The 57,671-nt window shown below is 40.0% G+C and carries 49 protein-coding genes, 5 tRNA genes and 3 rRNA genes (2 of these 57 running past the window's edge); 39 read left to right on the forward strand and 18 right to left on the reverse strand.

All coding sequences use genetic code 11. The annotated features are described in order from the left end of the window. The 3 genes from AC3KZC_RS03835 to rrf (AC3KZC_RS03845) all read left to right on the forward strand — a co-directional run. A 23S ribosomal RNA gene (locus AC3KZC_RS03835) occupies positions 1-1,133 on the forward strand; it begins 1,754 nt to the left of the window's first position. Between the two features lie 129 nt (positions 1,134-1,262). Beyond that, a 5S ribosomal RNA gene (gene rrf, locus AC3KZC_RS03840) occupies positions 1,263-1,377 on the forward strand. Positions 1,378-1,429: 52 nt separating this feature from the next. Further along, positions 1,430-1,544 (forward strand): 5S ribosomal RNA (gene rrf, locus AC3KZC_RS03845). 389 nt (positions 1,545-1,933) lie between these two features. Here rrf (AC3KZC_RS03845) and AC3KZC_RS03850 read toward each other — a convergent pair. Further along, positions 1,934-3,199 (reverse strand): FAD-dependent oxidoreductase, encoded by a 1,266-nt coding sequence (locus tag AC3KZC_RS03850; protein WP_518525908.1) that lies wholly within the window; start codon positions 3,197-3,199, stop codon positions 1,934-1,936. 87 nt (positions 3,200-3,286) lie between these two features. On the opposite strand from AC3KZC_RS03850, the gene AC3KZC_RS03855 reads away from it, so the two are divergent. The 4 genes from AC3KZC_RS03855 to AC3KZC_RS03870 all read left to right on the forward strand — a co-directional run bounded on the left by AC3KZC_RS03855 (position 3,287) and on the right by AC3KZC_RS03870 (position 7,561). Next, positions 3,287-4,195 carry a dihydrodipicolinate synthase family protein gene (locus tag AC3KZC_RS03855; protein ID WP_490579605.1) on the forward strand — a complete coding sequence of 303 codons (909 nt, stop codon included), beginning with the start codon at positions 3,287-3,289 and terminating at the stop codon, positions 4,193-4,195. Between the two features lie 81 nt (positions 4,196-4,276). Continuing rightward, a complete protein-coding gene (locus tag AC3KZC_RS03860) occupies positions 4,277-5,278 on the forward strand; it encodes a 4-hydroxyproline epimerase (RefSeq protein WP_490579606.1) in 1,002 nt (333 codons plus the stop codon). Positions 5,279-5,288: 10 nt separating this feature from the next. Further along, on the forward strand, positions 5,289-6,767 hold the full coding sequence (locus AC3KZC_RS03865; RefSeq protein ID WP_490579607.1) for an aldehyde dehydrogenase (NADP(+)): 1,479 nt from the start codon (positions 5,289-5,291) through the stop codon (positions 6,765-6,767). Positions 6,768-6,904: 137 nt separating this feature from the next. Beyond that, the gene (locus tag AC3KZC_RS03870; protein ID WP_490579608.1) at positions 6,905-7,561 is read left to right on the forward strand and encodes a GntR family transcriptional regulator; all 657 of its coding nucleotides are present in this window, start codon (positions 6,905-6,907) and stop codon (positions 7,559-7,561) included. A gap of 32 nt (positions 7,562-7,593) precedes the next feature. On the opposite strand, the gene AC3KZC_RS03875 is transcribed toward AC3KZC_RS03870, so the two are convergent. The 3 genes from AC3KZC_RS03875 to AC3KZC_RS03885 form a co-directional block, all read right to left on the reverse strand. Beyond that, positions 7,594-7,992 (reverse strand): hypothetical protein, encoded by a 399-nt coding sequence (locus tag AC3KZC_RS03875; RefSeq protein WP_490579609.1) that lies wholly within the window; start codon positions 7,990-7,992, stop codon positions 7,594-7,596. A gap of 170 nt (positions 7,993-8,162) precedes the next feature. Beyond that, positions 8,163-8,561, reverse strand: coding sequence for a rhodanese-like domain-containing protein (locus AC3KZC_RS03880; protein ID WP_490579610.1), 399 nt, complete (start codon positions 8,559-8,561; stop codon positions 8,163-8,165). A gap of 64 nt (positions 8,562-8,625) precedes the next feature. Further along, positions 8,626-9,732, reverse strand: coding sequence for an energy transducer TonB (locus AC3KZC_RS03885; RefSeq protein WP_490579611.1), 1,107 nt, complete (start codon positions 9,730-9,732; stop codon positions 8,626-8,628). Positions 9,733-10,146: 414 nt separating this feature from the next. Between AC3KZC_RS03885 and AC3KZC_RS03890 the strand changes: the two genes are divergently transcribed. From AC3KZC_RS03890 to csrA, 6 genes are all read left to right on the forward strand, one after another. Further along, positions 10,147-10,758: a GTP cyclohydrolase II gene (locus tag AC3KZC_RS03890; RefSeq protein WP_490579612.1), complete on the forward strand. Its 612-nt coding sequence runs from the start codon at positions 10,147-10,149 to the stop codon at positions 10,756-10,758. 108 nt (positions 10,759-10,866) lie between these two features. Further along, positions 10,867-11,646 carry a BPSS1780 family membrane protein gene (locus tag AC3KZC_RS03895; protein WP_490579613.1) on the forward strand — a complete coding sequence of 260 codons (780 nt, stop codon included), beginning with the start codon at positions 10,867-10,869 and terminating at the stop codon, positions 11,644-11,646. Further along, positions 11,646-12,110 carry a regulatory protein RecX gene (locus AC3KZC_RS03900; RefSeq protein ID WP_490579614.1) on the forward strand — a complete coding sequence of 155 codons (465 nt, stop codon included), beginning with the start codon at positions 11,646-11,648 and terminating at the stop codon, positions 12,108-12,110. The genes AC3KZC_RS03895 and AC3KZC_RS03900 overlap by 1 nt, the downstream gene beginning before the upstream one ends. Positions 12,111-12,120: 10 nt before the next feature. Continuing rightward, positions 12,121-14,721 carry an alanine--tRNA ligase gene (alaS, locus tag AC3KZC_RS03905; RefSeq protein WP_490579615.1) on the forward strand — a complete coding sequence of 867 codons (2,601 nt, stop codon included), beginning with the start codon at positions 12,121-12,123 and terminating at the stop codon, positions 14,719-14,721. A 6-nt stretch (positions 14,722-14,727) separates the two neighbouring features. Beyond that, positions 14,728-15,942: an aspartate kinase gene (locus AC3KZC_RS03910; protein ID WP_490579616.1), complete on the forward strand. Its 1,215-nt coding sequence runs from the start codon at positions 14,728-14,730 to the stop codon at positions 15,940-15,942. A 94-nt stretch (positions 15,943-16,036) separates the two neighbouring features. Continuing rightward, a complete protein-coding gene (gene csrA / locus AC3KZC_RS03915; RefSeq protein ID WP_009838515.1) occupies positions 16,037-16,225 on the forward strand; it encodes a carbon storage regulator CsrA in 189 nt (62 codons plus the stop codon). Between the two features lie 82 nt (positions 16,226-16,307). Here the strand turns inward: csrA and AC3KZC_RS03920 are convergent, their stop codons facing one another. Continuing rightward, positions 16,308-17,132, reverse strand: coding sequence for a mechanosensitive ion channel family protein (locus tag AC3KZC_RS03920; protein ID WP_490579617.1), 825 nt, complete (start codon positions 17,130-17,132; stop codon positions 16,308-16,310). Positions 17,133-17,288: 156 nt separating this feature from the next. On the opposite strand from AC3KZC_RS03920, the gene AC3KZC_RS03925 reads away from it, so the two are divergent. Next, on the forward strand, positions 17,289-19,094 hold the full coding sequence (locus AC3KZC_RS03925) for a DUF885 domain-containing protein (RefSeq protein ID WP_490579618.1): 1,806 nt from the start codon (positions 17,289-17,291) through the stop codon (positions 19,092-19,094). Between the two features lie 89 nt (positions 19,095-19,183). Here the strand turns inward: AC3KZC_RS03925 and AC3KZC_RS03930 are convergent, their stop codons facing one another. Beyond that, on the reverse strand, positions 19,184-19,810 hold the full coding sequence (locus AC3KZC_RS03930) for a LysE family translocator (protein WP_490579619.1): 627 nt from the start codon (positions 19,808-19,810) through the stop codon (positions 19,184-19,186). 147 nt (positions 19,811-19,957) lie between these two features. Between AC3KZC_RS03930 and AC3KZC_RS03935 the strand changes: the two genes are divergently transcribed. Continuing rightward, positions 19,958-20,830 (forward strand): mechanosensitive ion channel family protein, encoded by an 873-nt coding sequence (locus tag AC3KZC_RS03935; RefSeq protein ID WP_490579620.1) that lies wholly within the window; start codon positions 19,958-19,960, stop codon positions 20,828-20,830. 53 nt (positions 20,831-20,883) lie between these two features. After that, a complete protein-coding gene (locus AC3KZC_RS03940; protein WP_490579621.1) occupies positions 20,884-21,687 on the forward strand; it encodes a transporter substrate-binding domain-containing protein in 804 nt (267 codons plus the stop codon). A gap of 75 nt (positions 21,688-21,762) precedes the next feature. On the opposite strand, the gene AC3KZC_RS03945 is transcribed toward AC3KZC_RS03940, so the two are convergent. From AC3KZC_RS03945 to AC3KZC_RS03955, 3 genes are all read right to left on the reverse strand, one after another. Then, positions 21,763-22,242, reverse strand: a complete 480-nt coding sequence (locus AC3KZC_RS03945; RefSeq protein ID WP_490579622.1) for a hypothetical protein — start codon at positions 22,240-22,242, stop codon at positions 21,763-21,765. A gap of 11 nt (positions 22,243-22,253) precedes the next feature. Then, positions 22,254-23,042, reverse strand: a complete 789-nt coding sequence (locus AC3KZC_RS03950) for a DUF481 domain-containing protein (protein ID WP_490579623.1) — start codon at positions 23,040-23,042, stop codon at positions 22,254-22,256. An 83-nt stretch (positions 23,043-23,125) separates the two neighbouring features. After that, on the reverse strand, positions 23,126-23,443 hold the full coding sequence (locus AC3KZC_RS03955; RefSeq protein ID WP_490579624.1) for an HI1450 family dsDNA-mimic protein: 318 nt from the start codon (positions 23,441-23,443) through the stop codon (positions 23,126-23,128). A gap of 281 nt (positions 23,444-23,724) precedes the next feature. Between AC3KZC_RS03955 and AC3KZC_RS03960 the strand changes: the two genes are divergently transcribed. From AC3KZC_RS03960 to AC3KZC_RS03975, 4 genes are all read left to right on the forward strand, one after another. Further along, positions 23,725-24,516 carry a crotonase/enoyl-CoA hydratase family protein gene (locus AC3KZC_RS03960; protein WP_490579660.1) on the forward strand — a complete coding sequence of 264 codons (792 nt, stop codon included), beginning with the start codon at positions 23,725-23,727 and terminating at the stop codon, positions 24,514-24,516. 163 nt (positions 24,517-24,679) lie between these two features. Then, positions 24,680-25,024, forward strand: a complete 345-nt coding sequence (locus tag AC3KZC_RS03965; RefSeq protein WP_490579625.1) for a CidA/LrgA family protein — start codon at positions 24,680-24,682, stop codon at positions 25,022-25,024. Next, positions 25,021-25,725 (forward strand): LrgB family protein, encoded by a 705-nt coding sequence (locus AC3KZC_RS03970; protein ID WP_490579626.1) that lies wholly within the window; start codon positions 25,021-25,023, stop codon positions 25,723-25,725. The genes AC3KZC_RS03965 and AC3KZC_RS03970 overlap by 4 nt, the downstream gene beginning before the upstream one ends. A gap of 230 nt (positions 25,726-25,955) precedes the next feature. After that, a complete protein-coding gene (locus AC3KZC_RS03975) occupies positions 25,956-27,848 on the forward strand; it encodes a DUF885 domain-containing protein (protein WP_490579627.1) in 1,893 nt (630 codons plus the stop codon). A gap of 87 nt (positions 27,849-27,935) precedes the next feature. On the opposite strand, the gene srmB is transcribed toward AC3KZC_RS03975, so the two are convergent. Beyond that, positions 27,936-29,162, reverse strand: a complete 1,227-nt coding sequence (gene srmB, locus AC3KZC_RS03980) for an ATP-dependent RNA helicase SrmB (protein WP_490579628.1) — start codon at positions 29,160-29,162, stop codon at positions 27,936-27,938. Positions 29,163-29,252: 90 nt separating this feature from the next. On the opposite strand from srmB, the gene AC3KZC_RS03985 reads away from it, so the two are divergent. Together AC3KZC_RS03985 and AC3KZC_RS03990 are read left to right on the forward strand one after the other, a co-directional pair. Further along, the gene (locus AC3KZC_RS03985; protein ID WP_490579629.1) at positions 29,253-29,948 is read left to right on the forward strand and encodes a tRNA1(Val) (adenine(37)-N6)-methyltransferase; all 696 of its coding nucleotides are present in this window, start codon (positions 29,253-29,255) and stop codon (positions 29,946-29,948) included. An 87-nt stretch (positions 29,949-30,035) separates the two neighbouring features. Then, complete coding sequence (locus AC3KZC_RS03990; RefSeq protein ID WP_518525909.1) at positions 30,036-35,726, forward strand: hypothetical protein; 5,691 nt, start codon at positions 30,036-30,038, stop codon at positions 35,724-35,726. Between the two features lie 197 nt (positions 35,727-35,923). Here AC3KZC_RS03990 and fldB read toward each other — a convergent pair whose 3' ends face one another. Continuing rightward, the gene (fldB, locus tag AC3KZC_RS03995) at positions 35,924-36,445 is read right to left on the reverse strand and encodes a flavodoxin FldB (RefSeq protein ID WP_490579631.1); all 522 of its coding nucleotides are present in this window, start codon (positions 36,443-36,445) and stop codon (positions 35,924-35,926) included. Between the two features lie 99 nt (positions 36,446-36,544). On the opposite strand from fldB, the gene xerD reads away from it, so the two are divergent. The 13 genes from xerD (at position 36,545) to AC3KZC_RS04060 (ending at position 46,042) form a co-directional block, all read left to right on the forward strand. Continuing rightward, positions 36,545-37,450 (forward strand): site-specific tyrosine recombinase XerD, encoded by a 906-nt coding sequence (xerD, locus tag AC3KZC_RS04000; protein WP_490579632.1) that lies wholly within the window; start codon positions 36,545-36,547, stop codon positions 37,448-37,450. A gap of 60 nt (positions 37,451-37,510) precedes the next feature. Then, on the forward strand, positions 37,511-38,236 hold the full coding sequence (gene dsbC / locus AC3KZC_RS04005) for a bifunctional protein-disulfide isomerase/oxidoreductase DsbC (protein WP_490579633.1): 726 nt from the start codon (positions 37,511-37,513) through the stop codon (positions 38,234-38,236). 80 nt (positions 38,237-38,316) lie between these two features. After that, the gene (recJ, locus tag AC3KZC_RS04010) at positions 38,317-40,044 is read left to right on the forward strand and encodes a single-stranded-DNA-specific exonuclease RecJ (protein WP_490579634.1); all 1,728 of its coding nucleotides are present in this window, start codon (positions 38,317-38,319) and stop codon (positions 40,042-40,044) included. 191 nt (positions 40,045-40,235) lie between these two features. Next, positions 40,236-41,334 (forward strand): peptide chain release factor 2 gene (gene prfB / locus AC3KZC_RS04015; RefSeq protein WP_490579635.1). Its coding sequence is split into 2 segments (ribosomal slippage): positions 40,236-40,310 and positions 40,312-41,334, totalling 1,098 coding nucleotides; the frame shifts between segments, so codons are not numbered across the junction. A gap of 27 nt (positions 41,335-41,361) precedes the next feature. Beyond that, positions 41,362-42,897, forward strand: a complete 1,536-nt coding sequence (gene lysS, locus AC3KZC_RS04020) for a lysine--tRNA ligase (protein WP_490579636.1) — start codon at positions 41,362-41,364, stop codon at positions 42,895-42,897. 518 nt (positions 42,898-43,415) lie between these two features. Then, a complete protein-coding gene (locus AC3KZC_RS04025) occupies positions 43,416-43,700 on the forward strand; it encodes a superinfection immunity protein (RefSeq protein WP_490579637.1) in 285 nt (94 codons plus the stop codon). Positions 43,701-43,880: 180 nt separating this feature from the next. Beyond that, positions 43,881-43,973 (forward strand) — tRNA-Ser (locus tag AC3KZC_RS04030). A 29-nt stretch (positions 43,974-44,002) separates the two neighbouring features. After that, positions 44,003-44,079, forward strand: a tRNA-Arg gene (locus AC3KZC_RS04035). A gap of 58 nt (positions 44,080-44,137) precedes the next feature. Continuing rightward, positions 44,138-44,214: transfer RNA gene (locus AC3KZC_RS04040), tRNA-Arg, on the forward strand. A 58-nt stretch (positions 44,215-44,272) separates the two neighbouring features. Further along, a tRNA-Arg gene (locus tag AC3KZC_RS04045) sits at positions 44,273-44,349 on the forward strand. A 58-nt stretch (positions 44,350-44,407) separates the two neighbouring features. Next, positions 44,408-44,484: transfer RNA gene (locus AC3KZC_RS04050), tRNA-Arg, on the forward strand. A gap of 155 nt (positions 44,485-44,639) precedes the next feature. Next, entirely contained in the window at positions 44,640-45,491 is an 852-nt protein-coding gene (locus AC3KZC_RS04055) for a DUF6279 family lipoprotein (RefSeq protein ID WP_490579638.1), read from the forward strand. Positions 45,492-45,565: 74 nt separating this feature from the next. Next, entirely contained in the window at positions 45,566-46,042 is a 477-nt protein-coding gene (locus tag AC3KZC_RS04060; protein WP_490579639.1) for a YcxB family protein, read from the forward strand. 126 nt (positions 46,043-46,168) lie between these two features. On the opposite strand, the gene AC3KZC_RS04065 is transcribed toward AC3KZC_RS04060, so the two are convergent. Further along, on the reverse strand, positions 46,169-47,371 hold the full coding sequence (locus AC3KZC_RS04065; RefSeq protein ID WP_490579640.1) for a M23 family metallopeptidase: 1,203 nt from the start codon (positions 47,369-47,371) through the stop codon (positions 46,169-46,171). Positions 47,372-48,002: 631 nt separating this feature from the next. Between AC3KZC_RS04065 and AC3KZC_RS04070 the strand changes: the two genes are divergently transcribed. The 4 genes from AC3KZC_RS04070 (at position 48,003) to AC3KZC_RS04085 (ending at position 51,451) form a co-directional block, all read left to right on the forward strand. Beyond that, a complete protein-coding gene (locus tag AC3KZC_RS04070) occupies positions 48,003-48,245 on the forward strand; it encodes an OadG family transporter subunit (RefSeq protein ID WP_490579641.1) in 243 nt (80 codons plus the stop codon). A gap of 9 nt (positions 48,246-48,254) precedes the next feature. Further along, the gene (oadA, locus tag AC3KZC_RS04075) at positions 48,255-50,033 is read left to right on the forward strand and encodes a sodium-extruding oxaloacetate decarboxylase subunit alpha (RefSeq protein WP_490579642.1); all 1,779 of its coding nucleotides are present in this window, start codon (positions 48,255-48,257) and stop codon (positions 50,031-50,033) included. 8 nt (positions 50,034-50,041) lie between these two features. Then, positions 50,042-51,172 carry a sodium ion-translocating decarboxylase subunit beta gene (locus tag AC3KZC_RS04080; protein ID WP_490579643.1) on the forward strand — a complete coding sequence of 377 codons (1,131 nt, stop codon included), beginning with the start codon at positions 50,042-50,044 and terminating at the stop codon, positions 51,170-51,172. Between the two features lie 102 nt (positions 51,173-51,274). Then, positions 51,275-51,451 carry a hypothetical protein gene (locus AC3KZC_RS04085; RefSeq protein WP_490579644.1) on the forward strand — a complete coding sequence of 59 codons (177 nt, stop codon included), beginning with the start codon at positions 51,275-51,277 and terminating at the stop codon, positions 51,449-51,451. Here AC3KZC_RS04085 and AC3KZC_RS04090 read toward each other — a convergent pair. The 6 genes from AC3KZC_RS04090 to folE2 all read right to left on the reverse strand — a co-directional run. Beyond that, entirely contained in the window at positions 51,424-53,583 is a 2,160-nt protein-coding gene (locus AC3KZC_RS04090) for a DUF6351 family protein (RefSeq protein ID WP_490579645.1), read from the reverse strand. The genes AC3KZC_RS04085 and AC3KZC_RS04090 overlap by 28 nt on opposite strands. Positions 53,584-53,650: 67 nt before the next feature. Next, the gene (locus AC3KZC_RS04095; RefSeq protein WP_490579646.1) at positions 53,651-54,478 is read right to left on the reverse strand and encodes a cobalamin-binding protein; all 828 of its coding nucleotides are present in this window, start codon (positions 54,476-54,478) and stop codon (positions 53,651-53,653) included. Continuing rightward, on the reverse strand, positions 54,462-55,412 hold the full coding sequence (locus AC3KZC_RS04100; RefSeq protein ID WP_490579647.1) for a cobalamin biosynthesis protein CobD/CbiB: 951 nt from the start codon (positions 55,410-55,412) through the stop codon (positions 54,462-54,464). Before AC3KZC_RS04100 ends, AC3KZC_RS04095 begins: the two co-directional genes overlap by 17 nt. After that, positions 55,413-56,120, reverse strand: coding sequence for a 5'-methylthioadenosine/S-adenosylhomocysteine nucleosidase (gene mtnN / locus AC3KZC_RS04105; RefSeq protein ID WP_490579648.1), 708 nt, complete (start codon positions 56,118-56,120; stop codon positions 55,413-55,415). A 139-nt stretch (positions 56,121-56,259) separates the two neighbouring features. Continuing rightward, a complete protein-coding gene (locus AC3KZC_RS04110; protein WP_490579649.1) occupies positions 56,260-56,853 on the reverse strand; it encodes a DUF2726 domain-containing protein in 594 nt (197 codons plus the stop codon). Positions 56,854-56,990: 137 nt separating this feature from the next. Beyond that, positions 56,991-57,671, reverse strand: the 3' portion of a protein-coding gene (gene folE2, locus AC3KZC_RS04115; RefSeq protein WP_490579650.1) for a GTP cyclohydrolase FolE2. 243 nt of this gene lie beyond the right edge of the window; only the last 681 of its 924 coding nucleotides appear in the window; the start codon falls outside the window, past its right edge; the stop codon is at positions 56,991-56,993.

Here is a 57,671-nt window from a genome sequence, read left to right on the forward strand (position 1 = left end):
CTGTTTATTAAAAACACAGCACTGTGCAAAATCGCAAGATGACGTATACGGTGTGACGCCTGCCCGGTGCCGGAAGGTTAATTGATGGGGTTAGCGGCAACGCGAAGCTCTTGATCGAAGCCCCGGTAAACGGCGGCCGTAACTATAACGGTCCTAAGGTAGCGAAATTCCTTGTCGGGTAAGTTCCGACCTGCACGAATGGCGTAATCATGGCCACGCTGTCTCCACCCGAGACTCAGTGAAATTGAATTTGCGGTGAAGATGCCGTATACCCGCGGCTAGACGGAAAGACCCCGTGAACCTTTACTATAGCTTGGCACTGAACATTGAACCTACATGTGTAGGATAGGTGGGAGACTTAGAAGCAGGAACGCTAGTTCTTGTGGAGTCGTCCTTGAAATACCACCCTTGTAGTTTTGATGTTCTAACGTAGGTCCCTAATCGGGATTGCGGACAGTGCCTGGTGGGTAGTTTGACTGGGGCGGTCTCCTCCTAAAGAGTAACGGAGGAGCACGAAGGTTTGCTAAGTACGGTCGGACATCGTACGGTTAGTGTAATGGTAGAAGCAAGCTTAACTGCGAGACGGACAAGTCGAGCAGGTACGAAAGTAGGTCATAGTGATCCGGTGGTTCTGAATGGAAGGGCCATCGCTCAACGGATAAAAGGTACTCCGGGGATAACAGGCTGATACCGCCCAAGAGTTCATATCGACGGCGGTGTTTGGCACCTCGATGTCGGCTCATCACATCCTGGGGCTGAAGTCGGTCCCAAGGGTATGGCTGTTCGCCATTTAAAGTGGTACGCGAGCTGGGTTTAGAACGTCGTGAGACAGTTCGGTCCCTATCTGCCGTGGGCGTTTGAGAATTGAGAGGGGTTGCTCCTAGTACGAGAGGACCGGAGTGAACGAACCGCTGGTGTTCGGGTTGTCATGCCAATGGCACTGCCCGGTAGCTACGTTCGGAATCGATAAGCGCTGAAAGCATCTAAGCGCGAAGCGAGCCTCGAGATGAGTTCTCACTAGAGCTATAAGCTCTCTGAAGGGCCGTTGGAGACTACAACGTTGATAGGTTGGGTGTGGAAGCGCTGTGAGGCGTTAAGCTAACCAATACTAATTACCCGTGAGGCTTAACCATACAACGCCAAAGTGGTTTGTATGAAGCACTGATGAATAGCAAGAAGTTAGATAGAACTAAAGTAGACGAATTGAATATCAGCCTTCCGAATTTTAGTTAATTGCGAGCGTGATTAACGAACCAAATTTGCTTGGTGACAATAGCGTTTTGGACCCACCTGATCCCATTCCGAACTCAGTAGTGAAACGAAACAGCGCCGATGGTAGTGTGGGGTTACCCATGTGAGAGTAGGACATCGCCAGGCTCCTAATTTAAGATATAAAAATAAAAACTATAGAAATATCAAAACAGATTTTCTTGGTGACAATAGCGTTTTGGACCCACCTGATCCCATTCCGAACTCAGTAGTGAAACGAAACAGCGCCGATGGTAGTGTGGGGTTACCCATGTGAGAGTAGGACATCGCCAGGTTCTAATTTAAAGAAGCCTCTGAGAAATCAGGGGCTTTTTGCTTTTCATAATTTAAAATATCGAAATAAATAACACTCACTTGTAAACTATATAGCTTAATCTTTTATTTATAAATGTTGCAATCCCGAAAAGGCTGGGCCAAGTTTGCGACTTAATTGAGTGTAAAACAAGTCATGATGTTCACTCTTAAGATAGCAGTTATTAAACAGTCCTAGCTATGCTTTGAACAATAAAAAATACCCTACATTATCGATTATATTAAAATATTGTGGTGCAGTTGCACTGGTTTAATATAGACAATTAATTTTATTAAAAACTCATTTGCCCGCATCTTTTATGCTTGTTCTATAATTATTGAGAATCAATTCATCGTATTCCTTTTTACTGACTTATTTAAAACGCTCAATAGAGAATGGGTTTAACTCAATATTGGTTTTCTTATCAATGAGTAAATCTGTTATTAATTTTGCTGAAAGTGCGGCTAGGGTTAGACCTAAATGCTGATGCCCTAAATTAAAAAAGATATTGTTGTGCTTTGATGATTTTGAAATGATAGGTTTTGAGTCCGGTAAGCTAGGTCTGCAGCCCATCCACATAATTCTATTTTTATCTTTGGAGCAAGTTGAAATCGATGGCCAAATAGCTTTGCCTAAAGTAAGGAGTGCTTCAGCTCTCTTGTAGTTTGCTGGCTGAATTAAACCTGCAAACTCCACTGTTCCTGCTAAGCGAAGTCCTTCAGTCATCGGAGTCATAATAAATTTTTTATCAAATGATGCTATTGGGATTTTTGGCATTGATGAGCTGTTTACCATCAAATGATATCCTCGTTCTGCCTCAATGGGGATTTGGTAGCCTAGATATGCACAAATATTTTTGCTAAAAGCTCCCGCGCAAACAACTAACTTATCAAACGGTTGAGAATTTTGATCGTTGAAGGTCAGTATTGGTTGCTGATTTAAGACGTATACCTCCCGCACTTCAGCTTTTTTAAATACAACGCCTAATTTTTCACATTCTTGATATAGCGATTGTGTTAATAAATAAGGATTGGCTGTGTGCCCTACCTCTTTGAAATAAAGAGCTGAATAAACTGAATGATCGATCCCTGGTTGAATTTGATCTAATTGACTGCGATTTAACAGCTTTACTGAGATATTTTCTTTTTGGTAAAGGGCGAAAATCTCCTTTGCTTGATTTGAACTTTGCTGTTCAAAGGTCAGAAGCGATCCTTTGAGCGTGAGAAGGTGATTTAAGTTCAGATCTGCGAGTAATTCCTTCCAAGCAGGTATTGCATTATTATTTAAATTTTTCAGCGCTTGTTTATTCTGGTTATAAGTAGGTCGGTACATATTAACTATAAACTTAAAAAACCAAGGTAGTGCTTTGGGTAAGTAGCGAATTGAAATCCTAAATGGTCCGAGAGGATCAATTAGCATTGCTGGAATTTTTGGTAATAAGCTACTGTCTGCAAGTGGAAAAATTTGTTCGGTAGCAAAGTGGCCTGCGTTGCCTTTAGAGCAGCCTTCTCCAATCCCTAATTTATCAATCAATGTCACTTGATAGCCCGCTTTTTGTAACTGAAGTGCAGTAGTTACACCGATTATACCAGCTCCAATCACAGCAACTTGAGTGTTCTTTTTATTATCAATAGTCATATAAATTAAAAAATAGTTTGATATTGCATACAATATACATTACTTTATCTCTTATACAAGTTTGTTTATTATTTTTTGGAGAGATAAATGCGTCCTAATTGGCAAGGGGTTTACCCCGCTGTTTCAACTCAGTTTCATCAAGATTCAACAATTGATTTCGCTCAAAATGCAAAAATGTGGGAAAGCCTTATTGCAGAAGGTGTTCATGGGATTATTGTTTGTGGCACGGTAGGTGAAAACTGTTCGTTAACACCTGATGAAAAACGCCAAGTAATGAAAGCTGCGGTTGAAGTTGTTGCAGGTCGTGTGCCGGTACTTTCAGGTGTTGCAGAAACAACAACGGCCGCTGCAATTGCTTATGCAAAAGATGCACAAGAGATTGGCATTGATGGTTTGATGGTATTGCCAGGCATGGTATATCGTTCAACAGAAGCAGAGGCAATAGTACATTATCAACAAGTTGCACGTTCAACAGCATTACCAATCATGATTTATAACAATCCGGTCGCGTATGGTGTTGATGTATCGATTGCAGGCATGAAAGTATTGGCAGATGAACCAAATATCGTTTCTGTTAAAGAAGCGACTACAGATACCCGTCGTATTACTGAGTTGTTTCGAGAGTTCGGTGATCGTTTTATTATTTTTGGTGGCGTTGATGATATTGCCTTAGAAAGTTTAATGCTAGGTGCAACGGGTTGGATTTCGGGGTTAACAAATGTATTTCCACGAGAGTCAGTCGCTATCTTCAATCTCGCCCAGCAAGGGCGGTACGCTGAAGCGCTTGAAATTTGGCGATGGTTTTTACCTTTATTACGTTTAGATACCATTCCAACATTAGTGCAATGTATTAAATATGCAGAAGAACTTGCTGGTCGAGGCTCAGAGCGCGTTCGTGCCCCTCGCTTACCACTAGCTGGTGATGATCGTGCCTATGTTCAGCGCCTTTATAATGAAGCTTTAGAGCATAGAATTGATTTAACTAAATTTAATTAATCGGGCCAGCATTATTGAGTCATTGAAATTATGCCGAAGTTTTATTGGCATAATTTCAAATAATAAGAAAAAGGGATCAATATGATTAAAGGTACGTTTTTTTGTATAGATGCACATACCTGTGGTAATCCTGTTAGGTTGGTTACTTCAGGGCATCCGAGATTAAATGGTTATACCATGGGTGAAAAACGGCTCAGTTTTATTAATGAATTCGATTGGATCCGACAAGCATTAATGTTTGAACCGCGTGGTCACGATATGATGTCAGGTGCTTTTTTATATCCACCATGCACAGATAATGCAGATGTATCTATTTTATTTATTGAGACATCGGGTTGTTTACCTATGTGTGGCCATGGAACAATTGGCGCTTTGACTGCGGGACTTGAGGCGGGCTTGATTAAACCAAAAATTGAAGGTCGACTTATAGTTGATGTTCCAGCAGGGCAGCTTCAAGTGGAATATCAGCAAACAGGTGCAAAGATTGATTGGATTAAAATTTACAATATAGCGTCGTATCTAGCTCATCGGAATATTCAGATTGACGTACCAGAGTTAGGTGAGATCACCTTAGATATTGCTTATGGTGGAAATTTTTACGCAATTATAGAACCACAAAAAAATTACCCAGGCTTACCTTATTGGTCTCCAGATAAAATTTTAAAGTTTAGTCCTCTCATTCGTGAGATCGCAGGCAAAGCGGTCGATTGCGTTCATCCTTTAGATCCTAAAGTAAACGGTTTAACTCATGTACTGTGGACAGGCTCACCTCAACAGCCTAATTCAAGTGCTGCCAATGCGGTTTTTTATGGTGATAAAGCTATCGATCGTTCTCCTTGTGGTACAGGTACATCTGCACGGATGGCCCAGCTACACGCAAAAGGATTATTAAAACAAGGTGATAGTTTTATTCACGAAAGCATTATTGGTAGCCAATTTGTGGGAAAAATAGAATCTGTTACTGAGGTCGCAGGGATCAGCGCAATCATGCCTTCAATTCAAGGTTGGGCAAGAATTACAGGGCATAATCAAATTATTGTTGATGATAACGACCCTTATGCCTTTGGTTTTCAAGTAGTTTAAGGGGAATTGTATGTTATCAGGATTAAGTTTTATTAAAGGGCAGTGGCAAAGTAACTCAGATGAGGGATTTTACGCTATCAATGCGGTTGATCATAGCCAAATGCAGCCTAAGTTTCTCAATTGCTCGCCAGCACTGCTAGAGCTCGCCTGTCAGCAAGCGAGTGCTGCATTTATCATCTATCGACAAAAAACAGCATTGCAACGAGCGGACTTTTTAAATGAAATAGCACATCAACTAGCTTTAGTTGAACCGCTTTTAATTGAGCGCACCACACTTGAAACGGGCCTCCCTGTTACGCGCATTCAAGGGGAGCTAGGTCGAACAATTAATCAATTGCGGCTTTTTGCGTCAAACCTTATCAAGCAACCATCAGTTATTGCTCATGATGCCGCACAGCCAGAGCGTATTCCATTTGCTCGCCCAGAGTTAAAAATGGCGAAACTTCCACTTGGGCCTGTCGCTGTTTTTGGTGCAAGTAACTTTCCACTTGCGTTTAGCACGGCAGGTGGTGACACGGCATCCGCATTGGCTGCAGGATGCCCTGTCGTTTTTAAAGCGCATGTTGCGCATCCTGGTACTAGTGAAATTGTTGCCAGCGCTATTGAAAAGGCGATAAAAATCAGCGAAATGCCTAGTGGTGTATTTAGTTTATTACAATGTAAATCGTATGAAATAAGCCACAGTTTAGTAAAGCACTGCGCGATTAAAGCTGTTGGGTTTACCGGATCTTATCGTGTTGGTATGGCTTTGCTTGACTCAATAAAATCAAGACGCGAACCAATCCCATTTTATGGCGAATTAGGTGCAATTAATCCCCAAATAATTTTACCTCATTACATAAATAAAAAGTCAGTGACGTTAGCACAAGAGTTTGTTGCTTCTATGACCATGGGAGCGGGTCAGTTTTGTACTAATCCAGGTTTTTGGTTAGTAAATGAAGTTGAAGCGGCTGAATTTACTGAGAAATTAAAGCCATTAATCGAATCATCCTCCGCTCAAACAATGCTAACTCCCGGTATTTTAAAGGCTTATGATTTAGGTTGTCAGCGTTTAGCTGAGCATGCTGAGGTTGTTGCCAGTGGTCTTGTTGATGATAAAAAAGCATCGGTTCATTTATTTACGGCATCGGCAGAATGTTTTTTAGCGACTCCGGCATTGCATGATGAAGTCTTTGGTCCTGCATCGTTAATGGTTACTTATAAATCATTGGCTGAGGTTGCTGACATTATTGAGCAACTTGAAGGGCAATTAACTGCTTCAATTCATGGTAGTGTTGATGTGATTGAACAAAATAAATTACTCATCGAAGCTTTATCATTTAAAGTTGGCCGACTTATTTTTAATCAGATGCCAACAGGTGTTGAAGTGTGTGATGCCATGATGCACGGTGGGCCGTTTCCATGTTCTACGGATGTTCGAAGTACCTCTGTGGGGAGCTTTGCTATCGAGCGCTTTTTACGCCCAATTTGTTTTCAAAATCAGCCATAGTTTTATTATTGTTAGATGTAAAGCAGTCTTGATGACTGCTTTTTTCATTGCAGTTATAAATGATTCTTTTTGCCTCTGGTCTTTTTTTTTCAACTAGTTAAACTAGAGCGTATTATTTACGACATAAAAGAATTGATATGGCGCTGACATATAAAACACGTACAGAATTTGTTGTTGACGCAATAAGAGAGAAAATCCTAAAAGGTGAAGTAAAAGCTGGCCAACCATTAAGGCAAGCTGCATTAGCAGAAGAGCTTGATGTCAGTCGTATTCCTGTGCGCGAAGCACTTTTACAGTTAGAAGCCGAAGGTCTTGTTAAGTTTCAAGCTCACAAAGGCGCGATAGTAACTAAACTAGATGCTGATCACGTCGATGAATTATTTGAGCTTCGTGCAATGTTAGAAGCTGACGTGCTGACTCGTTCTATTCCGAATTTAACATCAGCACATTTTGCTGAAGCTGAAAGTATTTTAGCTGAATTAGAGCAATCACTGACTCATGAAGATAGCGCGAATTTATGGTCTGATCTGAATACTCAATTTCATGTTTGCCTTTACCAAGGCTGTCATAGACCTCAGACCATGGATGTGATAAGCATGCTTAATCAGAATGCAAGTCGTTATATTCGGTTGCATTTTTTACTTGCTGGCGGTATTCATAAAGCAGGTCCAGAGCATAGGCAGTTAATTAATTATTGTAAAAACCAACAGATTGATGAAGCCGTAGAAATATTAAAAAGTCATATTTTAGGCGCTAAAGACGAGATTAAAGCGTTATTACAACGACAAGATTAAAGCAAAAAAGGGCATTGAAAAAATGCCCTTTTTTATTCGCGATGCTGAGAGTCATTTTTTGAGTGTAGAAAATTAGCTTTTGAATAGCGGTTATGCACGCGTAAAAAAATGATCCACATTGCTAATATAATTAACACGCCAGCGAATAACATCACTAAATTATGATCAACCCATGTCATTAAAACAACCGCAAGCAAAAACATAATGAACGGCTTAAGCTCATACCATTTGGCCATATTGCCGTTATTTTGACGATTAAACTGTGGATCTGTGCGTCTAAAGTGTGATCTTAGAACCCAAACTAAAGCACCAGCAATAAAAAATAAACTACCAGAAAAAGTAGCAAAAAAAGAAGGTTGATAAGTAATAAGGCCGTGACCGACCGCAAAGTAAATATAGGGTAAGCTTTCATAAACTGGTTTACTTAACACAATAGAATCCCTCCAACATGGCGTAGTTAAAGCTTAGACTCTAAAATTCATTTAAGCGAGTGCGAAAAAGTTGTGAGGATTGTTGCGACAAGTAGGAGCTTGATAAGCTGAGAAAAATAACTTTTTATTTATCTAATCTCAGCTAAATTCAAGTCTTTTAAACGTAAATTTTATTGTTCTTTGGTTTGTTCTTGTTTTAACTGCGTTTCTTGCCAGCCAAGCCAATCACCTTCTAAATGTTTTATATTCGTAAACCCTAAATCAATTAGTGCCTGCTCAGCAGCTGCGGCTCTTCTGCCTGAGCGGCAATAAACGATAATTGGTTGGTCTTTTTGATAATTGAGTACTGCGGTATTATTAATAATTTCTAAGTGAGGAGTGTTGATTGCACCTGGAATATGCCCATCTTTAAATTCTTCATTTGAACGCACATCGAGTAGCATTACGCTGTTATTTTTTTGTGCCTCAATTAACGTTTGTTGACTGACAGTGGGGGTTGGTGCAGCAAATATTTTAGGGCTTACAGATAAAAATAAGGCTGAAGAGAGTAATAAAATAGTTAATTTCATTTTTATAACCTGAAGAGTTTTAGTTGGTCGAGTATAGCATTAAAACTCTTCGGGTTAGAGGTGCTTAGCTTTTACGTATTTTAAAATCTAATTGCACTGTCAAAGGTCCTGCAACCACAGCATGTCCATTTTCAAATTTTGGGGCGTAGCGCCATTTCTCGAGCGCCTTAATTGACTCTTCTTCAAACTGAGATCCACCCACTGAATCTAGCACGACAATGTTTTTAACAAAACCAGCGGCAGAAACATCAAACTGCATTTGCACCCAGCCATCTTTTCCTTGTTGGGCTTTTGCTGTCGGATAGCGGGGCTCTTGACGATATAAAGGTGATGGTTCTAAATCTTCTTGCCAAGGCACCATTTTTGCTATTGCTATACAGTGCTTTGTTGCTTCATCACTTTTTCCTGTATTTTCATACAGCTCAACTAAACGAGAATGGGCGGCAAGTTCATAAGGGTGATCAAATTCTAAATTATTATCAAACACTGTAACTATTTCATTTAGCCGTTCAATAGCTTCACTGTTTTTGTTACTTCCTTTAGCTATAGAGGCAAGTAAAAAGTTAGATTTTACACGCTCCATGGTGTTTTCGGGTAATAATTCACGGAGCATTTTGTCAGCTGTAGAGGCGTGCTTTTTTGCAACGCGATATTTTTTATCGCTAAAGTGGTTAAAAAGGTGTGTTGCAGCTTGATAGTGAAGGTCTGCTTGTAACGTAGGCTTTGCTTCACTTAACTCGATAGCCTGCTTGAAGTAGTGAGCTGATTCATTAGCTGATAATGTACTTTTAGCCAAGCCAATGAATACCTCTATCAGTTCAATATCTTTATCAGAGTAATGTTTTTCGTAGATGGCTTGGGCTGCTGTGTACAGTTCGAATTTTAATGCTCTTGAGTTGTCGTTAAAAAAGTCTCTTTGGACATCAGGTAAAGCAAGTGCATAACTAATAGCGAGATTAGCTGCATTAATTGATTTTTCGCCGTAGAGCTCTTTACCTAGAGTTAGGGCTTGCTTGGCTAATTCAATGGTTAGTTCGGAGTTTTTTGCGTTTTGAGCTTGCTGGAACTGTTGATAAACATTCGTAAATTTGGCATGTAAATCAGTCGCTTCGGCAAAGGAGTAGCTTGTGGTGAGGCTCAGTGCGAATAGTAAAGCGAGTTTTTGTTTCATATTGTTATCCTTTTTTTTATATGTTCGTCCCTAATTTTTATTTTAAAAGAGTTCTTAAAAAATATCTATACCAAACAAGTTTGAGCGCAGGTAGGCGATAAGTGAGTTACTCCTCACGGACATAGTTCACTCGATGGTTGAGGTGAATAAACGTTACTAACGCAGCAGAAGTTTCAGGTTATTAGGGGAAGTTACGCTTACGTTGTGCTTAGCTAGGAGCGAGGTGTCATACCTTATAAATCTTTATTGCAAATAATAAAATGCTCAAAATCTACTTGCATTATCGCTGCGCAATCCCAATATATTACTATCAACATAGTGAGTATAAATAAAAGCAGCTTGGTATAGAGCTTGGCGCTGAAATTAGCTTTTGTTATATTATCACAGTATTATATATTTTAATTTGGATACGTTGTGGCTGAAGTACGAGCAAGAGTCCAGCTAAAAGTTGGCAAACAGAGTACTATTCCTGCTGAAATCCTGTCATTTTCAGGTTTGCAAGATGGTGTTGAGCATGTGGCTTTAGTGTTTAATCAAGCCGATAAAACGCAAGATACGCCATTAATTCGCCTTCATTCAGAATGCCTTACGGGCGATGTATTTCATTCATCACGCTGCGATTGTGGTGAGCAGTTGAATGAATGTATCGAAAAAATGCATCAACAAGGTGGTATTTTGCTTTATCTTCGCCAAGAAGGTCGAGGTATTGGTTTATACAATAAAATAGATGCTTATGTGTTACAGTCGCAAGGTATGAATACTTATGAGGCTAACAATCATTTGGGTTTTGCTGATGATTTGCGTGATTTCTCAGATGCTGTGTTAATGCTCAAGGCGATGAATATTGATAATGTTCAATTAATGACAAATAATCCTAAAAAACTAAAAGCGCTTAAAGATGCAGGCATTACAGTGCGTAACTTAGTTGGTACACATGCGCATTTAAAAGAGGGTAATGAGGCTTATTTGGCAACAAAAGTAAAACATGGCTCGCATATGCTGGATTTAAGTAAAACAAAAAAGTAGCATAGCAACTTAAGAGTTGGTTTAAATCGCTCACATTTAACAAAATACAAAAACGCACCTCAAGTTGGTGCGTTTTGATTTTAATTTAAGAGTAAATAAGATAAAACAATGGCGATAGAGCAGCGAGTTTATAAAGCCCAAGCGGGAGTGGCGTGGTTTAAAGCCGCTTGGCAGGTATTTAAAATGCAACCCGGTACGTTTATTTTAATGCATGCGGTGATGGGCGGTCTTGGTTTAATTGCTATTTTCTTTCCGCTTTTACAAATAGCGGCAGGGCTGGCAACACCATTTTTAACAGCAGGCTTCTATCAAGCTATTTTATTACGTCAGCAAGGTAAAAAAATTACCGCAGCAGAGTTGTTTGCGCCATTTGGCCAAGTTGGGCGTCGTCTTGGTTTGTTTCGTTTAGGCTTGTATCAAATAGGCGCGGGGATTTTACTCGCTTTATTAGCAAGTTGGTTGTTTAAAGATGCAATTGCAGTGCTTGAGCAATATGCTGCCCAACCTGAAATTGCGGCGCAGCATTTAGTTGAGACATTACACTTTTCAAATATTGTATTGTTCATCAGTGCATTATCGTTTTATTTAATGTGTTTTGCTTATGCGGTGCCATTGGTTTATTTTCACGGAACGGTTAATCTGATCGACGTATTTAAAGCCAGCCTTTCGGCGTTTTGGCATAACATGGCAGCTATTGGTGTCTATGGTGCAATCTTTACTGGTCTGATGCTAATCAGCCTGCCGTTATCATTTATCCCTTTATTTTTTATTATGCCTATTTGTTACATTGCTTTTTTTATCTCATTTCAAGCCATGTTTATGAGTACTATCGTTGTTGATACGACGACAGACGACAGACCTGCTTCCTCGGGGCGATTCGACGCTTAATGGATGATAAAGAAAAGCAAAAATTAAAAAATTACGTGCTCTGGTTGTTGTCTCGGCAAGAATATTCGCGTCGAGACTTAACCTTTAAATTACAGCAAAAAGGCGCATCAGCTGACTTTATCGCAAGCTTACTCGATTGGTGTGAGCATCATTCGTTTATAGATGAAAAGCGATATTGTGAAAGTTTTATTCGCCGCCATCTGGCAAAGCTTCATGGATTGAAGCGTATCCAGGCCGAAGCTGCGGGCAAAGGAATTGAGCGAGCCTTACTTGAAACCACGTTAGATGAGATGGAAATTGACTGGTATCAGCAAGCCCAAGCAGCATATAATAGGAAGTTTTCTGGAATTACTGGAAACCTTGAATTCAAAGAAAAAGCAAAAATTTTGCGTTATTTGATGTATCGAGGTTTTAATCATGAACAAATAGAATTTGCAATGCAAACAGATCCGTCAGACGAGTGAGAATATCCGCATGCAGCATATGACTACCGCACAAATCCGCCAAGCTTTTTTAGACTACTTTTCGTCAAAACAGCATCAAGCCATCGCATCAAGCTCTTTGGTGCCAGGTAATGACCCAACATTATTATTTACTAATGCCGGTATGGTCCAATTTAAGGACGTATTTTTAGGTGCTGATAAGCGCCCATATACCCGTGCAACCAGCTCACAGCGATGTGTTCGTGCTGGTGGTAAACATAATGACCTTGAAAACGTAGGTTATACCGCCCGTCACCATACCTTTTTTGAAATGTTAGGTAACTTTAGTTTTGGTGATTATTTTAAAGAAGATGCGATTAAGTTTGCTTGGGAATTTTTAACATCGATTTTAAAATTACCGGCCGAAAAATTATTAGTGACGGTTTATCATACAGATGATGAAGCCTTTGATCTTTGGAATAAAAAAATAGGTTTGCCGGCTGATCGTATTATTCGAATTACCACTTCAGATAATTTCTGGTCAATGGGTGATACCGGCCCTTGTGGTCCATGTTCTGAAATTTTCTATGATCATGGCGCTGATATTTGGGGTGGCCCTCCGGGTTCTGCTGAAGAAGATGGCGATCGCTTTATTGAGATTTGGAACTTAGTATTCATGCAGTTCAATCGTCATGCTGACGGCACGATGGAGCCACTTCCAAAGCAATCGGTTGATACTGGCATGGGGCTTGAACGTATTTCTGCCATTATGCAAGGTGTGCACTCAAATTATGAAATCGATATTTTTCAAGGTTTGATCCGCGCAGCTGCTGATGTTACTCATGCACAAGATTTAGAAGATAAATCATTACGCGTAATTGCTGACCACATTCGTTCGTGTGCTTTCTTAATTGCTGATGGTGTGATGCCGTCTAATGAAGGCCGTGGTTATGTATTGCGTCGGATTATTCGCCGCGCTGTTCGCCATGGTAATAAGCTAGGTGCTAAAGATAATTTCTTCCACAAATTAGTGGGTGCATTAGCTGAACAAATGGGTGATGCGTACCAAGAGTTATACAAACAACGCGAAATCATCGAAAAAGTATTACGTATTGAAGAAGAACAGTTCAGTAAAACATTAGAGCGCGGTTTAGCTATTTTAGAAGATGGTTTAAAAGGCATTAAGGGTGATGTCATCCCTGGTGATGTGGTGTTTAAACTTTACGATACTTACGGTTTCCCTGCTGATTTAACTGCCGATGTCGCGCGTGAACGTTTTATGACGATTGATGAGCCTGGCTTTCAAGCGTGTATGGCGGCGCAGCGTAAAATGGCGCAACAAGCAGGTAAATTCGGCACAGATTATAACGAGCAATTAAAATCAGAAAAACACACTGATTTTAAAGGATATGAGCACGAGCATTTTTCAGGCACTGTAATTGAACTCTTCTTTGAAGGTGAGTCCGTGAACAGTTTGGCTGATGGCCAAAAAGGCATTGTTGTATTAGATCGTACTCCTTTTTATGCAGAGTCGGGCGGCCAAGCGGGCGATAAAGGTCTTCTTAAAATTGCAGGTGGTGAGTTTAGCGTTCATAACACCACAAAACTAGGTAATGCCTTTGCTCATGCGGGTGTAATTCAAGGTAAGATAGCCTTGAATGACCGAGTTGATGCGCAAATTGATACGGCGCGTCGTGATAATATCCGTAAAAACCATACTGCGACGCATCTATTACATGAGGCATTACGCCAAGTATTAGGTGAGCATGTTGGTCAAAAAGGATCATTAGTAGAATCAGAGCGTTTACGTTTTGACTTCTCTCACTTTGAAGGTGTTACTAAAGCACAATTAATTGAAATTGAATTAATGGTGAATGCTGAAATTCGTCGTAACGTAGATTTACAGACTGAGCTTATGCAAATTGATGATGCAAAAGCAAAAGGTGCAATGGCGTTATTTGGTGAGAAATATGACGATGAAGTGCGCGTTGTTAGTATTGGTGGGTTTTCTATCGAACTATGTGGCGGTACACACGTTAAGCGTTTAGGTGATATTGGTTTATTTAAAATTGTCAGTGAGTCAGGGATTGCTGCAGGTATTCGCCGTATAGAGGCGGTTACTGGTGCAGCGGCAATCGAGGTAATACACCACCAAGCTGAAGTGCTTAACCATATTGCAGTGTTAGTAAAATCAGATGCAACTAATGCTGTTGAAAAAGTCAGCGCATTAGTTGAGCGTACAAAAGGTCTTGAAAAAGAAATCAATCAGCTTAATGATAAGTTGGCCAGTGCCGCAGGTGCAGGTTTGCTTGATTCTGTGGTTCAAATTGGTGGTATTAAAGTACTTATCGCAAATGTCGCTGGTACAGAGAGTAAAGCATTACGTGGCATGGTTGACGATTTAAAAAATAAACTAGGTTCGGGTGTCATTGCGCTAGGTGTGGCAGAAGGCGACAAAGTGAGTTTAATTACCGGTGTGACTAAAGATTTAACGGGTAAATTCAAAGCGGGTGAATTGGTTAACTTTATGGCACAGCAAGTCGGCGGTAAAGGTGGCGGTCGTCCTGATATGGCACAAGCGGGTGGTTCAGAGCCTCAGCACTTGGTTGCAGCACTTGATAGTGTTGCCGCTTGGGTTTCTGAGCGCGTATAACGTTTCGTGTCATTAATAGTCCAAAAATTTGGCGGCACTTCGGTTGGGTCAATTGACCGAATTGAAGCTGTCGCCGACCTTGTTATTAAAACAAAACAACAAGGCCACCAAGTTGTGGTGGTAGTCTCTGCTATGGCAGGGGAAACCAACCGTTTAATAAGTCTTGCAAAACAAATTGATAATCGCCCAAGTACGCGAGAGCTTGATGTGTTAATCAGTACTGGTGAGCAAGTGTCAGTGGCATTATTGGCGATGGCAATTATCAAGCGTGGCCATTCAGCAATTAGCTTATTGGCAGATCAAGCGCAGATAAAAACCGATAACTTTTTTGGCAAGGCAAGGGTTACACATATCGATGCTAGCCGATTAAATCATGAACTTGAGCATGGCAGAATTGTCATTTTAGCTGGGTTTCAAGGTCGTGATAGTGAAGGAAATGTCACGACGCTTGGTCGAGGTGGGACTGATACAACCGCAGTTGAAGTTGCAGCAGCTATAAAAGCTGACGAATGCCAAATTTATACTGATGTTGATGGTGTTTATACTGCCGATCCGCGAATTGAATCACGCGCCCAGCGGATGAATACCATCACATTTGAAGAAATGCTCGAGTTAGCCAGTCTTGGTGCAAAAGTGCTGCAAATTCGATGTGTTGAAGCTGCAGGTCGATATAATGTGCCTCTTCGGGTGTTGTCTACATTTGCACCGGATCATGGCACGCTCATTACCTACGAGGAGCCTCAAATGTCAGAACAAGTGGTTTCAGGTATTGCACACAATAAAGATGAAGCATTGTTAACTATTTGTGGCGTACCAAATATACCGATTAATTTAGCAAAAATTTTGCAACTTTTTGCAGAGCATGCAATCGAAGTTGACATGATTGCACAAATAAATCAAAAAGATGCCAATATCGACTATGCTTTTACGGTGCATCGTAATGATTTTGAACAAGGTTTAGAGTTGCTGCAATCTTTAGTGCAAATTCTCGGAGCACTTGAGGTCAAAGGTAATAGCAATGTGGCAAAAATCTCAGCGGTAGGGGTTGGAATGAAGTCACACGCAGGAGTTGCGGGTACATTATTTCAAGCTTTAGCAGATGAAAACATAGCTGCTTTACTTATTTCTACCTCAGAAATAAAAATATCAGTGCTAATTGATGAAAAGTATCTAGAATTAGGCGTAAGAGCGCTGCATAGTGCTTTTTTTGTTATAAATTAACCAGTTTTAGAGTTTTTACTTACTTTTGTAGTGATAATTCATTAAAATATAAAGACACGGAATCTTTTAATCTTTTGGAAATTAGGAGCAAAGAATGCTAATTCTGACTCGTCGCGTTGGAGAAACCCTTATGATAGGGGACGAAGTTACAGTTACGGTACTTGGTGTTAAAGGTAATCAAGTGCGTATTGGTGTGAATGCACCTAAAGATGTTTCAGTACATCGTGAAGAAATTTACATGCGTATTCAAGCTGAAAAAACAAACCCTATGGGTAATGAATAAGTTTGAATCGTTAAAAAAAAGCCGCTTAAGCGGCTTTTTTATTGTCTGATGCTTTTTAAATGCAAAAATTGAGGTATGAAAGTTACCCTTGCTTGATAGTCACCACGCGCTGCGGAAAAGGAATATCAATATTATTAGTTTTTAAGGCATTAAATACCGCTAAGTTTACTGCCATTTTGGCTTTTATGATCTGATTGGTTTTAGCCCAATAACGATAACCTAACACAATGCTACTATCGGCAAATTGATTAATCCCTACCTGTAGCTTTTCACTGGCAATATACTCGGTTTGTTGGTTTAAGGCCTGCTCAATAATGGTGATGGCAGATTGAGGATCTGAATGGTAGGCAATGCCAATTTCACCTTCAATCAGTGATAGTGCAAACGAGTTATGAATAATCTCACCAACGATATGCTTATTTGGCACAGTGATAATCACATCATCTTCATTGGTTAAAATAGTCACACCTAACTCAATCGATTTAACTTGGCCAAAAACACCGTTTACTAAAATAGTATCGCCGACAATAAACGGGCGTGTGGCAATGATGGCCAATCCTGCGCCATAGTTTGACAGCATGCCCTGTAAAGCAAGGCCTGCGCCTAAAGATGCCGCACCAATGGCCGCAATAAATGGGGTGATACTGATGCCTATTTTACCCAGTGCAATGATCACAAACATGATGATCAATATGACTTTAACAACATTGGTAACAAAGTTGTTTAGTGTGATATCAATGTTGTTTCTTTCTAATAATTTGAAAACGACCATTGACAGTTTTTTAGCTATCCAAAGGCCAAAAAGTAATATCAATAAGGCTGCGACGAGTTGAAAGCTGTATGTCACTAAATACTCAGTTATCAAAGCATAGATTTTTTCTATTTGTTGAATTTCATTTTCTATCATATCAGGTCCAATTGAGTGATTTGATGTAAATACACCATAAAAAAACGATAAACTCCTTCGCGAGGGTTTAGTTTTACTATGGCAGAATATACACTGCCAACTAAACAATTCCAGATTTTTCTGGCTTAAGCTCTCACTAATAAAAGCAAATAACAGATGAATAAAAAAGCAATTTTAGCCTTGGCGATTAGCGTCGCATTGGCCGGCTGTGTTGATGGAAATAAAACCCAAGAAACCAGCCAAACAGTACTTGTGAGTCAATCTCAAAATGAGCAGTTAGAAAACATAGTAGAAGCGTATTTTGATGAAGCCTTAGCCCTTTCACCACTAAGTGCCACTTTTGTGGGGGAATACCAATACAATGACCAATATTCGTTACCAATTAATGCCGATAACCGAGCCAAGCAGCAGGCCTTAACCGAAAAATATCTCACCCGAATCTCAGCGCTTGATGTTAACCAGCTTACGGGGCAGTCGTTATTAACTTTTGAGATTTTCCAACGAGATTTGCGTCTTGCACAAGAAAAGCAGCGTTTTCCTGATTATTTGATCCCGATTGATCAAATGAATGGTGAGCACAATACGTTTGCAGGATTAGGATCTGGTCAAAGTGCACAACCGTTTAATACTCATGAAGATTATGCAAATTTCATTAAACGTGCCGAAGGCTTTGTGGTTTGGCTGGCAAGCGTTGAGGAGTCAATGCGAGAGGGAATAAAGCAAGGTGTGGTATTGCCTAAAGTGCTTGCTGTTAAACTCGTGCCACAGTTTCAAACACATATCGTTGATGATGTATCGCAATCTGTTTTTTGGATGCCAATAAAAGCAATTCCTGCCGATTTTACCGCTGAGCAAAAGCAACAAATTGAAGCGCAGTATCGTTCAATGATTAGTGACATGTTAGTGCCCGCGTATAAAAAAATGAGCGAGTTTTTACAAAATGAATACATTCCAAATACTCGCACTACGTTTGGTTATGCCGACTTACCTAATGGCAAAGCTTGGTATGATTACGAAATTAAGCGCCATACAACATTGGCGCTTAATGCCGATGAAATTCACGAAATTGGTTTACAAGAAGTTGAGCGCATTTTAGGTGAAATGAAAAAAGTAAAACAGCAAGTGGGCTTTGAAGGTGATTTAGGCGCCTTTTTTACTCATTTGCGCGAAAGTGAAGAGTTTTACTTCAATTCTGCCGACGAAGTGATCGCAGCTTATGAAGCAGTTAAAGCTAAGATTGATGCACGCGTTCCGCTTTTATTTGATATCGCCCCAAAAGCCGATTACGAAGTGAAAGCTGTTGAAGCATTTAGAGCTGAGTCGGCTGCCGGTGCTTCGTATCAAAGCCCTGCACCTGATGGTTCTCGCCCAGGTATTTTTTATATTAATACCCATAACTTAAAAGCACAGCCAAAGTTTATCTTAGAAACATTATCGATTCATGAAGCGGCACCAGGTCATCATTTTCAAGTTGCATTGCAACAAGAGGTTGAGGGTTTACCGCGCATTCGTAAGTTTGGTGGATATACCGTTTTTGAAGAAGGTTGGGCTTTATACGCTGAAAGCTTAGGCAAAGAGCTTGGTTTATTTACCGATCCGTATCAGTGGTATGGTCGTTTAGTGGACGAGCAACTTCGTGCGATGCGTCTTGTACTTGATACTGGTTTACATGCTAAAGGCTGGACAAGGGAGCAAGGAATCGAATTTATGATGGCGAACTCGTCTATGGCACAAAGTGATGTTACCTCAGAAGTGGAGCGTTATATCGCAATGCCTGGCCAGGCGCTATCGTACAAATTAGGTCAGTTTAAAATTCGTGAATTACGTGAGTATTGTGCCAAAGAGTTAGGAGAGCAATTTGATGTGAAAAAATTTCACACTCAAATATTAATTGATGGTGCCTTACCAATGCCTATTTTAGAGCAAAAAATTAAGCGTTGGGTTGCAGAGCAAAAGAGCTAACGTTTGATTTTACGCTACAAAAAAAGCCACTGAAAAAGTGGCTTTTTTGTAAATTTTGATAGTTGATATTTATTACCGCTAAAGTATTACTAGCTCATTGCCAGCCAAATACCGACCGCAATCATTAAGCAAGCCGAGATGCGATTGAGTAACTGTACATGACCACTACTTGACAGTAATTTGCGCAAACCATGCCCTCCGCTGGCGTAGATCATCATGCAGATAAATTCGGTGATTAAGAGTATTGTGACCAAAGCCAGTAGTTGTGGCGCAAGCGTGTACTCAGAGTTTATAAATGGTGGTAGTAGCGAGGCTGTAAACGCCCAGCCTTTAGGGTTTGAGACGGCCGTTAAATAGCCTTTTGAAAATAAGCTTTTGGCACTAACGTGTTCTGATGGTTTATCAGCCCCTAAGCTTAATGCTAAACTTCCCTTGCTTTGCCACATTTGCACACCAACAAAAACAAGATAGCCACCGCCAACCCATTTTAAAATGTTAAAGAGCTGCGGATAATTTAGCATTAACGCTGCAATGCCAAGAACCGCTGCAGTTGCAACGGTTGCAACCCCTAATAATTCGCCCCACATCATATAAAACGTTCGTTTTAAGCCAACACTCATACCAAGCGTCATCGCTAACGTCATGCACATACCAGGTGAGATTGAGACCAAAAAGCTAGTTGGAATGAATAAAAGTAATAAGGTAAAGTCAGGCATGGTGGGTGCTCGAGTATTTTAAGGCGTAATAATAACGTAAAAACTCCTTTGGAGGTATCATCAAAACAGTCATTACAATGGTTTATAGTGCAATCTATAAAGCTGTTATACTTAGTGTTATCAGTCAGATAAATCAAAGGTTTTAAAATGAATTGGCAGACTCTTCAAGATGGTATGTCGTATGTGTTATTTAGTTATGGCGGTACGCCAATCACAGTTTTTCAAGTGTTACAGGTGCCATTTTCTCTGTTATTGGCATGGTTTATTGTCACGCGAGTTGGGATATTGATCCGCAAAGCGCTGTTAGTTCGTAAAGTGACACCTGATGCAATTCACCTATTTTCTCGAATTTATCTGGTTATCACTATCGCAATTTTAGCGATTACCAGTTTAGAAATTTTAAAAATCCCCCTAACAGCATTCGCATTTGTTTCTGGTGCGGTGGCAATTGGTGTGGGGTTTGGCGCACAAAATATCATTAATAACTTTATTAGTGGTTGGATTTTAATGTGGGAGCGACCGATCCGTATCGGCGATTTTTTAGAAGTCGGTGATACCAAAGGGATGGTCGAGAGTATTAATACACGCTCTACGTTAATACGTCGCAGTGATGGTGTGCATATGCTGGTGCCAAATAGTCATTTACTCGAAAATACGGTAATTAATTGGACCTTAATTGATAAAAATGCTCGCTCGTTTGTGCGTGTCGGAGTTGCCTATGGTTCAGATGCTGTGTTAGTTGCAAAGCTTATTAGGCAGGTTTTAAGTGAGCGAAGTGAGATTTTAACTCAGCCATCTTCGAATGTATTGTTTGAAGATTTTGGTGATAACGCATTAATTTTTGATGCTATCTTTTGGGTATGTGCAAATTCAGAAGCTGACATTCGTCAAATGCGTAGTGATATTCGTTTTCGTATTTATGAGTTATTTAATGAGCATGATATTACAATTGCTTATCCTCAACGAGATATTCACATTGATGGCATGATCCAGGTACAGAATGTCTCTAAGGCGAAATAATATTCCATAAAAAAATAAGTATGCTATTTTTTATTCAAAAGAGGAGTGTTCATTTGAAGAAAATACTGAGCGTCTTAGTCATTTTGTATGGGGTTTTGGCTTATCCTGTGACATGTTTGGCGCAAGATGAGCCGACTGAGTTGTTGGTGGCATCAGCAAACTTCTCACCTTATTTTGTTTATGATAATCCAAACACTCTTGGATTATTTAACGATGTTTTTAATACCGCGTTTATACAAGCTGGTTATAGTCGCATTGTCTTTAAGCCGTTAGGAAATGAGGCAATAAAGCGTAATTTCTTAATTGGTAAAGCTGAAGTTGCACTCAATTGGGGAGGGGTATTTCCAGAGGGCTTTTACCCATCAAAATATCGTTTAAAGTTCGTCAATCGGGTTATTATCAAAAAAAATGGAGCACTTTCTGAGGTTACAGCCTTAGCTGATATTAAAGATTTCAAGGTGGTATCGTTTGTAAATGCAACGCGTGTATTTGGTGAACAATATAATAAAGTAATGAAAAACAATGCTTATATTGAATATGAAGACCAAGAAATTACGAATCGTTTGTTTATTTCAGAGCGGTTTGATGCAAAAGTAGGTGATTGGCTAATGTTCTTATGGGCATTAGGTGTTACCTCGGCACAGCAGCAAGCAATGCCCTATCAGGCGTTGGATTTATTGGACTACCAAGGTTCAGGTGCCTTGTTTAAAGACAGTGAGGTGCGTGATAAAGTCGATTTGCAAATAACGGCTATGTTGCAATCAGGGCAAATTGACGAACTGGTGCAAAATTGGTTTAACCAAATGGGTATAGTACCTTATAAGCATCAGTTTATTGTGCTAGAGCAAACTCAATAGTGAATTGATTTTGCTCATTTTTAGTGATTAATCTAGTGATAAAATAAGTATGTTTAAAGAGGATTCTTCTTATCATTAATCATCGAGATCAAGTTCTGGCTCAATGATCTTTTCGGCTACTTCTTCAGTAGGTACAAGAGTTTTTAAGCATGCCAGTAGGTTTTCTTGATCATGTGTACCAACCCGAAACTGAGTCCCATCGTATAAGGTAATTGCAATCGCTTTAAAGCCTGAAACATTATATACCCAACCATCATGCGTTATTTTTATACCAAGGCCATGTTGCCATGAGTTGGTAACGGCACTTACATTCGCAATAGCGCTGACAGGAATACGTTGCCCAAATACGCCAGGGCCAAAACCCCACGACAATTCAGAGTCGGTCACAGTGACTGTTAAACTGTGAAACAGATAGGCGATAACCACTAAAGCGACTGCAAATAAATACACCGGTACAGAGCTACCTAAAACATAAAGTGCCAGTAATACAAACGCTAAGACCCAGCTTAATAATGCCAATATGGCCCAGCCCAATTGTGTTTTTTGATATAACATAATGCTTCTTATTAAAAGTTAAAGACCAGTGAAGCGCTAGTTTCAGAATCAAAACTCTGTTTGCCCGCTTCAGGTTGTGAATTATGGCGGTATAAGTAAGAAAACTTAACGGATAACGCACCATTTACGCGGCTTATTAAGGCCGTTTCTGATTTTAATCGAGAGCTTAGCCCAGATAAAGATTGTTCATAACTAATAGCCTGATTAAAACGACTGCGACTTGATATGAGTCGCTCCCAATGGATTGCTACTCTGATCAAAAAACCGTTTTCTTCGCTATTGTCAGTATTATCTTGTGCACTTAATCCGGGACCAATATCAAAATCGATACGGTCTTTTCTTAATGCTAATAACCGATTGCCATAACCAGAAACGAGCGTACCTTTATATCTAACGCCATTAAAGCGATCGTTTTCATATTCACCATACATAAAAAACGATTCGTCTTGATCTTCCAGTTTGTAATTAGCCTGAGAGGAGAAAAAGATACGCCGAGCACTCGTTTCATTTTCACCCGTCGCTTCGTTTAAATCGCGCTTAAATAAACTATCGAATTTATACTGGTTGCGCCAGTTATCAAAGTCTTGATAAATATTAGCTTTAAGTTTTGCTGTAGTGGAGTCCGTATTGCCACTTGTTAAAATGAAACCCAGCTCAGTATCCCCATAAAGAAATTCACCCTGATGCATTTGATGAATTTCGCTTTCATCTAACTTTCCGTATTCAGAAAAGTCTTCAAAAGGATCTTTCGCTAACAGACTAAAAGAAACAAAGTATAAGATTACATATAGGAATTTCATTACCGCCTCCTCAACGGGCTTTATTTTATGGCAGAAATAATAAAAATAAAGTTTTTACGTTAAACTGCGGTAATTTAAGGTTTTTACGCCTTCCAGATGATGTGACAGAACGGTGCATCTTTCTCTAAGCTAATTAGCATGCGTGCGTATTCAATGTCTTGATCTTCAAACTCTAAGCCAATAATGACTTGTAAATACAGTTCTGGTTCTATTTCAAACTCGACAAATTCAGACCATGAATCATCAGGCGTATTATCTTCGGCAAACCCAGCTAGTTCGCGGTGCATATTAAAATAAATGATGTCTTCTTCAGATAAGTTATCTGGTGCGAGCTCTAAAAATACCTCATAGGCATTATCGGTTGCTTCTTCAACTGTCCACAAATGGGTTGATTCGGTCATGACTGGTTTCTCATAGAAAATATCTTGTTGGCGTTTATACCAAATCAAAAAAAAAAGCCAAGTTAAACTTGGTCTTCGAGCGTAATAAAGCGTTTTGGTTGTCGGTATTGATTAAGTAGCCAAGTACTTAAGGCGATGATGGACAAATTAGAATAGTCAGTTTAAGGGCGGATTTGAGGTTATGGTGCAGATCCGCTGGGCGGTGGTAGTTTATTCACTTTACTTTTGAGAGATTAAATTTTAGGCTCAATAAAAACACAGTAAGGTCATACCAGTTGAAGATTGTAACTCTTTCTATTGAACATCACATCGCTATCGTAACACTCAATCGCCCTGATAAACTTAATGCTCTGAATGTTGATATGTTTATACAACTCGATGCGATAATAAAAAAGCTTAAAAAAGAGCGTCAAGTCCGCATCGTATTATTAACAGCAAACGGTTCTGATTTTTCAACAGGGCTTGATGTTAAAAGTGTTATGAAATCAGGTTTTAACATTGTTAAATTGCTTTGGAAATGGTTACCTGGCAATCAAAATTTAGTTCAGCGAGTTGTACTAGGGTGGCAAGATTTACCAATCCCTGTGATTTCGGTGATACAAGGTCGCTGCTGGGGTGGTGGGATGCAAATTGTGCTGGGTGCTGATTATCGTATAGCAAGCCCTGATGCTAGTTTTGCCATTATGGAAGCACGTTGGGGCTTGGCACCTGATATGGGGGCGAGCTTACCACTTAGCCATTTGATAAGCCGAGATCAGGCGTTATTACTGTCAAGTTTGGCTGAGCCAATTAGTACAGACCAAGCGTTAAAGTTAGGTTTAATTACAGCGTGCGAAGAAAATCCATTGGTTTACGCACAGCAATTGGCTCAGTCTTTAATGGTGCGCTCTCCTGATACCCTTGCGGCAATAAAACGGCTTTATCAAACGAGTTATGGCCACGCGACACGTAAAACCTTGGCTCGTGAAACGTATAATCAAATCCGATTATTATTGAATAAAAATACGCGCATTGCGATTGCTAACCAGCAAACAGAACAAGCAAAGCCTTATCAAACAGCAAAAAAATGGTAGCCTAAAGGTGGATAGCTCAATGGTGAAATTCAAGGTTATAGTGCTTGAATATGTTGGTGCTAATTAATTTGAATTCGGGATAAGACATTTATCAAAATATTACATTCAAATGAGATTTAGTATCCCGCATTGAGGTTACTTACCCATAGGAAACAAATATATAGTGACAAAATATATCATCAGTAGCGCATTGATATTGGCCTGTTTATTAATTGGTAAAGGGGCATCGTGGTTGTTAAACGGCCATTTCCCAGGGGCTGTATTTGGCATGTTATTGCTGTTTTTGTTATTGGTGTCGGGTAAGGTTCATTACGATACTGTTTACCCCACAGGTACATTATTACTTAAATATTTACCTCTCTTGTTTATCCCCGCAGGAGTTGGGTTAATTGAACATTTAGGCTTGTTACAACATGCTTTTTGGGGCATTTTAACTGCGGTTTTGGCTAGTACTTTAGTCACTCTTGCCGTAGTAGGTCATTTTATGCAAAAGCGATTGCAACAATGATACTTTATGTTGGTTTACCTTTAACGATAGGGTGTTATTTTTTTTGTAAAACGGTACAGCAGCGCTTAGGGCTGATTTGGTTTAACCCGATTTTAATAACCATAATTTTGCTTATCTCGTTGCTTTATCAATTAAAGCTCCCTTATTCCGAATACAACCGCAGCACTTGGATGCTTACTTGGTTATTAGAGCCTGCAATTGTTGCCCTAGCATTGCCGCTTTACAAGGAGTTTGTTGCGGTTAAAAATAATATTCAGCCTATCGCAATTGCGAGTTTAATTGCTTTATTGTGTTCGATGCTGTGCTCAGTATTAATCGCAACCGCACTTAATTTATCGTTTGAAATTCAAGCCTCGCTGGCAACGAATGCTGTAACGACTCCTATAGCTATTTCCGTTAGCCAAAGTATTGAGGGGATCCCGGCATTAGCTGCTGTCATTGTTATTTTGGTTGGAATTTTTGGCGCTTTGTGTGCGGAGCCTTTTTTAAGGCTGGTTGGCGTTAACAATGCTCAAGCCCAAGGTTTTGCCATGGGGGCTGCTTGTCATGCCATAGGAACGGCAAGAGCTTTAGAGTTACACCCAAGTATGGGTGGCTTTGCGTCGATAGCAATGGCCTTGAGCGCTATCAATACGGCAATCCTTGTGCCTATTTTATATCCTTTACTGCAGCGGTTTTTGGTTTTGATATCAGTAAATTGATGCTTTGTTACAAATGCGTTGAGCCTAATTCTTGCTTTTGAGAATGAGCAGTTTAAGCTGACACTAATAATGTTTGTTTACTTTAAAACAATCTTTCGTTTAAGGACAATCGCTTCGATATGGAAATCGATTGATGACTGACAAAATCCCAGCATTGCTGGGATTTTTTTTACTGTCAGAGTTTAAAAAATTGTATACACTCGAGCTAAGTTTGACCAACAGGAACGATAATGCGCTTCACCCAATTTACAAAAAAAATAAAATATAGCCTTGTCAGCTGCGCTATCATCACTGTGCTCAGTGGATGTAACAACCAAGAAACCACAAGCACCGTTGTTGAACAAAGTGGCCAAAGTGTTAGCGCAAGCCGAGTCGCAATCAATAGAACTATTGATGTTTATACTAAAAATTTTATGCAGCAACAGCCCGGTTTAGCAACCTCTTTAGGGCTTTCGCCAGATGTTGCGGGTCATTACCAAAATAAGTGGGCTGACTACTCACCAGCGGGAATGCTTAAGCTGCAAACCACAATGGCCGATTCATTAAAAAGTTTGCAACAATACAATTTGGCGAGCTTAAATGATCAAGACCGCCTTCATCTTGAAGTAAACCAAGTGATTGCTAATTATTATCTGGGTGATACTCGTTTTAACGCAGGCTATATCGATACTTGGGGTGGGCATCTACCGTATATCGTGAGCCAAATTGCAGGGCCGCTGATTGATATACCAAAAATACTGCAAGATCAGCATGTTATTGCAAATCAGCAAGATGTTGAAGATTACCTCGCCCGCTTATCTGGATTTGTGAGTGTTATTGCTGATGTAAAACGTAAAGTCTTGGCTGATGCAAAAATAGGTGTGCTTTTACCAAAGGCGTTGTTTCCCAATACATTGGGCTATTTAACTAACTATATTGCAATACCTGCGCCTGAGCACACACTGGTCACTAATCTTGCCAATAAGATGCAAGGAATTGAATTGAGTACTGAGCAACGTGAATCCTATCTTGCTCAAGCAATCGATATTGTTACTAATCAGCTTTATCCTGCTTTTGCTGATATTAAAGCCACCATGCAAACTCTTGAAAAACAAGCCCCTCTTGCTGATGGTATTTGGGCTCAACCTAAAGGGGCTGATTTTTATCAGCATGAGATTTTATATCTTGCCGATTCAACGCTCACTCCCGAACAAATTCATCAAATTGGTTTGAATGAAGTACAGCGGATCAGCTCACAAATGGACGGTATTTTAAAAGCCCAAGGTTTGAGCGAAGGCACTGTCGGTGAGCGAATGGCTCAGCTTGGTGAAATGCCAGAATTTATTTATGAAGACTCTGATGAAGGTCGAGCGAAATTACTGGGTGATTTAAACAGTGAAATCGAAAAAATCATGGCCAAAGCGCCGAGCTTATTTGCCACTATTCCAACGTATGATGTCACGGTAAAACGAATTCCTGTGGTATCGCAAGATGGTGCGCCAGGTGGGTTTTATAATCCGCCAGCTCTTGATGGTTCTCGTGCTGGTGAGTTTTCAATTAATCTAAAAGATATGAAAGCGCAGCCAAGTTTTAGTTTAAAAACGCTAACATATCATGAAGCCGTACCGGGCCACCATTTTCAAATATCCCTCAATATGGAACAAAAAAATATTGGTATTATGCGCCAAAATGGCCAGTTTAATGCCTATGTTGAAGGATGGGCCTTGTATTCTGAGCAGGTTGCATTCGAAATGGGCATGTATGAAGGTGACCCTTGGGGCAATTTAGGCCGTTTACAGGCCGAGGTTTATCGTGCCGCGCGTTTAGTGGTTGATACTGGCTTGCACTTTAAACGTTGGCCGCGCCAAAAAGCGATTGAGTATTTCCATCAAGCTACGGGTACTGCAATGAGTGATGTTGAGGCTGCGATTGACCGTTATATGGCTTGGCCTGGTCAAGCACTTGGTTATAAGTTAGGAATGCTGAAAATTATTGAGCTTAGGGGACAGGCAAAACAACAATTAGGTGAGAAGTTTGATATTAAAGCTTTTCATGATTTGGTGTTGTTGCCCGGTGCAAGGCCGCTCACTATTTTGGAAAAAGATGTTAAGCGTTGGGTTGCCAAACAATTAGTAAGTAAATAATAAACCACCGCTTGCGCGTGTTGGTTAAGCAATAAAAAAGGATCTGATTTCAGATCCTTTTTTAGTTAAAAACAATGATTTTAGAACTTACTTTTTCGCTTTTTTCTTTAGTTTCTTTTTCGCTTTAATTTTCACAGGATCTTTTTTCTTTTTCGCTGGTGGCTTCGCTTCTTTATGCTGCGCTTCAAGCCCTTTAATATTGCGACGTTTTAAGTTTTGCTCTGTATAACGCTCAATCTTTTTCAAAATTCCTACGTCATGGGCTTCAACTAACGAAATAGCGACACCCTTTTTGCCTGCACGGCCAGTACGGCCAATACGGTGAACATAAACATCAGCGCTACGTGGCATATCATAGTTGATCACGTGGCTAATATCGGTGACATCAATACCACGGGCAGCAACATCGGTTGCCACTAAAATATTGGCTCTGCCTGATTGAAAGTTGGCCATCGCTGCCATGCGTTTATCTTGTGGCATTTCACCGCGCAACCACGCAGTTTTAATGTCGCGTGCGACCAATAAACCAACTAATTCTTCAAGCTTTTCACGTGTTTTTACAAACACGATGGCCTTACTCATGTCTTCGGCTTTTAAAATCGCTTCAAGTAAATCAAGTTTATGGTTACGTGAGTCTGCTAAATGCACCCATTGCAGAATTTTACCTTGCTCTTTACGTGAGCTTTCGGCTTCAAGCAGTGCAGGGTCGTTTAAAATGGTATCGGCAAAACGCTCAACACTGTCACCTTCAAGGGTCGCTGAAAATAAGAAACATTGACGACGATTTGTTGCTTCGTCACAAATTTTCATCATTTCGCTGCGAAAGCCCATGTCGAGCATACGATCAGCTTCATCTAATATTAAAATTTCAACATTTTCGGCATGAAACTCTTCGGTTTTCATGTAGTCCATTAAGCGACCCGGAGTCGCAATTAAAATGTCGTTATTTTTTTCAAAAATGTCTTTATGGCTACCGTAGTTAATGCCGCCAGTGACTACACCAATTTTTAAGTGGGTATTGGCTGCAAACAGGACGCATTGCTCGTGAATTTGATACGCTAATTCACGGGTTGGCGTCATAATTAATACGCGAGCAAAACCAGGGTCTCGACGAGGAAAATCAAGTAAATACTGGATAGAAGGCAGCAAAAAAGCCGCCGTTTTACCTGTGCCCGTTGGGGCAGAGGCTAGAATATCACGACCCGCCATCGCTTCAGGAATGGCTAGCTGTTGAATGCTAGTAGGCGTTTTATAACCCGCTTTTTCTACTGCATTAAGAATTTTTTGATCAAGATCCAAGTCGGCAAATTGCATAAGACATCATAAATAAAGGACAATTAGCTGTTATTATACTTGGCTTAGTTCGTTATACCAATTGTATTGTGTTGCAAATAAGAGGTTAGTGTGTCGGGTTTTCAATTTAAACAGTTTTATGTTGCACATCAGGGGGCAGCAATGAAGGTCGGCACCGATGGTATTTTGCTTGGCGCATGGGCTAATGTGCAACAGGCCAAATATGCACTTGATATTGGCGCAGGCAGCGGACTAATTAGTTTGATGCTTAAGCAACGTAATCCAGCACTCACGATAACAGCAGTTGAAATAGACCCAAACGCCGCTATACAGGCTCAATCGAATATTGCACACAGCCCGTGGCCTGATATAGAGATCGTCGAGCAGAATATTCAACACTATTCAACATTGCAGCCATTTGATTTAGTTGTGTCAAACCCGCCATTTTTTCAAGGAAGTTTAAAAGGCCCCAATGAGGCACGAAATACAGCCCGCCATACCGATAGCTTAGATTTTACCGCATTATTTAATGCCTTTAATCGCCTGAGCACACGCGATGCAAAACTTGCTTTAGTTTTACCCGCCGAGAGCTTAGACCAAATAAGCACATTAGCCATTGAATATGGTTTTTGTTTAAGTCGTATCACCTTAGTTAAAACAACCACAGCAAAAGCTGCCAAAAGAGTACTGATAGAAGTGAGTAAACTAAAACAAACATGCTTAGAGAGCGAACTGATTATTCATCAAGGTGATGCCTATCACCCTGATTATATAAAGTTATGTAAAGATTTTTATTTGAAGATGTAAAAAATATTCTGTTGTTTCTGTTTCTGTTTCTGTTATGGTAAATTCGTTCTTTTAAGATAATAAATTAAAATCAAGGGATTGAATTAGATGAATGTAACTCATCGTATATTGCCTGTCATTTTATCGGCTCTTTTTTTAAACGGCTGTGGTGGATCTTCGGATAAACCGACACCACTGACGCCGCCACCAATACCGCCGGTAGTTAAAAGCTTTGCTATAAATGGCTATGCCGTAAAAGGGCCACTGCAAAACGCTACTGTAAATATTTATGCGTTAGATGACACCAAAGCTGACTTTAAAGGGCGCTTAGTTACCTCGGGGAGTACTAATGAATTAGCGGCTTTTAGTAATATTCAAGTTAGCGAACCATTAAGTGATTATTATCTTATTGAAATAGTTAGTAATGATAAAACCATTGATGTCACCACTGGTCAGCAACCGGTTTTACTTCAGCTTTATTCAATTTTAAGCGCAGAGCAACTGACCGCAAATACAGCCATTAATGCCACGCCACTCACTACCATAATAAGCCAAGTGGCTAACCAGTATACGTTAAAAGGTAATAGTGTTAATGACGCACTATTAAAAGCAATTGAGCAGGTACAAACCAAACTTAATTTTGGTTTAGTGACTACATATAACCCATTTACAGACGCACCTTTATTAAGTGCTTCATCTGATTTTACAGCTTTACTTAGTCATCGTGTGCAAAATGAAGCATTTGCAGCCTTACTTGAATTTATTAGTGTTAGCGTAGGGGTTGGCGTAAGTGAAAGCTTAAAGTTAGTAGCTGCTGATTATGCTGAGCAGTTATCGCAATTTGATGCCCAATTAGTTTCGCGTTATCAAACTACTATCGAGCAAGCCCCCATCCCACATTTGGTTGTCACTTATTCTGACAAGGATGGGGATCCTACGACCCAAGACCCCTTTAGTCTGAATGAAATCAAATCATTGTTGGTACAAGAACAGGTACTGCTAAGCTCCGGACTTGATACATCAGCATTGAGTGACTTGGCTAATAATTTCACTCCTAAAACGTTAGGTCTGGATACCGATGCTGATGGTTTTCCAAATCAAATAGATTTAGATGATGATAACGATGGTATTTTTGATGGGGACGATGCATTTCCATTAGACTCAACCGAAACCATTGATACCGACAATGATGGCATTGGTAATAATGCCGATACCGACGACGATAACGATGGCGTTCCTGATTCTAATGATGCCTTTCCATTGGATGCCACAGAATCTGTTGATACTGATTTAGATGGTATTGGTAATAATGCCGATACCGACGACGATAACGATGGCGTTCCCGATTCTAACGATGCCTTTCCATTGGATGCCACAGAATCTGTTGATACTGATTTAGATGGTATTGGTAATAATGCCGATACCGACGACGATAACGACGGTGTGCTTGATGCCGATGATGCCTTTCCTCTTGATGCAAGCGAATCAAAAGACAGTGATAATGATGGGGTTGGCGATAATGCCGATGCGTTTCCAAATGACGGCACCGAAACACTCGATACCGATAAGGATGGCATTGGTAATAATGCCGATACTGACGATGATAACGACGGTGTACCAGACGATGAAGACGACTTACCGTTAGATCCAACTGAAACCGTAGATACAGATAAAGATGGTATCGGTAATAATGCCGATACAGATGATGATAACGATGGCACAGCTGATACAGCCGATAGTTATCCTCTTGATAATAATTGTTATTTAAATACAGATGGCGAAGCGGGTCGCTGTTACCTAACTTGGCTCGGTGATAGCCCAAGTTCTATTATTCAAGCGCGCGACAATGAATATTTTTATAATCTCAATTATAGAACAGATGATCCTGCTACTAGTTTTAGTCGGATATTACTGCAAAACAAAATCAATCAGCATTTTAGTGTGATTCATCAATCAGAATATGTACTTGCTAATTTGGTCTATCATGCAGGGCACAATAAGGTCTACTTTACTGAAAAAACTGCAGACTTAGCACAAATGATTTACTCCGTCGACGCGAGCTATCAAGTGCTTCCTTTTCATGAAGTCATTTTTGAGGATATTTACAATCCAGATTACAAAGCCCCACCATATATTGAAAGCTTAGTGAGCTCTGGATCTTTGTTAGCTGTTAATAAGGTGGTAGTACCAAATTATAGCTATTTTTTTGAGTGGCAGGTGCTTCAAAATGAAGATAATTATTACCCTATGGGAGGGTATGCATTACTATCAAAAAATGCGCAAATCGTGGCAAAGAGTTATGATGGTAAAAAAGCCGAACCCTACCCAAGTTACGAGCGCTTTATGCCTTCTCCTAGTGATTCACAATCTGTTTACTCCGTTACAGGTAAAGGTCTCCATCGTGTACATCGAGAAAACTCTGCGATTAACCGGTACATTGTATTTGTTGATAACGATAATGTTCAGATAAAAGCAGCACTGAGTATTAATGAAAATTTTGATGAGTATGGGTTTCTTGGTGGGTGTATCCCCCCTTTTCCAATTCAAATTTCTGACGATGGCAAAGAATTAACAAATTTAATTGACGGGAAGATATTTTCTGCAGGGACATTAGTGCAACAAGGTCGATATAAGCATAAGTTTACTGATAACATATTAGGCAGCAGAATTATTTCGAGTGACTCAAATACAACTATAGTAGCTAATTATGGCAATTGTGGTGAAGCAGATATACATAAAATTGATAAGCAAGGCCGTGTCATCGCCAAGAAAAACTTTGGTTATGATTATATTTCATTAGCTTCAGCTAAAGGTGACACGGTTTCTGTTGTATATCGTTCTAAAGGTCGATACTTTTTTGAAGAGTTTGAATTTACTTCAGATAGTGATTTAGATGGCATACTCAATGAAGAAGATGCATTCCCGTTAGATGCTGCGGCATCAGTTGATACTGACCAAGACGGTTACCCTGATTTTTGGAATGCAGATAAAAGCCAAGCTGATTCAACTACACGGTTAAAGCTTGATGAGTTTCCAACTGAATATATGTGTTGGAGTAGCGAGCAAGCTACAAATGGGGGATGTGACTACGCAAAAAGTGCTTATGGAGCTCCTAATTATGGTGCTCCTAACGATATTGTCAGTGCTGGCGATAGAGTCTATTTGCTTTACTCTAAAGTGATATTGGTATGGTCACTGGCCGAGCAGCGCTTTTTAACACCAATCTATTTTAAAAGTGATGCACCGTTTTCATTCAAGGTGGCACATATTGCCTATTCCGATACATTACAGCGGTTATACCTCGCCTCTGAGTGGGGTGAAATAAACTATATTGATGTCTCTAAGCCAGAAGCTAAGTTGCTTGCATTTTATCAGTTTAATGCACCAATAAACGCAATGAAAATGCTCAATAATACTTTGGCTGTTGAAACCACTGCACTGCAATTACTTAATGTAGATGCAGCATTAATCAACCCCCAAATTAAACCTCGTATTTCTTTAAGCTTAAGCACTTGGTCAGCTAAAAACCACACTTTATATCTTGATGCTAAACACTTTATTATCATAGAGCCACAAAGCGGCGCGATTATCGAGGATAAAAGCATTGGTTTTAAAAAACCATACGACAGCCCTTACTTGTCAGGGCTTTATACCGCTTTTAATTATTTAGTGAATTCAAACGCTGAAAAATTCTCATTAACTTCGGGTCAGGCGCTAGGTAAGCTGTCGGAAGAGTTTAAACGAAAGCTAAAACAGAGTATTTCAATCAGTAATCGTTTATTTGCCGTTGAGGTGGAGGATTATGCAGCTCGCTTAGTGAGTTGGGATGAATTAACGGAGACGTTTATTGTCCAAAGCGCTTGGAAGAAAAAAACTACATTAGTGCCTTACTTAAATAGTTTGGTTATTGTCAGTTACAATAGCCAAACAAATACCCTCGATTTTGACTATCAGTTTAGTACCGATGCCGATAACGATGGGCTGCCTGCTTGGTGGGAGTTGCAATATCAATTAAATGATAGTGATGCTAGTGATGCTTTGCAAGATAATGATAATGATGGTTTAAATAACTTGGCTGAGTTTAAACAAGGGACTCACCCCGCATTAGCTGATACTGATAGTGATGGCTTGAATGATGGTAATGAGCTGCAATATGCGGCATCCCCTCTGTTAGCCGATACCGATTATGATGGTTTAACCGACGAACAAGAAGTCAATCAATACCAAACTCAAGCTAATTCGTCCGACTCTGATAATGATGGTTTGTCGGATTTTGCCGAAGTTACTCTTCATTTTAGTAACCCAAATAATGCAGATAGTGATGGTGATGGCATGAGCGATGGTTATGAAATCATCCATCAGCTTAATGTTAATGCCAATGATGCTGATCAGGACTTAGATGCAGATGGCCTATCAAATCAAGAAGAAGCGACATTTGGGACTTCACCTCGATTAGCTGATACTGATGGTGATGGGCTATCGGATTACGATGAAATTAAAACCTATCTGACATCGGCCGTTTTATTTGATACAGACGGTGATCGTTTAGGTGATTGGTGGGAGCTTAATAACCAATTTAACCCTCTCGATAGTCAAGATGGTCATGCAGATTCGGATGCGGATGGCTTTTCTAATGCGCAGGAGTTTTATTTAAATACTGATTTGTTTAATGCCACCGATGTGCCGCAGCAATTACCTTGGGCTATGTATGGTGCTAATGCCAATAAAACTAACTTTACCTTGCAGTATATTGATACCACAAAAGTTAGGCCGCTATGGCAGCAGTCATTTTTCAGGGATATTAGAACTGATATCCGACAATTGCTAGTTCAAGATAACAACGTATATGTAATGGTTCATGATTATAATCGTTCACGGTATGATAGTTCATTTGGATCTTTATATGTGCTTGATGCTGTTACTGGAAATGAATTAAGGTCAAAAAAAGAATCCTATCGTTTGACCTTGCCAATTTTACATAATGATAAGTTATTTTATACAAATGATAGTTATTCGTATGGCCCATGGGGTCCCATAGCTCCCAGTAGAGTCTTCAACATAGAAGACTTAAGTGGCGTTAGGGAATTTTCTCACAATACAGGTTCTTATATTTCCAAATCACCTAATGAGTCCACGGTTATTGCTTATAAAAATCAAGTGCGTATTACCGGATATTCTTGGGAAGTTGTTTATAATACAGATACTCAAGCATTAACTGGTGAGTCAGATGATATTGATAAATCTTTGGAAAGTAAGTTGCAGGTTGTCGCAAACGATACAGTTGTAGTCTCAGAAAAAAATACAATTAAAGGCTACCATTATTTAACTCATGAGTTGCTATTTGATGTTGCACTTAACGATCCAATAAAGTTAGTAACGCATAGCCGTGATCAGGCTTTAATTATTCAAACCGATAAACAATTGTTACGTTTTAATTTAAATACTCTATCTACTGGTTGGGTGATTAATGATTTTAAAGTTTCAGACTTCAACCCGCCTCGATCGTTAAGCCATGCTATGGGGTATATTTATGCTTATAAAGATGATTTTTTAGTCCAAATTGATGAATTAAACGGTCAAGTGATGTGGCAGGTTGATGTTTCTGCTAATTATTCAAATATTGTTGTGGGACTTAATAAAGTGATTGTTGCGAGTAGAACAGAAACCTTTATTATTGATATCAACGATCAGTCCGTTGTCACTTTACCAAGCGGTGGCAATTTATTAGCACTTGACAACGGTGTATTATTTATTGCCAAAGGAAGTTTATTGACTGCTTACGCTGTTAATGATCTTTAGCGAATAAATAGCAAAAAAGCCGTGTATTAATTGTTATTAATACACGGCTTTTTTATTTTATACCCGTCGTCTTTTAAGATGCTCGGTTGTTGGCCGCGCGCCTTCACCTCAATCTCATGCATCGATGACTCATGAGAGTCATGCGCTTGCCGCCTACGTGAACCTTGAAGTCCATTGTATAGCTAATAAAAAGAGTGTTAGAGGCTTGCTTGATATTGTTCTAAAACTTGTTCTATCCAAGTGGCGATACGTTCATCGCTGAGCTCGTATTGGCTATCTTCGTCTAACGCTAAGCCAACAAATTGACTGCCATCGGGTGTGAGGGCTTTGGACTTTTCAAATTCGTAATCGCTGCTATTGGGCCAATAACCAATGAACTTCACACCTTGTGGGGCGATTTGGTCATGTAACATACCTAAGGCATCTTGAAACCATTGGCCGTATCCTTGTTGGTCGCCCATGCCAAATAAGGCGATGGTTTTACCGGCTAAATTAACCTCGTTAATATCATCCCACTTTGACTCCCAATCTTCTTGCAACTCACCAAAGTCCCAAGTCGAAATGCCAAAAATCAAAAAATCATACGCTTCAGCGTTTTTTAGTGATTCATCTTTAATATTGTGTAACTGTAATAGCTCAGCGCCTAAGATATCGCGCATTTTTTCAGCGGCCATTTCGGTGTAGCAGGTGGTTGAGCCATAAAACAAACCAATTTTCATGGTATTTATCACTTCTTTTGGGGTTGTTATGATATGGCGCGCAGTCTACCGCATGATGAGAATAATTGGTATTCACCACAGCGCAAAGAGGGAAATTAATTGAGTGATGAACAGGCAGTGTTTACTGATCCGCATGGTTTTTTAGAACAGTTTTTAGATGCTATTTGGTTAGAGCAAGGCGTCAGCGAAAATACACTTGCAGCTTATCGAACCGATTTAACTAAGTTTGCTGAGTTTATTTTGCCTAAAGGGCTTATCGAGGTTGAACAGCAAGACGTGCAGTATTATTTGGCGCATCGGCTCGACAATGGTTTTAAGCCGCGTAGCACCGCACGCAGCGTCAGTGCACTCAAACGCTTTTATCAATATTATTTACGTGAAAAGCAGTTAACTACCAACCCGATGACCCACATTGGTCAGCCAAAAGCAGGGCAAAGTTTACCTAAAACGTTATCGGAAGAAGAAGTGGGGCGGCTATTAGATGCTCCTGACTTAGAAGAGCCGATTGGGCTGCGTGATAAAGCAATGCTGGAATTATTGTATGCCACTGGTTTGCGTGTTAGTGAGTTGGTTGGGTTGCGGATTGAGCAAATAAACTTGCGCCAAGCGGTTGTATTTGTTAAAGGTAAAGGGAATAAGGAGCGGCTTGTGCCTATGGGTGAAGAAGCGCTTGATTGTATTGAGCGTTTTATCAAAGAAGGGCGGCCACAATTGATAAAACATGCCACTGATTTTGTCTTTCCTTCGAAGCGAGGCATTGGCATGACTCGGCAAACCTTTTGGCATCGGATAAAGCATTATGCGATTGTGGCTGGGATTGAGTCTGAATTATCGCCTCATACTTTGCGTCATGCGTTTGCCACTCATTTAATTAACCACGGTGCAGATTTACGAGTGGTGCAAATGATGCTTGGCCACAGTGATTTGTCTACCACGCAAATTTATACCCATGTGGCCAAAGAAAGGTTAAAATCGCTCCATCAAGCGCATCATCCTAGAGCGTAATGGAATTATTTAGGCTGTGAGTCGGTCTTAGTAAATAGCAATAATATTAAAGAGAATGATATGAAAAAATTAATACTGGCTTTAGCTTTAGCGTCTTTTGGTTCAATGGCCACCCCAAGTGTTGTTGCCGGTGATGACGTTGCACAAGTAAATCCAATTGTCGCTAAGTTTAAAGCGCTAGGACTTACGGTTAAAGACATCAAACCAAGCCCAATCGCGGGTTTAAAAGAGCTTATAACCGATAAAGGCGTGATGTATGCCAGTGAAAGCGGCCAGTTTTTAATTCAAGGTACATTAATTGATTTGGATAATCGCGTTAATTTAACTGAGCAAGCGCTGGGCAGTGTTCGTAAAGAAGGTGTAGCACAATATGTTGATTCAATGATTGTGTATAAAGCACCTGAAGAAAAACATCAAATTACCGTATTTACCGACATTACCTGTGGTTATTGCCGCAAATTGCATCGTGAATTACAAGATTATTTAGATGCAGGGATCACTGTGCGTTATTTGGCATTTCCGCGTGGGGGTGTGAGTAGTGAGGGTTATAACGATTTAATGAATGTATGGTGTGCCAGCGATAAATTAAAAGCGATGACTGACGCAAAAGCAGGTGACAAAATTGCTAAAATTGAGCGTTGTAATGCACCTGTTGGCGAACATTATCAATTAGGCCAAAGTTTTGGTATTAATGGTACGCCAGCCATTATTTTAGAAGACGGCACGCTTATTCCTGGTTACCAACCTGCTGTCGCATTAAAAGCACAATTAGACAGCATAAACTAAGGTTGTTTTCATATTTAAAAGGCCGAAAGGCCTTTTTTTGTTGATGTTTTTTAAGTTTTATTTTGATGTTAAGAGGCTAAATGCAAAAGCAAATTGTGGCACGAGCCAAAGTTGATGACAGCTATTTACCAGTCGAACTTCACCCTGTGATCAAACAAATTTATGCCTCTAGAGGAGTTAAGCACTCAAAAGAGCTCAATAATAATGCCGCTTCATTATTAAATTTTAACTTGCTTAAGGGAATTGATACGGCAAGTGAGATTTTAATCAACGCATTAAAATGTCAGCAAAAAATACTCATTGTAGGCGATTTTGATGCCGATGGCGCAACCAGTACCGCCACTTTAGTAAGCGGCTTAAAAATGTTTGGTTTTTTGCATGTTGATTATTTGGTGCCCAATCGTTTTGAGCTTGGCTATGGTTTAAGCCCGCAATTGGCACGACAAGTTGTCGCGCTCGGCGCTGACTTATTGATCACAGTTGATAACGGCATTTCCTGCGTTGCAGGAGTTGAGATTGTCAAAGCGGCAGGCATGCAAGTGATTGTTACCGACCACCATTTACCGGGAGAGCATCTGCCGCCTGCTGATGCCATTGTTAATCCAAATCAGCATGGTTGCAATTTTCCATCAAAATCATTGGCGGGCGTAGGGGTTGCTTTTTATTTGCTGGTGGCGCTACGCCATTATTTACGCACCGAGCAATGGTTTGCCAATTTAGGCCAAGTAGAACCGAACATTGCTCAACTGCTTGATTTAGTGGCTTTAGGTACGGTTGCTGATGTGGTGGCATTGGATGCTAATAATCGTATTTTGGTACACCAAGGATTAGCGCGTATTCGCTCAGGGAAAACTCGCCCAGGAATTGCTGCGTTAATTGAAGTGGCCAAACGCATGCCTGCGCGCTTAAGTGCGTCTGATTTTGGCTTTTCATTGGCACCAAGGCTCAATGCAGCAGGGCGCTTAGATGATATGAGTTTAGGGATCGCATGTTTGTTAAGCTCGGAAATAAATCATGCTAAACGCATAGCCGGTGAGCTTGATAGTTTAAATGTCGAGCGCCGTGAAATCGAACAAAGCATGCAAGTGGAGGCGCAAGTGGCGCTTGATAAATTACTCAAAGCGCAGCAAAGCGTGCCCGATGCGGTCTGTTTATATCAAGACGATTGGCATCAAGGGGTGATTGGCATTTTGGCAGGGCGCTTAAAGGAAAAGTACCATCGACCCACGATTATTTTTGCTTTGGGCGATAACGACGAGTTAAAAGGCTCTTGTCGCTCGATTGAAGGTTTACACATGCGTGATGTGCTCGAAGCCATTAATACACAGCATCCTGATTTAATTATTAAATTTGGCGGGCATGCTATGGCGGCGGGGTTGTCGATTCAGGCAAATAACTTTGAGCGCTTTAAAGCTGTTTTTTTACATGCCGTCAGTGCAATTTTAACGCCTGAACATAAACAAAGTTTAGTGCTTACTGATGGTGAGCTCCCCAGTGAATGTTATACCTTAGATTTTGCCCAGCTGATTAAACAATCAGGTCCTTGGGGGCAAGCCTTTGCAGAGCCTGTTTTTGCCGATACTTTTATGCTTATTCAGCAGCGTTTGGTGGGTGAAAAACATTTAAAGCTAGTGCTTAAACACCAAAGTGGTTTATTGCTCGATGCCATTGCATTTAATGTTGATTTACAGCGCTGGCCAAATGTGGCTGTTTCGCAGGTTCATGCTGCGTTTGTACTCGATATTAACGAATTTCGTGGCAAATTTAGTTTGCAGTTATTAGTGCGTGAGCTCCAAGGGGTCAGCTAAGCTCTGTCTTTTTTAAGCTGTAAAATAGTGTTCGCATTTTTTAGTTCTAATTTATTGCTAAAAAAAGCGGGTTAAAGCTGACCAAAGTAGATTTTTTTTGCTAAAATTCGCCGATTTGATAGCTAAGTCCTATTTATTCGTCTTTTAGACTAAAAAGGCCTCATTGTTGTTTTGTTTTTTGGAGTAAATACATGTTTGAAGTGAATCCTGTGATTAATCAAATCAAGGACATCCGCGAACGTACCGACCTTTTACGGGGGTATCTTTGACTACCCTAATAAAAAAGAGCGTTTAGAAGAAGTAAACGGTGAATTAGAAGATTCAAACGTCTGGAATGATCCTGAAAAAGCGCAAACGCTTGGACGTGAGAAGGTCGCTCTTGAAACGGTAGTTGAAACCATTGACGAACTAGATGCCGGCACAGATGATGTTGAAGGCTTGATTGAATTAGCCATTGAAGCTGAAGATCTAGATACCTTTAACGAAGCTGAAAAAGAAGCGGCTGATTTAGTCGCAAAACTCGAAAAGCTAGAATTTCGCCGTATGTTTTCGGGCGATTTTGACCAAAATGATGCCTACCTAGATTTACAAGCGGGTTCTGGCGGCACGGAAGCACAAGATTGGTGTAACATGCTGCTGCGGATGTATTTACGCTGGGCTGATGCCAAAGGCTTTAAAGCTGAATTGGTTGAAGCAACTGATGGGGATGTCGCTGGTATTAAAGGCGCTACAGTTCGCATTGTAGGTGAATATGCATATGGTTGGTTACGTACCGAAACGGGCGTTCATCGCTTAGTCCGTAAAAGCCCATTTGACTCAGGCGGTCGTCGTCACACTTCGTTTGCCTCTGCGTTTGTTTACCCAGAAATTGACGACAATATTAAAATTGATATTAATCCGGCTGACTTACGTATTGACGTATACCGTGCATCAGGCGCAGGTGGTCAGCACGTAAATACCACAGAATCTGCGGTACGTATCACTCACTTGCCAACCAATACCGTTGTACAGTGTCAAAATGAGCGTTCGCAACATAAAAATAAAGACCAAGCAATGAAGCAGTTAAAAGCGAAATTGTTTGAGCTTGAGTTACACAAGCAAAATGCTGAAAAGCAAACCCAAGAAGATGCAAAATCAGACATCGGTTGGGGCAGCCAAATTCGTTCTTATGTTCTTGATGATTCAAGAATTAAAGACTTACGTACAGGTATTGAAAATCGTAATACGCAAGCCGTCCTTGATGGCGACTTAGATAAATTTATTGAAGCCAGCCTTAAATCTGGCCTATAACCACCAAGCTAAATAAGAGCTATGAACATGACTGATCAAATCCAAGACGAAAATAAGTTAATTGCTGAGCGTCGTGCCAAGTTAGATGCAATTCGCGCCAACTGCCCGGCCAATGGTCATCCAAATACCTTCCGCCGTGAAGATTACACAGCAGATTTAGAAGCTAAGTTTGGTGATAAATCGAAAGAAGAATTAACTGAACTACACCATGAAGTGGCGATTGCTGGACGTATTTTAGCAAAACGTGGCCCATTCTTTTTATTACAAGATATGAAAGGTCGCATTCAGGCGTATGCTTCAAAAGAAGCGCAGCAAGATCTTAAAGCAAAATATGGCCAGCTTGATATTGGCGACATTATCTCTGTTAAAGGTCCATTAAATAAATCAGGTAAAGGCGATTTATATGTTGATATGGTTGAATATCAACTATTAACTAAGTCGTTACGTCCATTACCAGAAAAATTCCATGGTTTATCTGACCAAGAAACCAAATACCGTCAACGTTATGTTGATTTAATCACCAATATGGATACTCGTGAGACGTTCCGTATTCGTTCTAAAGTGATTGATGGCATTCGTCGTTTCTTAGTTGACCGTGACTTCATGGAAGTTGAAACGCCAATGCTACACATTATTCCTGGTGGCGCGTCAGCTCGTCCGTTTGTGACTCACCATAATGCCCTTGATATCGATATGTATTTACGTATTGCGCCTGAGCTTTACTTAAAGCGTTTAGTTGTGGGTGGTTTTGAGCGTGTTTTTGAAATTAATCGTAATTTCCGTAACGAAGGCTTATCAACACGTCATAATCCTGAGTTCACTATGATTGAATTCTACCAAGCGTATGCCGATTACATCGATATGATGAATTTAACTGAGGACATGCTGCGTACTGTGGCACAAGATGTCCTTGGTACTACGTTAATTGTTAACACAGTTAAAAATGCAGACGGCGAAGTGACGGACACCATTGAATATGACTTTGGTAAACCGTTTACGCGCTTATCAATGTCTGATGCGATTTTAAAATACAACCCAGACTTTAAGCCGGAAGTATTCAAAGATCCTGAAAATCATTTTGAAGAGTTAAAAGCGTACGCAAAACAACTTCATGTGAAAATTCCTGAAAACTGTGTTTGGGGCCCAGGCAAGTTTTTATGTGAAATTTTTGAAGAGACGGCAGAGCATAAACTAATTCAACCTACCTTCATTACTGAATACCCATGGGAAGTATCACCGCTCGCTCGTCGTAACGACGACAATGCATTTATTACCGACCGTTTTGAATTCTTTGTTGGTGGCCGTGAATTAGCAAATGGTTTCTCTGAGCTTAATGATGCACAAGATCAAGCTGAGCGTTTCTCTCGCCAAGTGGAAGAGAAAGATGCCGGTGATGATGAAGCAATGCATTATGACGAAGATTATATCCGTGCACTTGAGTTTGGTTTACCACCAACTGCGGGTGAGGGGATTGGTATTGACCGTTTAGTGATGTTATTCACTAACTCATCAACAATTAAAGATGTTCTTCTGTTTCCACACATGCGTCCAGAAGCTGAATAAGCGTTTTTGATTGTAATAAAAAACGCCGCAAATTTTTGCGGCGTTTTTTTTTATAAACTGTAGCTCAAGAGAAGTTTAACCTAGTTAATCTGAGCTTTGGTTAAGAGATTGTCTAACGTATTGATATTGAATTGGTAGATGTTTTTTCAAGTCTGTAGCCGGAAACTTTTAAGGATAACAAGGCGAGTTTACGCGTCAATAGCTGGCCTATTGTAAGTAAATTCAACGTAGTTATCGTTGAAAATAGTCACTGGAGATAGATTTATTATCCAGAGTTCAGGTTAGTTAATCCAAAGCAGGTCAATCTCACGCTGTTAGCATTGAAAGTCGCAGTTTGAAATTGAATTATTAAACCGTTAGCAAGGTTGCTGTGTAGCCCTTAATAAAAAACGTCATCCAATTTACCTCATTTATCCCCTTAATTGACCTTTCAACACTTAGTGAGTTTTCTATTATTTTAAACCGTTATTGTTGCCACCCACTCAAAAACCAAATTGGTAAAACACAAAGGACAAGCAATGGAAGATTTCACAACAATATTGAGCAACATGACCGCTGTCGAATACGCGATTGTTATCCCTCTCATGCTAGCGATTTACTTTATTCCTACTATATTAGCGTTATTTTTTAACCGTAAATATTTAAAAGTAATTGCCATTGTTAATGTACCCGCTGGGTTTTCTATAATTGCATGGTGTGGATTAATTATTGTCGCAGTTACCGGCAGTGCATCAGAAAAGGTCTTAAAAAAATTAAAATTAGATAAGTATATTCCAGCAAAAACAACTCAGTCGGCAGAGTGATACTTATATAGGTGTTACGAGGTAAAATTGATGGTGTTCACAAGAGCGTAAATAAGTATGGATATTACGCAAAAATTCAATAAATAAGCCGTTCTGTTCAAACTATGGCCATACGGCTTAAAATGAACAGAAAAGTGTTTGACTTATTTTCTGAATTCTTTATTATACGCCCCACAAGACGGAGAGGTGGCCGAGTGGCCGAAGGCGCTCCCCTGCTAAGGGAGTATAGGGTTTGTAGCCCTATCGAGGGTTCGAATCCCTCCTTCTCCGCCATTTTTTAAATGGTTGTCTTGTAGAAAACCGGATGCATAGCTCAGCTGGATAGAGTACTCGGCTACGAACCGAGCGGTCGGAGGTTCGAATCCTCCTGCGTCCACCATCTTTTCTCGATGTAAAAAGGGAAGTTCGTCAGTAGGAACTAAAATTATTTATCCGATGGATGCATAGCTCAGCTGGATAGAGTACTCGGCTACGAACCGAGCGGTCGGAGGTTCGAATCCTCCTGCGTCCACCATCTTTTCTCGATGTAAAAAGGGAAGTTCGTCAGTAGGAACTAAAATTATTTATCCGATGGATGCATAGCTCAGCTGGATAGAGTACTCGGCTACGAACCGAGCGGTCGGAGGTTCGAATCCTCCTGCGTCCACCATCTTTTCTCGATGTAAAAAGGGAAGTTCGTCAGTAGGAACTAAAATTATTTATCCGATGGATGCATAGCTCAGCTGGATAGAGTACTCGGCTACGAACCGAGCGGTCGGAGGTTCGAATCCTCCTGCGTCCACCATCTTTCACTTTAGAGTGAAATAAAAAGCCTACCTTGAGTAGGTTTTTTTATGCCTGAAATTCAGCTTCTTTATTATTCTAATATTCATTTCAATGATCACTTTTGGCGCTTTTGCCGTATAGTGGATAAACTGTTACTTTATAAATGTAGGCAAAATGAGTTGTCGTCAATTCCTAACTGTTATGGTGATTTTATTCAGCTTAACCGGTTGTTCTACAACGTTTGTTTATAACAATTTACCTTGGTTGTCTCAGTATTGGCTTGATGACTATGTTGATTTGAACAAACAACAAGCTAGCCAGTTTAAACAAGAGATTGAAACGTTGCGCCGATGGCACAAAACAGAAGCATTACCACAGTACCAAGCTCAGCTAAAAGTAATTCAACAAAATGTATTAGTAACTAATGACCCAAATGATTTCTTGATGTGGCGACAGCAACTTGAAGGATTTTGGCAAGCGTTGTTACTTCAAGCGAAAGACCCCCTAATTGAGCTCGCTTTAACTTTAACATTTGAGCAGCGCCAGCAATTTATCAAAAATGTCACGAAAAAAATAAATCAGCAACAGGATGAATTTGCACAATTGAACCAAGTTAGTCTTATCGAAAAAAAGCGTGATCGAGTCACTGGCAATCTCAAAAATTGGTTCGGTAAGCTAACAACAGAGCAAAAGCTACTAGTAGATCAAAATGTAAATACATCTGGTTCAATGCAAGGTTTATGGCTTGAATATAAGCAGCGACGTTTAGCTGCTATCAGCGAGTTATTTTTACAACCCGTTATTGACGAGGCTGTATTTCGATATCGATTAGCCGATATCATTGTTAATTCAGACCAGTTTAAGCCTGAACAACTTTTGCTCCTCTCAAGCGCAGACAAGCAATTAAATGCTGACTTTTTACATCAAATAGTGGGTACTCTAACGACAAAACAACAACAGCAGTTATTGAAAGAAATCGATAAGTGGTCCCGCGATATCAACAGTATTATGAACGAAGTCGATTAATATCGGATAATCGAGTTAATATGGGCAGTGGCTCATGATTAAGGTATGATCGGTTTTTTTATTGGTGAGTTCGCATGTCATTTAATTTTAGTTTTGTACTTGATAAACCTTATTTTATTGAGTGTTTCGAACAGTCTGAATTAGTTAACTTAGCACCGAAGCGTAAATTAATTTTTGCAGGTGGTTTTATATTAGCTGGCTTACTACTGAATCGATTTTCAGAGACAGGGCAATTTGCTGCTTATTTATTAATGGGAATGGGTGTACTTGAGTTTATCGCTTATTACTACCGTAAACCTTGGTGGGTGGCGCGACAAATGTGGAGTCGCTCAGCAAATGTGACCGTGACACTGATTATTGATGAAGAAAAAATGGCAACACAAAGCATTTATCATCAATTAGTGATTTATTGGGCAGACTTAGCCCGTGTGATAGATACACCCAAAGGAATTATTGTGGTCACGACTAAAAATAGTCGTCATTATTTATCAAAAGCCTATGTAGATGAACAGGCGATTGATTACATTAAACAAAAGTTGATCCCAAGCTAAATAAAATAACCTCAATATTGGATAGTCAGTCTAAGTGATATTCAATATCTTGCTAAATATCTTATCCAGATCTTGGGTTCAATAGTATACCAAAAGGGTAAAAGGGATCTCTTTTACCCTGATCGGTTAGCGATATAAAGGGCTCCAGGCGCATGTGCGGTAGCCATTCTTTTCAAAGTAAAAATTTGAGCAATTATCGTCATAATTACTATTGCCTATATCTACACGATATCCACTGATATACGCATTGTGTAACGATACAAATCGACCGTTATATAAAAGTGACCAATGAACATGAGGGCCACTCGATTGACCTCCCTCACATAACGCAGCTGAGTAATTATTTGCGTAACGACCAAGCCATGCGCCAGCTGAAATCACATCTCCCGTATTATATTGCACATTATCCATATGATAATAACTCGTTGCGTAGCCGCTTGAGTGGGTGACTCGAATATTACAGGCTGAATAGCGCGTTACTTGCCCACCATGAGAAGCTTGAACCCAAGGGGTGTTGCTACCCCAACCACCAGAGCCATTATTAAAATCTAATGATGAAAATGGGTAGCCTGAACCTGTATTTGAGTGTGCCCCCCCACTGTACCAAGCGCTACCGCTTTGCCATGGAAATGTCATGTAAAAGTTTGCTGCTTGGATCGTTTGTTTTGATTCTGAGCTTATGTCTGCATCAATTAATAGTGATTCCCCATTAGAGACATGTTTATAGGCAGCTAATAATTGATTAAATAGCGTTGAGCTGTGTTGAGTAACGTGTTCAGTTTGCACGTTTGATTCGGCCAATAAGCTTTGAATGGCAAAAGTGGCAGGGGTATTTATTTGCAATTGAGCGAATTTATTTTGTGACAATGCTTGTTCAAACGCATAAAAACGAGCACTTAATTGAATAGCAATCTCTTTTACTTGTTGGTCAAAACCTCGCTTATTTGATAGCCCATTTAAAGGGCTATCAAATTTATCATCAGAGGGATTAGATACCAGTTCACTTTGCAACTCTATTAAAGCAATGAGTAGTTTAGGATTAATGCTGCTATAGCCTGCCCAATGCAAAATGACTTCCTGCTTTTTTTGAAGTGATGGGGCATGAAGCGAGAAATAGTTAGGCCAGTCTAGTTTGTTAAGCTGGTTGTTGAATAAAAAAGTATCCGAATCAATTATTTGTAAGCTATTTGTTTTAATTGACGCTAAGTGTAGGTCTGATAATTCGAATACGTCGTTGTGATGTGGTTCTGCGAAGAGAGGTTGGTTAAAGAGCATCGAGACTAATAAAGTGGCGGTGCTGATTGTGAAATGTGGCATATGTTTTTTCATATTTAGTTCCCTTATTGTGTACTTTTTTAAATCAATTACACTTTAGGTAATTGTTGCAAATTTGTAATAGTCTTTATTTGTACCTTATATGGGTTTTTGTTATAAGTATATAAATACATTTATGTAATGTATTGTTTGCTTTTTAATCTGGTGGTGGAGCTTGCGTGAGTATTTTTAGTGTTAATTTTTTATTATCAGTAAGTTATGTTTTTTCACTTGAGTTTTTATTAGGGCTTTTGAATAAAATTGATAGCTAAAATGAAATTATTCACTTTTTATTCATATTTCAGTTTACGTTAACGTCAATGAACTTTGGTTGTTTTTTGAGTGTCACCGTTTTTATTAAGGCGGGCGAGTTCAGCGTTTAATTGCATAAAATCTTTTTCATGCTTGTGAATCTATTTGTACTGTTGGATTTATTCTGTTTTTTGATGTCAGCTATCTTTATTTTTAGTATGGAATTTCCGTACCCCCACTGTTAAATTAATGTTTACTATGTTAGCTTGTGATTAATTGGTTTTACCAATTGACAATGTTTAGTTGGTTGGTAATATGCTTTTTATTCGTTTTAAGTGAATATTTATTTTAATTGGTGGTGTTTACTTAGTGGCTTATTCATGGGGGTGAGGAAATGGATATAGCGTCGTCGTTGATGCAAGCTGCAAACATTATGTTAACAGGCATGGTGGTTGTGTTTATTTTTTTAGTTATTTTAATTGGCGCTATCAAGCTGATGTCCCATCTGGTGGGCCAGGAAGTTGAGCCAATCAAGTCAAATCCATCAAGGGCATTTAAGGCGACAGCAACGTCAAGTGCTCATATTGCTGCAATTTCTGCGGCAGTTCATCAATATCGTAATCAAGAAAAAAAATAAGGGCGAGAGATGTCAAAATTAAAGCTAACCGAACTCGTTTTACGTGACGCACACCAATCATTATTAGCAACTCGCTTGCGTTTAGAAGATATGTTGCCGATTGCTGAAAAGCTCGACCAAGCAGGTTATTGGTCAATTGAATCATGGGGTGGTGCAACGTTTGATTCTTGTATTCGCTATCTAGGTGAAGATCCTTGGCATCGTATTCGTGCGCTTAAAAAAGCGATGCCTAATACCAAGCAACAAATGTTACTCCGTGGCCAAAATTTATTAGGCTACCGTCACTATGCTGATGATGTCGTTGAAAAATTTGTTGAACGAGCTCATGCAAATGGTGTTGACGTATTCCGTATTTTTGATGCGATGAATGATGTACGCAATCTTGAAACTGCAATCAAAGCAGCGATTAAAGTTGGGGCTCACGCCCAAGGTACCATTTCATATACAGTGAGTCCTGTTCATACTTTAGATATGTGGCTCACGCTTGCCAAGCAACTTGAAGATATGGGGTGTCACTCAATTTGTATTAAGGATATGGCTGGCTTGTTAAAGCCATATGATGCTGAAATATTAATTAAAGCCCTAAAAGAAACAGTTTCAGTGCCTATTGCGATGCAGTGTCATGCAACAACAGGTTTAAGTACTGCCACGTACCAAAAAGCCATTGATGCAGGCATTGATATGCTTGATACCGCAATTTCATCGATGAGTATGACCTACGGTCATAGTGCGACCGAAACCATAGTTGCAATCGTTGAAGGAACGCCTCGTGATACTGAATTAAATCTAGGTGAACTTGAAGAAATAGCTGCTTATTTTCGTGATGTTCGTAAAAAATATGCTGCATTTGAAGGAAGCCTTAAAGGGGTTGATGGCCGTATTTTATTGGCTCAAGTGCCAGGCGGTATGCTAACCAATATGGAAAATCAGCTCAAAGAGCAAGGTGCGGCAGATAAGCTTGATCAAGTGTTACTTGAAATACCTAAAGTGCGTGAAGAGTTAGGGTTTTTACCATTAGTGACGCCTACCTCGCAAATTGTAGGTACTCAAGCTGTTTTAAATGTCTTAACGGGTGAGCGCTATAAAACGATTACCAAAGAAACTGCGGGCGTTTTAAAAGGTGAATATGGAGCTACCCCAGCACCGGTCAATGCTGCACTTCAAGAGCGAGTTCTAGCAGGCGCTGAAGCAATTACGTGTCGCCCAGCAGATTTAATTAAACCTGAGCTCGATATCTTAGAAAAAGAGTTATATGAATTAGCCAAAGATGAAGGCATCACATTGGCAGATGAAGCCATTGATGACGTTTTAACGTATGCCTTGTTCCCGCAAATCGGCTTAAAGTTTTTAAAGAATAAAAACAATCCATCTGCATTTGAACCTGTACCGTGTGGCGAGAGTCAAGCAAAAGCGGAAGTGAAACCAGCAGCACCTACTACAGTGGGCTCAACAGAACATTATAGCGTTCAGGTTGATGGCAAAGTGTATAACGTTGTTGTTGCACCTAATGGTCAATTAAAAGATGTGCAACTCAAAGACAGTGAGTTAATGCCGCAATCAGCTTCACTTGAGGGTGGCGAAACATTGAATGCGCCTCTAACCGGTAACATTTTTAAAGTAAAAGTGAAACCTGGGCAACATGTTGAGCGTGGTGACGTGGTGATTATCATGGAAGCAATGAAAATGGAAACTGAGATCAGAGCTGTAAGTTCTGGCACAGTGGCTGAGATTTTCACATCAGAAGGTGACTCTGTGGCCACTGGTGACCCTTTATTGTCGTTAGTGTAGGGGTTTTCATGGAAGCATTATTAAGTTTATGGCACGCTACAGGGCTTGCCAACTTTGAACTATCTCAACTGCTCATGATCGTGGTGGGGTGTGTCTTACTTTATTTGGCGATTGCCAGAGGGTTTGAACCTTTATTGTTACTCCCGATAGGGTTTGGAGCAATATTAACGAATATTCCACTGGCTGGGTTATCCGATGAAGGAGGCTTACTGTATTACGTGTACCATATAGGTATTGATACGGGGGTTTTTCCGCTATTAATCTTTATGGGCGTGGGGGCATTAACGGATTTTAGTGCACTGATTGCTAACCCTAGAATGTTGCTATTAGGTGCAGCGGCGCAGTTTGGTATTTTCGCAACCTTGTTTGGTGCAATTTTACTCAATTACGTCCCAGGTTTTGAATTTACCTTGGCAGATGCATCGGCCATTGCAATTATCGGTGGGGCCGATGGCCCAACAGCAATTTTCTTGGCTTCGAAGCTTGCGCCTGATTTACTCGGTGCTATCGCGGTTGCTGCTTATTCATACATGGCACTAGTACCAATTATTCAGCCGCCCATTATGCGAGCATTGACCACCGAAGCTGAACGTTCAATTCAAATGCCACAGCTACGGACGGTATCGAAAAAAGAGAAAGTTATTTTTCCACTGTTAGTGTTGTCGTTAACCATTATGTTTTTACCAGCAGCAGCGCCATTAATTGGTATGTTTTGTTTAGGTAATCTAATGCGTGAATCGGGAGTGGTTGATCGCTTATCGAATACAGCACAAAACGAGCTTATCAATATCACCACAATATTTTTAGGTTTAGCTGTAGGTTCTAAATTAGCCGCCGATAAGTTCTTAACCGTAGAAACCTTAGGTATTTTAGTGCTTGGTGCAATAGCTTTTGGTATTGGAACGGCATCTGGAGTATTTATGGCGCGTTTGATGAATAAATTCTCAAAGACGCCTATTAACCCACTTATTGGTGCTGCAGGTGTTTCGGCAGTGCCCATGGCAGCAAGGGTTGTTAATAAAGTCGGTTTAGAGGCAAACCCTCATAACTTCTTATTAATGCATGCAATGGGGCCTAATGTGGCGGGTGTACTTGGTAGTGCCGTTGCAGCGGGTATTTTACTTGCCCTTGTCGGATAGAGTTTGTGATACGTCTCCCAACGTAGATACTTTTAGCGGCCAATAGGCCGCTTTTTTTATGTTAGTATTAATAAAAATAAGCTTTTTAAGTGGTTTAGATTTATGAATGCATTGATTTTAATTGTTGTACTGTTTGGTGCGTTACTTATTTTACTGCCTTTAATTGAGCGTTTTGGCCCTCGTTATTCACCTGAAAAAATGGCCAAAATCAGTCGCTGGGTTTGGCCATTATTAATGATTTTATTGGTCACTCAATTAGTTAAGGCAATGCTTGGATAAGTATTTGGTTTACTCCCATCTAAATCATGCGGTCTGGCACTGTCACCTAAACGATAATCACATACACCATCTGGAAAAATAGCCGCTAACTGCGCTTCGTACGCTGTCATATCATGACTACCATAAAAACCTGAGGCTATGGCTGTTGCAACCGAAACGGTATGACATTTAAAAATACTACCAGACCACGGACCACCGGCTTGAATGCGGCTATTAGAATAAATAGGGAATTGTTTTGCGCAGTCACCTTGTGGCTGTTGATTCCATTTATCATTCCAAACATGTGCACCTTGCGCGAGTACCGTGCCATCAGCACTAAAGCAGCGATCACTTACTTCATCCTGATTTAAATCTTTTGGCGCTAAAAGCCATTTATCCATAGCTGAAAAAGCCTCATCAAGGGGAGTGTAGGCAGGATCAGCAATCCAAATTTTATGATTGCGTATATCGCCTGTTTGCGCAGCAATTCGCAGGCGAGTCGCAAATGCAGTAGATACATGATGCATATTGAGTTCGGGTTCTAAATAGTGATGGATATCAATGGTAGGAATATCGTTATAGCCTAAAAATACTTGGCCATAACGGTATGCACGTTCAATGGCCATTAAAGAGGCTTGGCTGCGTTTTGCTGGGCCATCATCTGGTTGATTAATATTATGATTACTCCACTGGCTTAACCAAATGCCAATTTTGGTAAACGGAATAAAGAGCAATTGCTCTTGTTTCATTTGATGCGCTGGTTTCCAGCCACCAATTTGATAATTTAAATCAATGAATTGCTGAGGGGTGATTTGGTTATTTTGTAGTGCAACTAGGCCATACTGCACAGCTTGATTATCCCAAATCGAATTGGCAAAGCCATGATCATCTTTTCCAAACACATTGGCTAAGTCTTGCCAATAACTCCAGTGGGTTACCCGTTTTACATTAGGGCTAAAGTTTGGCTTTAAAAAGCCTTGATCTGGATTGTTGACTAAGGCACTTAAACCAAAATACCCATTTATACATTCGCTGTAATTTTTTGGTAAGTAAGGTTTTTTAAGATGAAGCAGTTGGTTTATTGGATAAAAAAACCACGATTTATGTTCGGTTTCATTATTGTTAAGCCCCTCAATGGCCAATTTTCGTTCACTATTATCCCAAAATGCTAAATCGCTGCGAAAGGTATAATAGTTATTAAATAAATCACAATCGAGCGCATAAAGAGTTTGGCTCACCATGTCGGGGTAGGAATACAATGGCAGTGCGCCATCGATTAATCCTGGGGCATTTTGCGCGAGTAAGTATTGAGCAAGCCCGCCGCCTGAGCCGCCTATTCCTACGGTATAAAGTGGCTCGCCATACAAGGCAATAAACTGCTTTTTAACCCGCACTGCTGTTTCTTCAGCTTGTAGCATGTTGTAGGTATAGCTGGTTTTATTGCCGGAACTAGAAACTACCGCATAGCCCTTTTTTAATTGGGCAAAACGACGTTCAATTAGTTGGGTTGGGTCGAGTTTTCCTTGCAAAAAACCAATGCCAACACCTCCTGCAAATTGATAAATTAAACGTTTATTCCACAATGAGCTTGCTTTTCTATCGGTTATTTCAGATGCAGCGATCGGCATCATGATGGCGTAGATATAACGATTAATTGAGCCTTGCTCTACACGTAATAAGATTTCAGAGTCAGCGAGTTTGAGAGAGGTTAAATCAGATACCTCATGGTATTCGTTTTCATTTTTTGCGACATAAAATCGAATTTGTGTTTTAACCAAACAATCTTTACTAAAACCCAGTACATGATTCGTTAGTTGACCATTTTGTTGTTTAAAAACAGGAGTACCTAATAATTCATGATTATCTATTTCAGGTTGACCAAGACCTGACTCGAGCGATGAACAAGCAAACGGATAGCCTAAATCACCTGAATAAAGTGGTAAGTAAGGGCCAATTTCACCTTCTTTAATTGGAAACTCAAAGGTTTCATCCGGTCGGGGGCTATAACGAATATGATGATGGATGCTGAGCAATGGCGCTTCAACAGTGTTCGCTATTGTGAGTACTTGCCGATACTGGTAGGGAGTATCACTGCAAGTACCCAGAGCAAAGGTGCAGAGTAAAAGCGGAATTAACGACTTAGAAAAGTTCATACAGACCTCCTAATACAACCTAATGGTAAGTATAGGTAATCTTAAATTGACTGATGAACTTTAATTTTTACTTCGTTGGTAATTCAGTTAACTGGCAAAGCTGCTCAATACCTATTAGCACTCGCTCGGTATAGCGATGTAAGTAATCAGGGTTGACATAATAAATACGTTTGTTTTTTACTGCATTAATCATTGGCAACTGCTGCCATATTTCACCTTGGCCGCTATTTGTATTTTTATCAGAGATGATAATGATATCAGGATTTTTCATCATTACTTGCTCTTTGTTTACTGTTGGGTAGGCAACTTGGTGATCGGCAAAAGGGTTGCTCAAAGCGCAGACATCAAGCAAGTTTTGGATCCAGTTGTCCCCATTGGCTGTGATAATAGGAGCATTCCACACTTGGAAAAAAGTCAGTTGTTTGGCACGGTTTTGATACTTTTGGCGTAGGTCTGACAGTTTGTTTTCAAAGCGCGTAGTGATGATAGTTGCTTGTGCTTGGGTGTTGGTGAGTGTCGCCACTTTATTAAACTCAGAGCTTATATCGGCTAATCTTGAGGGTTGCGAGATATGTACTTTAATACCCAGTCGTTCAAGCTTTTCTATTTGGCCTTGCTGAACGCCTCCTTGCCATACCAATACTAAATCAGGCTCTAAACGCACTAATGCATCCAAATTAATGCCATTTACATCAGAAACAATCGGTTTATTTAACGCATCAGCAGGGTAATCGCTGTAAGCGCTCACTGCGATTACTTTATTTCCTAAACCCAACGAATAAGCCCATTCAGTAAGGTGAGGCGCTAAAGTTGCAATGCGTTCATACGCTAGGGAATTAAATGATATTTGGCATAGTAGTAAAGGAAAAAAGTATTTTTTAATTAAACGTGACAAAAAGGATCTCCAAAAAAATAACGAGTAATAACCAAAATAATCTAACTTGATTAATCACATTGAAACTACGATTTAAATCATGCACTTGAGGCAAAGGGTGATGGCTTATCCTCATTTTGGCATAACGCTGTTTTTGGTACAAGGCAGGGCCACCTAATTGAATTTGTAACGTGCTGCTCATCGAGCTCAATAACCAACCACTGTTTTTATCATAATAAAACTGGCCATATTTTTTTATGTTGTGCCAAGGTGTTGATATGGTTCTTTTTAATATTAAAGATAAACAAAGAAGCCGAACTGGGAGATATTCAATCCAAAAAACAAAGCTGTTTACAGGGGACAGTAATGGGCTGTTTAGGTTGCTTTTTTGAGACCATGTTTGTCGTGTAATAACTAATAAACGATAAGCAAGCGCAACATAAGCCCCAAATAAAAGATATAGAAAAATGATAACAAAGTAGTGACGAGCAAAGCGCAAAGTCAGAGTTTCAATGCTGGCTTTAATGATCCCCAGAGACGATAAAGTGTCGGTTTGCCTTCTTAACCATGGTTTTAAAATATCCCGAGCGGTGGACTTTTGATTATGCATTAGCAGGGAGGGGATTTTGTTTAAGCTTTTCTTTAGTGTTTGAAAATCTAGGCAAATATATAAAATTAGCCCAGAAAACCATTCTGGGTAATGGGCAAATGAAATTATTCCAAAACTCAGTATTAGCACCAAGATTACAGGTAAAAGAGCACCAAGTGAGCCTGCAAGATATTGATATGTAATTGGGTTACTGGCTTGGTAAATACGTTTGTGAATGTTCTGTGTAATAAGTGCATAAAGTGTGAGTGGGTGGTAGCTTTTGCTTAGTGGCAAAAAACGCTCAGCGCAAATTGCCACCATTAAGATGATTAAGTCCAAATAAGGTTGGACAAAATCAAGCCACACTTACAGGCTCACACCCTGTAGATTAGTGAGTAAAGCCATGACCATTTTTGAAGAGTTCTCCGAGGCGGTTACTAGATAGGCTTCAAACGAATCTGGAGATTCTTTACCTGCGATATCTGATAACGAACGAATAACCACAAACGGAGTATTTAATTGATGACATGTTTGGGCGATTGCAGCGCCTTCCATTTCTACCGCAAGCATGGTTGGAAACTGTGAACGAGTCGTTTCAATGCGTACAGGATCACACATAAATGAATCACCCGTACAGATTAAGCCGGTCATAGTTTTAATATTGCCCAGGCTTTCAATGGCTTTTTGTGCGGCACTAATGAGTGTCGGGTGAGCGGCAAAGCCTGCCGGCATCTGAGGTACTTGGCCTATTTCATAACCAAAAGCAGTCACATCTACATCGTGATGACGTACTTCAGACGAAATAACCACGTCACCTACATTTAAACTTTGTTCAAAACCACCGGCTGAGCCAGTATTGATAACACAATCAGGAGTAAAGCGTTCAATTAATAGCGTTGTTGCAATACATGACGCCACTTTACCAATTCCTGACTGTACTAAAGTAACGGTTTGATCAGCGAGCAAGCCGGTAAAAAAAGTAAAACCAGCAATTTGCGTGCTTGTTACATCTGTCATCGCGTCGCGTAAAATAGCCACTTCGGGCTCCATCGCGCCAATAATACCAATTTTCATAGAGAGTTATCCTAAATCAACATCAGCTGATTATACTGCTTCAAAATAAAAATGCGAAATTAGGAGGCGGGAGTTTTGTTTATAAAAACGAAAAAGTCGCCGTTTGCTTGGCGACTTTGATTGCATCGTTTGAGATTTTTTAAATTTGGGCCAGAGCTGTCGAGTTGCTGGCTTTCATTTGCGTCGGAGATAAAACCGCTGGGCGCATAATTGTTTTTGCTTTTACAATCGGTTGGCGTACAGCTTTTTTACCTAGTTTGAATAAAATAGCTTGGCGCACGTCTGAAGCCTTGTAACCTGCTTTGACTTTCATACGAATGTGCGGAATACCTGCAGACTCAAGCGCTCCGCCAACAAACCAGTCTTTTTGCGCTTTGTGGCCTTCTTTATTGTTGTTGTTAACTAAATCGATAGCCGCAACAATATTGAAGTTGTTTTTATCAAGCAGTACAAAATCCAACTGCTTATTTTTAGCTTTAGTGAGTGCAGTACGTTTAGATTTAACCGATATTCCTGATTTAAAATCAATAATATCAACTAGTTTAACGCGGCTGACGATTTTATAATCTTCACCTACAGATTGTTCTAGTAAAGCAAGAAAGGATTTTTCAACCTGAGTAAATAAGGCTGATTTACTTTTAAAAGGGTAGGGATTACCGTTATCTGTCATTCGACCTGCAATTACCGCAGCAATGACAACTAAAATTAAGATCGATAACAAGACAAATTCCATAAAAACTCCAAGACAACAAATTGACACTTCCATTCTACTAGCACTTTTTGTGCCAGATAATCAGTGTCAAATGTAATGATATCGAGGAGTTACAGGGAGCTGAATGGAGTCAAATCTGCATTGCAATCTACTTAGGTTTAGGCTTTGTAACCGTTTTGAATACCTTTGACAGCTATACTCACTGCATCATGTGCATGTAATGACTCGTAATGATTTATCCGTAACCAAAAATCATCAAATGTACTGTTTTGGTTTAATACATGCTTTACTTTTCTGGCTGCATCTTCACAAAACATTAAGTTTTGACCATTTAAACGCGCAAATTCTTGTTCATCTTCACGCTTAACAGCCGCTTGTACAGGGGTTTTTAACTCGTTTTCAAGTGCGTCAACTAGCCCTAAAATGTCAAATTCGGTGTTACCGTTAGCTAGTTTTACTTTAATTTGCGCGATAGAGCGCTGAGAATGAGGCGTTGCAACAATCCCTTGAGTCGTACCTAACCAAGCTAAAACTTGAGCTTTATCAACGGCCTCGGCTGAAAAATGTTGGTCAAACGAACGTTGAATTAACTGGCGAGCTAATGCTGCGGAGCATGGGCAGGTAGATGAATATGTCACTGCTACGCTTAACTCTAAAGAGACGGCATTGTCTTTGTAGGTTGCATTTATTTCAACTGGATACGCTTTCCAGCCCGTTTTGCCACTTAGTAAAGAACTGCGGCGTAAATGATAATCAAATTTAAGATTAACTTGCGCTTGATCACTTAAATCATAATGACTACTAATAAATTGATCTAGTAGAGTGCAAAGTGACAGCGG

The organism is Pseudoalteromonas sp. J2K-J031 (assembly GCF_058197095.2).

Bases quoted from the DNA above. Each gene is read 5' to 3' on its own strand.
- AC3KZC_RS03850 (WP_518525908.1), bottom strand. From the start codon at position 3,199: ATGACTATTGATAATAAAAAGAACACTCAAGTTGCTGTGATTGGAGCT.
- AC3KZC_RS03855 (WP_490579605.1), top strand. From the start codon at position 3,287: ATGCGTCCTAATTGGCAAGGGGTTTACCCCGCTGTTTCAACTCAGTTT.
- AC3KZC_RS03860 (WP_490579606.1), top strand. From the start codon at position 4,277: ATGATTAAAGGTACGTTTTTTTGTATAGATGCACATACCTGTGGTAAT.
- AC3KZC_RS03865 (WP_490579607.1), top strand. From the start codon at position 5,289: ATGTTATCAGGATTAAGTTTTATTAAAGGGCAGTGGCAAAGTAACTCA.
- AC3KZC_RS03870 (WP_490579608.1), top strand. From the start codon at position 6,905: ATGGCGCTGACATATAAAACACGTACAGAATTTGTTGTTGACGCAATA.
- AC3KZC_RS03880 (WP_490579610.1), bottom strand. From the start codon at position 8,561: ATGAAATTAACTATTTTATTACTCTCTTCAGCCTTATTTTTATCTGTA.
- AC3KZC_RS03885 (WP_490579611.1), bottom strand. From the start codon at position 9,732: ATGAAACAAAAACTCGCTTTACTATTCGCACTGAGCCTCACCACAAGC.
- AC3KZC_RS03895 (WP_490579613.1), top strand. From the start codon at position 10,867: ATGGCGATAGAGCAGCGAGTTTATAAAGCCCAAGCGGGAGTGGCGTGG.
- AC3KZC_RS03900 (WP_490579614.1), top strand. From the start codon at position 11,646: ATGGATGATAAAGAAAAGCAAAAATTAAAAAATTACGTGCTCTGGTTG.
- alaS (WP_490579615.1), top strand. From the start codon at position 12,121: ATGCAGCATATGACTACCGCACAAATCCGCCAAGCTTTTTTAGACTAC.
- csrA (WP_009838515.1), top strand. From the start codon at position 16,037: ATGCTAATTCTGACTCGTCGCGTTGGAGAAACCCTTATGATAGGGGAC.
- AC3KZC_RS03920 (WP_490579617.1), bottom strand. From the start codon at position 17,132: ATGATAGAAAATGAAATTCAACAAATAGAAAAAATCTATGCTTTGATA.
- AC3KZC_RS03925 (WP_490579618.1), top strand. From the start codon at position 17,289: ATGAATAAAAAAGCAATTTTAGCCTTGGCGATTAGCGTCGCATTGGCC.
- AC3KZC_RS03930 (WP_490579619.1), bottom strand. From the start codon at position 19,810: ATGCCTGACTTTACCTTATTACTTTTATTCATTCCAACTAGCTTTTTG.
- AC3KZC_RS03935 (WP_490579620.1), top strand. From the start codon at position 19,958: ATGAATTGGCAGACTCTTCAAGATGGTATGTCGTATGTGTTATTTAGT.
- AC3KZC_RS03945 (WP_490579622.1), bottom strand. From the start codon at position 22,242: ATGTTATATCAAAAAACACAATTGGGCTGGGCCATATTGGCATTATTA.
- AC3KZC_RS03950 (WP_490579623.1), bottom strand. From the start codon at position 23,042: ATGAAATTCCTATATGTAATCTTATACTTTGTTTCTTTTAGTCTGTTA.
- AC3KZC_RS03955 (WP_490579624.1), bottom strand. From the start codon at position 23,443: ATGACCGAATCAACCCATTTGTGGACAGTTGAAGAAGCAACCGATAAT.
- AC3KZC_RS03970 (WP_490579626.1), top strand. From the start codon at position 25,021: ATGATACTTTATGTTGGTTTACCTTTAACGATAGGGTGTTATTTTTTT.
- AC3KZC_RS03975 (WP_490579627.1), top strand. From the start codon at position 25,956: ATGCGCTTCACCCAATTTACAAAAAAAATAAAATATAGCCTTGTCAGC.
- srmB (WP_490579628.1), bottom strand. From the start codon at position 29,162: ATGCAATTTGCCGACTTGGATCTTGATCAAAAAATTCTTAATGCAGTA.
- AC3KZC_RS03990 (WP_518525909.1), top strand. From the start codon at position 30,036: ATGAATGTAACTCATCGTATATTGCCTGTCATTTTATCGGCTCTTTTT.
- fldB (WP_490579631.1), bottom strand. From the start codon at position 36,445: ATGAAAATTGGTTTGTTTTATGGCTCAACCACCTGCTACACCGAAATG.
- dsbC (WP_490579633.1), top strand. From the start codon at position 37,511: ATGAAAAAATTAATACTGGCTTTAGCTTTAGCGTCTTTTGGTTCAATG.
- recJ (WP_490579634.1), top strand. From the start codon at position 38,317: ATGCAAAAGCAAATTGTGGCACGAGCCAAAGTTGATGACAGCTATTTA.
- lysS (WP_490579636.1), top strand. From the start codon at position 41,362: ATGACTGATCAAATCCAAGACGAAAATAAGTTAATTGCTGAGCGTCGT.
- AC3KZC_RS04025 (WP_490579637.1), top strand. From the start codon at position 43,416: ATGGAAGATTTCACAACAATATTGAGCAACATGACCGCTGTCGAATAC.
- AC3KZC_RS04055 (WP_490579638.1), top strand. From the start codon at position 44,640: ATGAGTTGTCGTCAATTCCTAACTGTTATGGTGATTTTATTCAGCTTA.
- AC3KZC_RS04060 (WP_490579639.1), top strand. From the start codon at position 45,566: ATGTCATTTAATTTTAGTTTTGTACTTGATAAACCTTATTTTATTGAG.
- AC3KZC_RS04065 (WP_490579640.1), bottom strand. From the start codon at position 47,371: ATGAAAAAACATATGCCACATTTCACAATCAGCACCGCCACTTTATTA.
- AC3KZC_RS04070 (WP_490579641.1), top strand. From the start codon at position 48,003: ATGGATATAGCGTCGTCGTTGATGCAAGCTGCAAACATTATGTTAACA.
- oadA (WP_490579642.1), top strand. From the start codon at position 48,255: ATGTCAAAATTAAAGCTAACCGAACTCGTTTTACGTGACGCACACCAA.
- AC3KZC_RS04080 (WP_490579643.1), top strand. From the start codon at position 50,042: ATGGAAGCATTATTAAGTTTATGGCACGCTACAGGGCTTGCCAACTTT.
- AC3KZC_RS04085 (WP_490579644.1), top strand. From the start codon at position 51,275: ATGAATGCATTGATTTTAATTGTTGTACTGTTTGGTGCGTTACTTATT.
- AC3KZC_RS04090 (WP_490579645.1), bottom strand. From the start codon at position 53,583: ATGAACTTTTCTAAGTCGTTAATTCCGCTTTTACTCTGCACCTTTGCT.
- mtnN (WP_490579648.1), bottom strand. From the start codon at position 56,120: ATGAAAATTGGTATTATTGGCGCGATGGAGCCCGAAGTGGCTATTTTA.
- AC3KZC_RS04110 (WP_490579649.1), bottom strand. From the start codon at position 56,853: ATGGAATTTGTCTTGTTATCGATCTTAATTTTAGTTGTCATTGCTGCG.